The organism is Streptomyces sp. NPDC004051 (genome assembly GCF_053604275.1).
Genome location: NZ_JBSGHG010000003.1, coordinates 281,499 through 339,169, shown reverse-complemented (window position 1 = coordinate 339,169; position 57,671 = coordinate 281,499). Strand labels below are relative to the sequence as shown.

Sequence of the window (57,671 nt, the reverse complement as noted above, 5' to 3'; positions counted from 1 at the left end):
CGGGGCCGCCGCCTTCCTGGGCGATGAAACCAAAGCCCTTTTCGGCGTTGAACCACTTCACGGTTCCGGTAGCCATAAGCCCTCCTTGGGCCCAAAGGGTTGCCCTGCTCCAGAACCCAGCAAGTGTGAAGACCAATTCCGCACAATCGCATCCGTCTGAGAACGACGAGAGCCCGCGGTCACATGCTCCGCAGGCTCTGTACTGCAAGGGAAACCAAACTGCAACTTGCGGACGAGCCTAGCACGCGACCGCCCGCGCGCAATAGAGGTCAAGATCACGTCACCCGAATGTTTCAACGTCACTGCCGTCCCGTGGGCGAGGGCGTCATCGAACGGCTGTCGGGCAGTTGTCGGGTATATGTCGAGGCGATGGCGGGCCGGTGTCAGGCTGACGACGGGGCGATGTCAGGTATATGCCGGACCGGCGCCGGCATATGCCCGACGGGCGCTGAGTCGGTGCCGGGGGGGCCGGAGCGCTCGCTCCACGGCGTGAGGGCTAGCCTCGCGATGTGGACAATCCTCGCACCCGGCCGCGCGTCGGACACATTCAGTTCCTGAACTGCATGCCCCTTTACTGGGGGCTCGCGAGAACGGGCACTCTCCTCGACTTCGAGCTGTCGAAGGACACCCCCGAGAAGCTCAGCGAGAAGCTGGTGCAGGGAGATCTCGACATCGGGCCGATCACCCTGGTCGAGTTCCTCAAGCACGCCGACCGGCTGGTCGCCTTCCCCGACATCGCCGTCGGCTGCGACGGCCCGGTGATGTCGTGCGTGATCGTCTCGCAGGTCCCGCTGGAGCGGCTGGACGGCGCCCGGGTCGCCCTCGGCTCGACCTCGCGCACCTCCGTACGCCTCGCCCAGCTCCTGCTCGCCGAGCGGTACGGCGTGCAGCCCGACTACTACACGTGCCCTCCCGACCTGAGCCTGATGATGCAGGAGGCCGACGCGGCCGTCCTCATCGGCGACGCGGCACTGCGCGCGAACATGGTCGAGGGACCCCGCTACGGGCTCGACGTGCACGACCTGGGCGCGCTGTGGAAGGAGTGGACGGGGCTGCCGTTCGTGTTCGCCGTCTGGGCGGCGCGTCGCGACTACCTGGAGCGCGAGCCGGGCATCACCCGTCAGGTGCACGAGGCGTTCCTCGCCTCGCGCAACCTCTCCCTGGAGGAGGTCGGCAAGGTCGCCGAGCAGGCGGCCCGCTGGGAGGCCTTCGACGAGAAGACCCTGGCCCAGTACTTCACCACCCTCGACTTCAGCTTCGGGCCCCCGCAGCTGGCGGCGGTCACCGAGTTCGCCCGCCGGGTGGGGCCGACGACGGGCTTCGCGGCGGATGTGAAGGTCGACCTGCTGCAGCCGTGAGGACGCGGGGCCGCCCACCACCCTGCTGAAAGGTTCCCGCGTAAGGGCGGGGCGGGGGAGGGGTGGGCGGGGTGGACTCCGTGCGGCCGCTCGATGCCGACGAGCCCGCGGCCGCCGGACCGTACCGGCTGCTCGGCAGACTCGGCGCGGGCGGCATGGGCCGGGTCCGCCTGGGCCGCAGCACCGGCGGCCGCACGGTCGCGGTCAGGACCGCGCACCCGCACTTCGCGCCGGACGAGGAGCTCCGCGCCAGGTTCCGGCGCGAGATCGAGGCCGCGCTCCGGGCGGGCGGCGCCTGGACGGCCCCCGTCCTGGACGCCGAACCCGACGCCCGGGTGCCGCGGGTCGCCACCGCCTGTGCGGCGGGCCCGTCCCTCGCGGCGGCGGTCACGCACGGCGGCCCCCTGCCCGCCCACACCGCACGGGCGTTGGGCGCGGGGCCCGGGCGAGGCGCCGGCGGCGGTGCGCGAACCGGGTCCGGTGCACAGGGGTGTGAAGCCGTCGAACGTTCTGCTCACCCTGGACCGCCCGCTGTTGAGCGACTTCGGCATCACCCGGGCGATGGACGGCACGGCCTCCCTCACCCCGACCGGCGACGACCTCCTCCAGGAGTCCGACAGCAAGGACTCGGGCAGCCCGAAGGCCCGGCTGTCGAAGCTCGGGTAGCCCGTCCCGTCCGCAACCCGCAGCCCGTGAATCCACCGGCCACAGCCGTCACTCACGGTCCCTGCGCTGTGGGGTCGGAGGCGGGTGCCGTGCCGAAAACCGTGAGCAGTCGGCGGGCATGTGTCACTCGAACGCTCGCATGAGCGGCATCGGGGCGGTGGTGGCCGAAGTGCTCACGGTTCTGGGACGGTGTGTGTCCTCCCCGGGGCAGGGGCACGTGTCCGGGTGTCGCACACAGCGGGGCTGACGTGAAGGACCGGTGCAGAACGGCGATCCGGGGCTGTTCCGTTGGTGGGGGTCGATGTGCCGGATACCGTCCGCGAGAGGGTGCCGGCCGGACGAACTGCCGCCGGCCCGGCGCGGCGCGGTCGCAACGGAGGGACGGGTGCGGAGGGGATGAGCAGGGCGGGGATGAGCGCGGAGGGGGCGAGCGTGGTGGGGGCGGGTGCGGGGTGACGGCTGGGCTGTTGGTCGCGGTCGGCGTGCTGTGGGGTGCGGGGGCGGGGGCGCTGCTGCCGCGGGCGGCCTACCGGTTCTCGGCGCCGGCGGGGGAGGAGTGGCGGGCGGTCTGCCCCGCGGGGCACCCGCTGGCGGGCTGGCTCGGGCCGGCCCGGTGCGGGCGGTGTGCGACGGCGCCCTCGTACGGTTCGAGCACCGCGCTCGTCGTCGTCACCGCCCTGGTCTGCGCCGTCCTCGCCGCCGCCACCGGCACGCGGCCCGAGGCGGGTGTCTGGCTGCTGCTCGCGCCCGTCGGCGTGCTGCTGGCGGTCGTCGACTTCCGGGTCCAGCGGCTGCCCGACCCGCTCACCCTCCCGTTCGCCGGAGCCGCCCTGGCCCTGCTCGGCCCGGTCGCCCTCGTTCCCGAGCACGCGGGCGAGTGGACGACCGCCCTGCTGGGCGCCCTCGCGCTCGGCGCCGGCTACCTCGTCCTGTTCCTCGTCAACCCGGGCGGCATGGGCTTCGGCGACGTGAAGCTCGCCCTCGGTGCGGGGGCCGTCCTCGGCTGGTACGGCTGGCCCACCGTGATGCTCGGCGCCTTCGCCGGGTTCCTGTTCGGGGCGCTGTACGGCGGTGCCCTCGTCGTCGCGCGGCGGGCGGGGCGCAGGACGGCCATACCGTTCGGGCCGTTCCTGATCGCCGGCGCGTTCGCCGGGCTGCTGATCGGCGCGTACACGGCCTGACGCCGGGGCATGCGCACCGGAATGCGGGCACGGCCTGACGTCGGGCGCCGTGGGCCGCTGGCGTAGGCTGGTCCGGTCCGCCCACAACCCTTACGAAAGGGACGCCCGGTGACCGAGAAGGCCGACCTTCAGCCCATCCTCGACCGTGCTGCCGCAGGCGGGCGGATCACCCCCGAAGAGGCGCTCGACCTCTACCGCGACGCCCCGCTGCACGCGCTGGGCGCCGCCGCCGACGCCGCGCGCCGCCGCCGGTACGCCGGGACCGAGCACATCGCGACGTACATCATCGAGCGCAACATCAACTACACCAACGTGTGCGTCACCGCGTGCAGGTTCTGCGCCTTCTACGCCGCGCCCAAGGACACCGCCAAGGGCTGGACCCGCGACCTCGACGACATCCTGCGGCGCTGCGCCGAGACCGTCGAACTCGGCGGTACGCAGATCATGTTCCAGGGCGGTCACCACCCGGACTACGGCGTCGAGTACTACGAGAAGCACTTCGCCGCCATCAAGAAGGAGTTCCCGCAGCTCGTCATCCACAGCCTGGGGGCGAGCGAGGTCGAGCACATGGCCCGGATCTCGAAGGTGTCGGTCGAGGAGGCCATCACGCGCATCCACGCGGCCGGGCTCGACTCCTTCGCCGGGGCGGGCGCCGAGCTGCTGCCCGAGCGGCCGCGCAAGGCCATCGCGCCGCTGAAGGAGTCCGGCGAACGCTGGCTGGAGATCATGGAGATCGCGCACGGGCTGGGCGTCGAGTCGACGTCCACCATGCTGATGGGCACCGGCGAGACCAACGCCGAGCGCATCGAGCACCTGCGCATGATCCGGGACGTGCAGGACCGCACGGGCGGCTTCCGCGCCTTCATCCCGTACACCTACCAGCCCGAGAACAACCACCTGAAGGGCCGCACCCAGGCCACGATCTTCGAGTACCTGCGGATGATCGCCATCGCCCGGCTGTTCTTCGACAACGTCGCCCACATCCAGGGCTCCTGGCTGACCACCGGCAAGGAGGTCGGCCAGCTCTCGATGCACTACGGGGCGGACGACCTCGGCTCGATCATGCTGGAGGAGAACGTCGTCTCCTCGGCCGGCGCCAAGCACCGCTCCAACCGCCTGGAGATCATCGACCTGATCCGCAAGGCGGGCCGGGTCCCCGCGCAGCGGAGCACGACGTACGAGCACCTCGTGGTGCACGACGACCCGGCGAACGACCCGGTCGACGAGCGCGTGGTCTCGCACATCTCGTCCACGGCGATCGAGGGCGGCACGGCCCACCCGGAGCTGAAGCTGCTCCCCGCGAACTGACACGACCGTGCTCACGATCCACGTCGCCGAGGCCACGCCCGAACTGGCCGTTCTGATCGACGGCGCGCTCGTCGCCGCCGTCGGCCCGTACGAGGAGCTGGCCGCCGCCCGCCCGCAGGCGCGGGTACGGCGGTGGCCCGGCATCCTCACCCCCGGGCTGCTCAACCCCTACGGGCCCGAGCTGCTCGAAGGGACCTACCACCCGGACCCGCGCGAGGCCGACGAGTTCGGCACCGAGCCGATCACCGGGGAGCGGGCGCAGGAGATCTTCCGCGCCGACGCGTCACGGCGCGGCGCCAGTGCGCGCCGCGGGGTGCAGCGGCTGCTGGCGCACGGAACGGTCGCCGTCGCGGGCGAGCTGCGCAGCCGGCCGGCCCTGGACGCCGTTCGCCGGGCCGGGCTCGTGGTGGGCGCCCGCCCGGCGCGCCTGCCGGGGCCGCCGTCCTTCTCGCCGGTGCCGCTCGTCCTGCTGCCGCGGCCGGCGCCGGGCGGGCCCGCCCGGTTCGCGGTGTTCGACGTGGCGGACCGGGCCGAGCTGGTCCGTGACGGGGCGTCGACCTGCGTGGCCACCGTCGTGGACGGCCGGCTGGTGCACCGGCGCCGCTGACGGGCCGCCCCCGGGAGCGCACCGGGGCAGCGAGACAGAGGGGGTCGACTGAGACAATGACGCACACACCGATCCCGATCCAGCCCCGCACCCGGACAAGTGAGGCCGAACCCCTGTGACCCGCGCATCCCTGGACAAGCAGCCGCACGAAGTCGCCTCGATGTTCGACGACGTGGCGGAGCGGTACGACCTGACGAACGACGTGCTGTCGCTCGGCCAGGACCGGATCTGGCGCAAGGAGGTGGCGAAGGCGGTCGACGCGCGTCCCGCGCAGAAGGTCCTGGACCTGGCGGCCGGCACGGGCACCTCCTCGGAGCCCTTCGCGCGGGCCGGCGCCTACGTCGTCCCCTGCGACTTCTCCCTCGGCATGCTCCGGGTCGGCAAGCAGCGCCGGGACTGGCTGCCCTACACCGCCGGCGACGCGACCCGGCTGCCGTTCAAGGACGACGTCTTCGACGCCGTCACCATCTCCTTCGGGCTGCGCAACGTCCAGGAGACGGACGCCGCGCTGCGCGAGATGCACCGGGTGACCCGGCCCGGCGGACGGATCGTCATCTGCGAGTTCTCGCAGCCCACGTGGGCGCCGTTCCGCACCGTCTACACCGAGTACCTGATGCGCGCGCTGCCGCCGGTCGCGCGGTCGGTGTCGTCGAACCCCGACGCGTACGTCTACCTCGCCGAGTCCATCCGGGCCTGGCCCGACCAGCCCGCCCTGGCCGAGCGGCTGCAGGGCGCCGGCTGGACGAAGGTGGCGTGGCGCAACCTCACGGGCGGTGTGGTCGCACTGCACCGGGGCTTCAAGGCAGGCTGAGGACGGCCGCGCGGGGAGCGGCCGGTTCACGGGGTTCCTCCAGTTCCCGCGGGAGGCCGCCGGGCGGCAGGGGTGCGCGCGGCTCGCGCACCCCTCCTCCGCCGTCCCCCTCGCCGAAGTCGAACCACACGTGGACCAGGGAGCCCCTGGGCACCTCGACGCCCGGCTGCGGATACTGGCGTACGACGTGGTCGACCACGGTGCGGCGGAGGTCCGGCCGGTCCGGTGCTCCGAGGAGCAGGCCGTGCGCGCGGGCGGACTCGCGCGCGTCCACGGCCATCAGGCCGACCAGGCGCGGAACGCGCACTTCCGGTGTTCTGTCGGATGTCCTGGGTGTCACACGCACGGACGTCACCCCCCAGCGGTACCGGCAGGGTAGACCCGGGCGTGCGCCCGCAGGAAGCAATGCGTGGCTATCTGTGACAATCGGTCACGTCGTGTGGTCGAAACGGTGGTTCGGGATTCCGGTCTCGGAGGGGCAGCCGGTAGCAGTGTCCCTCCCGGCGCGAGACCGGGGTGGTGAACGTCCCGGCGAGACGCATGCCGAGCCGCCGGGTGACCGCGGCCGAGCGGGTGTTGCGGGCGTCGACCATCGCGATCACCTCCGGGACGTCCGTGGCGCGCACCCGCTCCAGGGCCTGCCGTGCGGCGGCGGTCGCGTACCCCCTGCCCCAGTGCTCCCGGCCGAGGCGCCAGCCGATCTCGATCTCGCCCGTCGGGCCCCAGTCCCGCTCCCAGGGCTGGGCGCCCGTGAAGCCGAGCACGCGGTCCGTCTCGTCGACCACGGTCCACAGGCAGAACCCGCGCTCGGCGTCGTGCCGCCGCTGGCGGGCGGTGAGTTCCTCGTAGGCCGACAGCTCCGCGGCCTCGCCGCCGTGGAACTCCATGACCTCCGGATCGGCGAAGACCCGGTGCCAGGCGAAGGCGTCCTCGTGGGTGGGCACACGGAGCCGTACAGCGGGCAGAGCTCGGTTCACGGAGGCAGCCCTTCAGCCGGGTGATCAATTCTGCTGCATAGACTGCCCGTGTCCAGTGCCTGGCGGCACGCAGATATCGAACTGGGGAGATCCCGCCGTGACCGAGCCCCTCTCCGACAACACCGCCGACGTGATCGTCGTGGGCGCGGGGCCAGCCGGCTCCACCACCGCGTACCACCTGGCCAGGTCCGGTCTCGACGTGCTCCTGCTGGAGAAGACCGCGTTCCCGCGGGAGAAGGTCTGCGGCGACGGCCTCACCCCGCGCGCCGTGAAGCAGCTCGTCGCGATGGGCATCGACATCTCCGAGGAGGCGGGCTGGCTGCGCAACAAGGGGCTGCGCATCATCGCCGGCGGTGTCCGCCTCCAGCTCGACTGGCCGGAACTCGCCTCCTTCCCCGACTACGGCCTGGTCCGCAAGCGCGACGACTTCGACGAGCAGCTCGCCCGGCAGGCCCAGAAGGCCGGCGCGCGGCTGTACGAGCGCTGCAACGTGGGCGCGCCGATCATCGACGACCGCACCGGCCGCATCACCGGCGTGAAGGCCAGGCTCGGCGAGGAGAAGCGGGAAGTCACCTTCCACGCCCCGCTGGTGGTGGCCGCCGACGGCAACTCCACCCGGCTCTCCCTGGCGATGGGGCTGCACCGCCGCGAGGACCGCCCGATGGGTGTCGCGGTCCGTACGTACTTCACCTCGCCCCGCCACGACGACGACTACCTGGAGTCCTGGCTGGAACTGTGGGACCGCCGCGGCGCGCAGGACCGGCTGCTGCCCGGCTACGGCTGGATCTTCGGCATGGGCGACGGGACCAGCAACGTCGGCCTCGGGGTGCTCAACACCTCGGACTCCTTCAAGGAGCTGGACTGGCGCGAGATCCTGAAGGCCTGGTGCGCGTCGCTTCCCGAGGACTGGGGCTACACCCCGGACAACATGACCGGCCCGATCCGCGGCGCCGCGCTCCCGATGGCCTTCAACCGCCAGCCGCACTACACCCGCGGGCTGCTGCTCGTCGGTGACGCGGGCGGTCTGGTGAACCCCTTCAACGGCGAGGGCATCGCCTACGCCATGGAGTCCGCGCAGATCGCCGCCGAGGTCATCGTCCAGGCGCACGCCCGGTCGACGCCGGCCCAGCGGGAGATCGCCCTCCAGCGTTACCCGCGCGTCCTGAAGGACACCTACGGCGGTTACTACACGCTCGGCCGCGCCTTCGTGAAGCTCATCGGCAATCCGAAGATCATGCAGATCGCGGCCCAGCGCGGTCTGACGCACCCGATGCTGATGAGGTTCACCCTGAAGCTGCTCGCCAACCTGACCGACCCGACGGGCGGCGACGCGATGGACCGCGTCATCAACGGACTGAGCAAGGTGGCGCCGAAGGCGTGAGGCGTCCCGCGCGTGCGGGAGCCGTGAGGGGCGCTGTGGGCGGCCGGGGCCGGACGGACGGACTTCCCGGTCGCCGACGCGTGTCCGGGGCGCTGTGCGGGGCCGCCACGGCGCCGTACGGCGCTCGGTGGATGAGGTGTCACCCCGTCACCCCACGCCGCGCGGGTGACGATTCGGGCATAAGGGTCATCTCCCCCGGGTGGTCGGGTGGTCGGGTGTCCGGGGGAGGGCTGCAGGGCGAACGCACGGGTTGGGGGGCCGCTGCCACCTAGTGGCAGCGGCCCCCCAACCCGTGCGAGCCGGGCCCGTCCGGGCCCGATCTGTCCGTAGGGGCGTGGTTCAGAGCACGCGCACGGCGCCCGAGGCGGGGTAGCCGGAGAGGTCCTGGATGACGACGCCCTTGGAGGGGTTGGCGGCGTCCAGGTACTGGCCGTTACCGATGTAGACGCCCGTGTGGTACGCGGAGCCCTTGCCGCCCCAGTACAGGATGTCGCCGACCTGGAGGTTGGACAGCGAGACGTCGGTGCCGACGGTCGACTGGGCCTGCGAGACGCGCGGGAGGTCCACGCCGACCTGCTTGAACGCGGCCTGCACCAGGCTGGAGCAGTCCCAGGCGTTGGGGCCCGTGGCGCCCATGACGTAGGCGTCGCCCACCTGCGCCTTGAGGAAGGCGATGACGGTCGCGACGCTGCCGCTGGCCGGCGCGGAGGCGGTCGTCGCGGTGGCCGTCGTGCTCGTGGCGCCCGCGTTGGTGGTGAGGGTGGCGCGCTCCGCGTCGCGGGTGGCGCGCTCGGCGGCGGCCTTGCGGGCCTCCTCGGCGGCCTTCTTCCTCGCCTCGGCCTTCTTCTCGGCCTCGGCGAGGTCGGCCTTCGCCTCCTTGGCGGCCTCGGCCGCGGCGGCGTCCCGCTCGGCCTGCAGCTGGTAGTTCGCGGCAGCCTGCTCGGTGGCCTGTGCGGACTGGGCGACCTGGGTGGACAGGTCGGCCGTCAGGGTGGGCAGTTCGAGGGTCTGCGCCACCGGCTCGGTGGTGGCGTTCGCCGCCGACGCCCCGGCCACTGCCAGAGTGCTGAGAACACCACTGGCGACTCCGGCCCGCATCGCCATCGTGGACGACGCGGTGCGGCGGGGTTTCCGGTGGCTGCGTATGTGAGCGGTGTGGGACATGGGAACAACCGGTACCAGGGGCTCCTTCATATCCACAAGAAACGTGTGCCGCGCCACATTTGTTCAACGGCAGCCGCGAACGCCGGGCGTGTCGCTCCTTATTGACGCCGTAACGGACATTGCGGACAGGACGTAATGGGCCCGTGATCACGGTCTTTCATCTTTACGTCCGAATTGCCCGGCGCCTACCACCGTTTGTAACGATTGGCCAAGCCCCCTTCTCCCGCCGCCTCGAGGGGTGTGGCGGAGGTCACGGAACGGTCGCCCGTCCCGGCGCGTCCGGAATGCGCGCCGCGACCGGTTTTCGCTGGGATCGCGCCCCGATCGTGCCGGGTGCCGCGCCGGTGCCGCGCCAGGGTCGCGCCGGGACGGCGGTCGGGTCGCGACGGGACTGCGGGCGAGGGCCGCTGCCGGGCGCCGCGTCGAGTGTCGCGACGGGATCGTGAGCGAGGTGCGTCGCAGGGTCGCCACCGGGCGCCGCGGCGGGATGGCGATCGGGCTGCAGGCGGGGCGCGGCCGGGACCGCGGGCGAGGGCCGCCGCAGGATCACCGCCGGATCACCGCCGGACCGCGGCCCGGTCGCGGCCTGGGCCGTGGCGCCGGGACTTCGTGAACGCGTGCACGCGTCCACATCGCGCCTCGCGTCCCCCTGATGTGTGAACGCCTCCTCTAACAAGAGATCGCGTCCAACGCCAATTTGCATGCAGGAGAATCCTCTTGATATGGAGACGCCCCCTCTGACCTGCACTGACGCGGCAAATTGTCACTTCTGGTGACCGCGCGGACGCTTCGCGTATGAAGATCACCGCTCATCCGGCTTCATGATCGTTCGTCAGGTGGTGGAGATCACAAAGCTTTGGCAATACCCCGTGTCGCAGATCACAGACCTGCGGGCATAGGATGCGGAGCGGTTGGGCTTGTGACCCGCTTCACATGTCCTCGATCTTCGCCGGGGCGGGCGTGGTTCGCGGGACGGGTGGGGCGGAAGTGAGCCCGACTCGCCAGCAGTCAGTGCCGACTGAGAGGAGCGAGGAGCGGTGAACGCGTATGCGCCCATCCTCGTACTGGGAGCCCTCGGGGCAGGCTTTGCGATCTTCTCCGTGGTCATGGCCACGCTGATCGGTCCGAAGCGGTACAACCGCGCCAGGCTCGAGGCCTACGAGTGCGGTATCGAACCGACCCCCACGCCGGCCGGCGGCGGGCGCTTCCCCATCAAGTACTACCTGACGGCGATGCTCTTCATCGTCTTCGACATCGAGATCGTCTTCCTTTATCCCTGGGCCGTCAGCTTCGACGCGCTGGGGATTTTCGGGCTCGTGGAGATGCTGCTCTTCGTGCTCACCGTCTTCGTCGCATACGCGTACGTGTGGCGGCGCGGCGGCCTGGAATGGGACTGAGGGGCCTTTGACCATGGGACTCGAAGAAAAGCTGCCGAGCGGATTCCTGCTGACCACCGTCGAGCAGGCCGCGGGCTGGGTGCGCAAGTCGTCCATGTTCCCCGCCACGTTCGGACTCGCCTGCTGTGCCATCGAGATGATGACCACCGGCGCCGGCCGTTACGACCTGGCGCGTTTCGGCATGGAGGTCTTCCGCGGCTCACCGCGGCAGGCGGACCTGATGATCGTGGCCGGCCGGGTCAGCCAGAAGATGGCGCCGGTGCTGCGGCAGGTCTACGACCAGATGCCGAACCCCAAGTGGGTGATCTCCATGGGGGTCTGCGCCTCCTCGGGCGGCATGTTCAACAACTACGCGATCGTCCAGGGCGTCGACCACGTCGTCCCGGTCGACATCTACCTCCCCGGCTGTCCGCCCCGGCCCGAGATGCTGATCGACGCCATCCTCAAGCTCCACCAGAAGGTCCAGGGCTCCAAGCTCGGGGTGAACGCCGAGGAGGCGGCCCGCGAGGCGGAGGAGGCGGCGCTCAAGGCACTGCCCACCATCGAGATGAAGGGGCTGCTGCGATGAGCGACGCGAAGAACGCCGCGGGCGACGGCGCGAACCCCGAGAAGGACCTCTCGGCGCAGAACCTCCCCGGCCGGCGCGGCGAGGGCGGTGAGGAGATCCGCGTCCAGCGCGGCATGTTCGGTGCGAACAACGGCGGCGACACCTCCGGTTACGGCGGCCTGGTCCGCTCGGTCCGGCTCCCGGGACCGTCGAACCGCCCCTACGGAGGCTGGTTCGACGAGGTCGCCGACGAACTGGAGGGCGCCCTGGAGGAGCAGGGCCTCCTCCCGGACAACGCCATCGAGAAGACCGTCGTCGACCGCGGCGAACTCACCTTCCACATCGAGCGCGAGCACCTGGTCCGGGTCGCGAGGACCCTGCGGGACGACCCGGCGCTCCGCTTCGAACTGTGCACCGGCGTCAGCGGCACCCACTATCCGAACGACAAGGGCCGCGAACTGCACGCCGTCTACCACCTGCGCTCGATCACCCACAACCGGTTGATCCGCCTGGAAGTCAGCGCCCCCGACAGCGACCCGCACATCCCGTCGCTGGTCTCCGTCTACCCGACGAACGACTGGCACGAGCGCGAGACGTACGACTTCTTCGGCATCGTCTTCGACGGCCACCCGGCCCTGACGCGGATCCTGATGCCGGACGACTGGCAGGGCCACCCGCAGCGCAAGGACTATCCCCTCGGCGGCATCCCCGTCGAGTACAAGGGCGCCCGGATCCCGGCTCCGGACCAGCGGAGGTCGTACTCATGAGCAGGTCGAACGCATCCGCGGAGGCAGGGGCTTCCACCGCCTCCGCGCGCGAGACCACGGAAGGCACCGTCTACACCGTCACCGGCGGCGACTGGGACGAGGTCGCCCGGACGGCGAGCCGCAGTGACGACGAGCGCATCATCGTCAACATGGGCCCGCAGCACCCGTCCACGCACGGCGTGCTCAGGCTGATCCTGGAGATCGACGGCGAGACCGTCTCCGAGGCCCGCTGCGGAATCGGCTACCTCCACACCGGCATCGAGAAGAACCTCGAGTACCGGACCTGGACCCAGGGCACCACGTTCGTGACGCGCATGGACTACCTGACGCCGTTCTTCAACGAGGCGGCGTACTGCCTCGGCGTCGAGAAGCTCCTCGGCATCGAGGACCAGATCCCCGACCGCGCCTCGGTCATCCGCGTGCTCCTGATGGAGCTGAACCGGCTCTCCTCCCACCTGGTGTGCATCGCCACCGGAGGCATGGAGCTCGGCGCCACCACCATCATGATCTACGGGTTCCGGGACCGTGAACTCATTCTCGACGCCTTCGAGCTCATCACGGGCCTCAGGATGAACCACGCGTACATCCGCCCCGGCGGACTGGCCCAGGACCTGCCGCCCGGAGCGGTGGACCAGATCCGCGAGCTCGTGAAGACGATGCGCAAGAACCTCCCGGAGTACGACGCGCTCGCCACCGGGAACCCGATCTTCAAGGCCCGTATGCAGGACGTCGGTTACCTGGACCTGGCCGGCTGCATGGCCCTCGGGGCCACCGGCCCCGTCCTGCGCTCCACCGGCCTGCCGCACGACCTGCGCAAGGCGCAGCCGTACTGCGGGTACGAGACGTACGACTTCGAGGTCCCCACCGCGGACACCTGCGACTCCTACGGCCGCTTCCTGATCCGGCTGGAGGAGATGCGCCAGTCGCTGCGCATCATCGAGCAGTGCCTGGACCGGCTCCAGCCCGGACCGGTCATGGTCGCCGACAAGAAGATCGCCTGGCCCGCCCAGCTCGCCATGGGCCCGGACGGACTGGGCAACTCCCTCGACCACATCAAGCAGATCATGGGCACCTCCATGGAGGCCCTGATCCACCACTTCAAGCTGGTCACCGAGGGCTTCCGGGTACCGCCGGGACAGACGTACACGGCGGTCGAGTCGCCCAAGGGCGAGCTCGGGGTGCATGTCGTCTCCGACGGCGGCACCCGCCCCTACCGGGTCCACTTCCGCGACCCGTCCTTCACCAACCTGCAGTCCATGGCGGCGATGTGCGAGGGCGGCCAGGTCGCCGACGTCATCGTCGCCGTGGCATCCCTCGACCCCGTGATGGGAGGCGTCGACCGGTGACCACCTCACCCTCGGAGCGGGGCGTCAGCCTGGGCATGCCCCAACTGCCCGCACCCGCCTACCCGGACGAGGTCCGGGCCCGGCTGGAGACCGACGCGCGCGAGGTCATCGCCCGCTACCCGGACTCCCGGTCCGCCCTCCTGCCGCTGCTGCACCTCGTGCAGTCGGAGGAGGGCCACGTCACGCGCACCGGAATGCAGTTCTGCGCGGACGTGCTCGGCCTGACCACGGCCGAGGTCACCGCCGTCGCCACCTTCTACACCATGTACCGGCGCCGGCCGAGCGGTGACTACCAGGTCGGGGTGTGCACCAACACCCTGTGCGCCGTCATGGGCGGCGACGCCATCTTCGAGGAGCTCCAGGAGCACCTCGGCGTCGGCAACGGCGAGACCACCGAGGACGGCAAGGTCACCCTCGAGCACATCGAGTGCAACGCGGCCTGCGACTTCGCGCCCGTCGTGATGGTCAACTGGGAGTTCTTCGACAACCAGGACCCGCAGAGCGCCAAGCGCCTGGTCGACGACCTGCGGGCCGGCCGCCCGGTCTCGCCCACGCGCGGGGCGCCGCTGTGCACGTTCAAGGAGACCGCCCGGATCCTGGCCGGCTTCCCCGACGAGCGGGAGGGCGCCGTCCGGGCCACGGGAAGCGCGGGACCCGCCTCCCTGGCCGGCCTGAAGCTGGCCAAGGGGGAGGCCGCCCCCGCGCGCGTGGTGCACCCGCGCGGCGAGGCGCCCACGGAGACCCCGCCGCACGAGCCGTCGCCGACGGAGCACCTCAGCTCCCACGACGCGCCCCAGGACACATCGGCCTCCGACCCGGAGCATCCGGCCGGACCCGTCGCAGAGGAGGGGGAGTGATGACCTTGGCACCCGCCGAACTCAGGGACATCGGCCCGGAGAAGCTGCTCGCACCCGTGCTGTCGGCCTTCTGGGACGAGGACGAGTCCTGGACCCTGGACGTCTACAAGAGGCACGAGGGATACGAGGGGCTCCGCAAGGCCCTCGCCATGTCACCGGACGACGTCATCGCGTACGTCAAGGAGTCCGGTCTGCGCGGACGCGGCGGCGCCGGCTTCCCCACGGGAATGAAGTGGCAGTTCATTCCCCAGGGAGACGGCAAGCCCCACTACCTGGTGGTCAACGCCGACGAGTCGGAGCCCGGGACGTGCAAGGACATTCCGCTCCTCTTCGCGAACCCGCACAGCCTCATCGAGGGCATCGTCATCGCCTGCTACGCCATCAGGTCCTCCCACGCCTTCATCTATCTGCGCGGTGAGGTCGTCCCCGTGCTGCGGCGGCTGCACGAGGCCGTGCGCGAGGCCTACGCGGCGGGCCTGCTCGGCGAGAACATCCTGGGCAGCGGACTCGACCTCGAACTCACCGTGCACGCGGGCGCCGGCGCGTACATCTGCGGTGAGGAGACCGCACTGCTCGACTCGCTCGAAGGCCGCCGCGGCCAGCCGCGGCTCCGCCCTCCCTTCCCCGCCGTCGCGGGCCTCTACGCGTGCCCCACCGTGGTGAACAACGTCGAGTCGATCGCCTCGGTTCCCGCCATCATGAACCGGGGCAAGGACTGGTTCCGCTCGATGGGCAGCGAGAAGTCACCCGGCTTCACCCTCTACTCGCTCAGCGGCCACGTCGCACGCCCCGGACAGTACGAGGCGCCGATGGGCATCACGCTGCGCCAGCTGCTCGACATGAGCGGCGGCATGCGGCCGGGGCACCGCCTGAAGTTCTGGACACCGGGCGGCTCCTCCACGCCGCTGCTCACCGAGGAGCACCTCGACGTCCCCCTGGACTACGAAGGGGTGGGCGCCGCCGGTTCCATGCTCGGCACGAAGGCGCTCCAGTGCTTCGACGAGACGACCTGCGTCGTCCGGGCCGTCACCCGCTGGACCGAGTTCTACGCCCACGAGTCCTGCGGCAAGTGCACGCCGTGCCGCGAGGGGACGTACTGGCTCGTGCAGCTGATGCGCGACATCGAGGCCGGCAAGGGCCGGATGTCCGACCTCGACAAGCTGAACGACATCGCCGACAACATCAACGGCAAGGCGTTCTGCGCCCTCGGCGACGGCGCCGCCTCACCGATCTTCTCCTCGCTGAAGTACTTCCGTGAGGAGTACGAGCAGCACATCACGGGCCGTGGCTGCCCGTTCGACCCGGCCAGGTCGACGGCCTGGGCCGACCGTACGGAGGTGCACGCATGACTGTGACCACCAGCTCTCCCTCCGGCGGGGGAGAGGCGGCGGTCCCGCCCGAGGACCTCGTGACGCTGACGATCGACGGCGTCGAGATCAGCGTGCCCAAGGGCACCCTGGTCATCCGGGCCGCCGAACAGCTCGGCATCGAGATCCCCCGGTTCTGCGACCACCCCCTCCTCGACCCGGCCGGCGCCTGCCGCCAGTGCATCGTCGAGGTCGAGGGCCAGCGCAAGCCCATGGCCTCCTGCACCATCACCTGCACCGACGGGATGGTGGTGAAGACCCAGCTGACCTCGCCCGTCGCGGAGAAGGCCCAGCACGGGGTGATGGAGCTGCTGCTCATCAACCACCCGCTGGACTGCCCGGTCTGCGACAAGGGCGGCGAGTGCCCGCTGCAGAACCAGGCGATGTCGCACGGCAACCCGGAGTCCCGCTTCGACGGGAAGAAGCGGACCTACGAGAAGCCCGTCCCGATCTCCACCCAAGTGCTGCTCGACCGTGAGCGGTGCGTGCTGTGCGCCCGCTGCACCCGGTTCTCGAACCAGATCGCCGGCGACCCGATGATCGAGATGGTCGAGCGGGGCGCGCTCCAGCAGATCGGCACCGGCGAGGGCGACCCCTTCGAGTCGTACTTCTCCGGCAACACCATCCAGATCTGCCCGGTCGGCGCGCTCACCTCGGCGGCCTACCGGTTCCGCTCCCGCCCCTTCGACCTGGTCTCCTCGCCGTCGGTGTGCGAGCACTGCTCCGGCGGCTGCGCCACCCGCACCGACCACCGGCGGGGCAAGGTCATGCGGCGGCTCGCCGCCGACGACCCCGAGGTCAACGAGGAGTGGATGTGCGACAAGGGGCGCTTCGGGTTCCGGTACGCGCAGCAGCGGGACCGGCTGCAGACCCCGCTCGTGCGCAACGCCGAGGGTGAGCTGGAGCCCGCATCCTGGCCCGAGGCACTGCAGATCGCGGCCCAGGGGCTGCTGGCCTCCCGCGGCCGCACCGGCGTCCTGACCGGCGGCCGGCTCACCGTCGAGGACGCCTACGCGTACAGCAAGTTCACGCGCGTGGCGCTCGACACCAACGACATCGACTTCCGCGCGCGCGTGCACAGCGCCGAGGAGGCCGACTTCCTCGCCGCGCGGGTCGCGGGTCGCGGACACGACCTCGGGGGCGCGTCCGGCCCGCACGCCGGGGACGGAGTCACGTACTCCTCGCTGGAGAAGGCGCCCGCCGTCCTGCTGGTCGGGTTCGAGTCGGAGGAGGAGGCGCCCGGCGTCTTCCTGCGGCTGCGCAAGGCGTGGCGCACCCACGGGCAGCGGACCTTCGCCCTGGCCACGCACGCCACGCGCGGACTGGAGAAGGCCGGCGGCACGCTGCTGCCGGCGGCCCCCGGCACCGAGACCGAATGGCTGGACGCGCTCGCGAGCGGTGTCGGCCTGGAGGGCGACGGGGCCAGGGCGGCCGAAGCGCTGCGGGCCGAGGGCGCGGTGATCGTCGTCGGTGAGCGGCTCGCCGGCGTCGAGGGCGGCCTGACCGCCGCCGTACGGATCGCCACCGCGACCGGCGCCCGGCTGGTGTGGATCCCGCGCCGGGCCGGGGAGCGGGGCGCCGTCGAGGCGGGCGCGCTGCCGTCGCTGCTGCCGGGCGGGCGTCCGGCGACCGACCCGCGCGCGCGGGAGGAGGTCGCCGCCGTCTGGGGCGTCGCCGCCCTCCCGCACCGCTACGGCCGCGACACCGGCGAGATCGTCGAGGCCGCGGCCACCGGCGAGCTGCAGGCGCTGCTGGTGGCGGGCGTGGAGGTCGCCGACCTGCCCGACCCGGCCCGCGCGCGTGCGGCGCTCGCCGAGGCCGGGTTCGTGGTCTCCCTGGAGCTGCGGCCCGGCGAGGTCACCGCACTCGCCGACGTGGTGCTGCCGGTGGCGGCCGTCGTCGAGAAGGCCGGCGCCTTCCTCAACTGGGAAGGCAGGGTGCGCACCTTCGAGTCGGCGCTCAAGCCCGAGCAGATGACCCGCCCCCTCCCGCCGACCGACGCGCGCGTGCTGCAGATGCTGGCCGACGCCATGGACGTGCACCTGGGCCTGCCGGACCTGCGCACGGTACGCGCGGAGCTCGAGCGGCTCGGCACCTGGGACGGCCCGCGGGCCACCGAACCGCTGCGGACCGCGGGCGCGCTGCCCCGGCCGGCCGCCGGGGAGGCGGTGCTGGCCGGTCACCGGCTGCTGCTGGACCAGGGGCTCCTCCAGCAGGGCGACGAGGCGCTCGCCGGCACCCGGCACGCCGCGCACGCGCGCCTGTCGGCCGCCACGGCCGTCGAGGTCGGCGTCGAGGACGGCGACCTGATCGCGGTGACCGGCACCGCCGGAACAGTCGAACTTCCCCTGAACGTCACCGAGATGCCCGACCGCGTGGTGTGGCTCCCGCTGAACTCCGCGGGCGGCGGTGTCGCCTCCGACACCGGGGCGCTGCCCGGCTCCCTCGTCCGTATCGGCCCGGCGGCACCCGCCGGCGAAGCCCTCAAGGAGGTGGAGGCATGAGCCTGTACTTCGCCGCTGAGGACCTCTCGATGTTCGGCCGCGACCCCTGGTGGCTGGTCGCGATCAAGGCGGTCTTCTGCTTCGCCTTCCTCATGGTGACGGTGCTGATCGCCATCGTGATGGAACGCAAGATCGTCGCCTGGATGCAGCGGCGCATCGGCCCCAACCGGAACGGCCCCTGGGGCATGCTCCAGTCGCTCGCCGACGGCGTGAAGCTGATGCTCAAGGAAGACGTCGTCGTCAAACGCGCGGACAAGGCGGTGTACGTCCTCGCGCCGATCGTCGCGGCCGTCCCGGCCTTCATGGCGATCGCGGTGATCCCCTTCGGGCCGTCCGGCAACGAGATCTCGATCTTCGGCCAGCGGACCACGATGCAGCTCACCGACCTGCCGATCGCGCTGCTCTACATCCTCGCGGTCGCCTCGATCGGCATCTACGGCATCGTCCTGGCGGGCTGGAGCTCCGGATCCACCTACCCGCTGCTGGGCGGTCTGCGCTCCTGCGCGCAGATGATCTCCTACGAGATCGCCATGGGCGCCGCGTTCGCCTCCGTGTTCCTCTACTCGGGGTCGATGTCGACGTCGGCGATCGTCGAGCAGCAGGCCGACCGCTGGTACATCCTGCTGCTGCCGGTCTCCTTCCTCATCTACATCGTCACCATGGTCGGCGAGGTCAACCGCGCCCCCTTCGACATGCCGGAGTCCGAGGGCGACCTGGTCGGCGGCTTCAACACCGAGTACTCGTCGATCAAGTTCGCGATGTTCATGCTCGCCGAGTACATCAACATGGTGACCGTCTCGGCCGTCGCGACCACCCTCTTCCTGGGCGGCTGGCGCGCTCCGTGGCCGATCAGCACCTTCTGGGAGGGCGCGAACCACGGCTGGTGGCCGATGCTCTGGTTCATCGTCAAGGTCCAGCTGCTGCTGTTCATGTTCGTCTGGCTGCGCGGCACGCTCCCGCGGGTCCGCTACGACCAGCTGATGAAGCTCGGCTGGAAGGTCCTGATCCCGGTCTCCCTGGTGTGGCTGATGCTCGTCGCCACGGTGCGGGCCCTGCGGAACGAGAACTACGGGTTCACCGACATCGTCCTCTACGTCGCCGCGGCCGTCCTGACCCTGCTGGTGCTCTCCTTCGTCGTCGACATGTTCCGGGCGAAGGGCGGGAAGGCCGAGGAACCCGGCGAACCCGGGGCGCCCGGCGGGGCCCCGGCCGCCTTCGACCCGATGGCGGGCGGATTCCCCGTGCCGCCGCTGCCCGGACAGGAGCTTCCGCCGGTGCCGCGACGGCCCTCGCGCCAGGAGCGCAAGCTCGTTGTCAGTGGCGGCCCCGATACTCACAGTGACGGATCTCTGGATGGAAAGGAGGCGTCCGATGGCTGAGGAATCCAAGGAGGCCGGGCAGACGAAGCCCGGTTTCCTGAACCCGGTGGCCGGCTTCGGCGTGACCTTCAAGGCCATGTTCAAGAAGCGGCTGACCGAGCAGTACCCCGAGCAGCCGAAGACCACGGCCCCGCGCTTCCACGGCAGGCACCAGCTCAACCGCCATCCGGACGGTCTGGAGAAGTGCGTCGGCTGTGAACTGTGCGCCTGGGCCTGTCCCGCCGACGCGATCTACGTCGAGGGCGCGGACAACACCGAGGAGGAGCGCTACTCGCCCGGCGAGCGGTACGGGCGCGTCTACCAGATCAACTACGCCCGCTGCATCCTGTGCGGTCTGTGCATCGAGGCGTGCCCCACGCGCGCGCTCACCATGACCAACGAGTTCGAGCTGGCCGACTCCAGCCGCGCCGACCTCATCTACACCAAGGAGCAGCTGCTCGCCGGTCTGGAGGAGGGCATGGTCGACAGCCCGCACGCCATGTACCCGGGCACCGACGAACAGGACTACTACCGGGGTCTGGTGACCGAGGCCGCGCCCGGCACGGAGCGGCAGGTCGCCCACTCCAAGGGCGAGGTCGTGCAGGAGGCGGACTCGACCTTCGGCGAGGACGAACCGGCCTCGGAGAAGGTGATCCGGGGATGACCGCGTACATCGCGTACACCGCGCACGTCGCGCACGGCGTGGACCTCGCCGCCTACTCCACCTCCACCGGAGAGGCCGTCCAGTTCTGGGTCCTCGGCACGGTCGCCGTGATCGGCGCGCTGTGCACCATCCTGATGCGGCGGGCCGTGCACAGCGCGCTCTGCCTGGCCGGAACCATGATCGTCCTGGCGGTGTTCTACCTCGCCAACGGCGCCTACTTCCTGGGCATCGTCCAGATCATCGTCTACACCGGCGCGATCATGATGCTGTTCCTGTTCGTGGTGATGCTGGTCGGCGTCACCGCGGCGGACTCCCTGAAGGAGACCATCAAGGGCCAGCGCTGGCTCGCCCTGCTGTGCGGGCTCGGCTTCGGCATCCTGCTGGTCGGCGGCATCGGCAACGCCGCGCTCACCGAGTTCAACGGCCTCGGCCAGGCGAACGCGAACGGCAACGTCCAGGGCCTCGCCGCCCTCCTCTTCACCCGGTACGTGTTCGCCTTCGAGATCACCGGCGCCCTGCTCATCACGGCCGTCGTCGGCGCCATGGTGCTCACCCACCGCGAGCGCACCGAGCGGGCCCGGACCCAGCGGGAGCTCTCCGAGCAGCGCGTCCGCGAGGGCAAGCACCTCCCGCCGCTGCCGGCCCCGGGCGTGTACGCCCGGCACAACGCGGTGGACATCGCGGGCCTGCTGCCCGACGGCACACCGTCCGAGCTCACCGTCAACAAGACGCTGCGCGAACGGGGTCAGATCCGGGACGTGTCGCAGGAGGCGCTCAACGACCTGCGGGCGCTGGAGCAGCGCGCGGAGGAGCGTCTCGAGCGCACGGCGATCGAGCCCACGTTCAAGTCGGCGTACGAGCGGACCGAGGAGGCGTCGAAGTGAACCCGGTCAACTACCTGTACCTCGCCGCCCTGCTGTTCACGATCGGCGCCACCGGTGTGCTCATCCGGCGCAACGCGATCGTCCTCTTCATGTGCATCGAGCTGATGCTCAACGCCTGCAACCTCGCGTTCGTCGCCTTCTCCCGCATGCACGGCAACCTCGACGGCCAGATCATCGCCTTCTTCACGATGGTCGTCGCCGCGGCGGAGGTCGTGGTCGGGCTGGCGATCATCGTGTCCCTGTTCCGTTCCCGCCACTCGGCCTCGGTCGACGACGCCAGCCTGATGAAGCTGTGAGGGGTCGGTAGACCGTGACTAACACAGAGAATCTGATCGCGCTGCTGGTGGCGGCGCCCCTGCTCGGAGCGGTGGTCCTGCTGTGCGGCGGCCGCAGGCTGGACGCCGTCGGCCACTGGATCGGCACGGCGCTCGCCGCCGCGTCCTTCGTGATCGGCCTCGTCCTCTTCACCGACATGCTGGGCAGCGCCGCCGACGAACGCACCCTGACGCAGCACCTGTTCAGCTGGATCCCGGTGGAGGGCTTCCAGGCGGACATCGCCTTCCAGCTCGACCAGCTGTCGATGACGTTCGTCCTGCTGATCACCGGCGTCGGTTCGCTCATCCACCTGTACTCGATCGGGTACATGGAGCACGACGAGCGGCGCCGCCGCTTCTTCGGCTATCTGAACCTGTTCCTCGCGGCGATGCTGATCCTCGTCCTCGCCGACAACTACCTGCTGCTGTACCTGGGCTGGGAGGGCGTCGGTCTCGCCTCCTACCTGCTGATCGGTTTCTGGCAGCACAAGCCCAGCGCCGCGACCGCGGCGAAGAAGGCCTTCCTGGTCAACCGCGTCGGCGACATGGGTCTGTCGATCGGGATCATGCTGATGTTCCTGTGGTTCGGCACCTTCGCCTTCGGGCCGGTGCTCGGCACCCAGGACGAGGCCGGGCTCGCGGGCGCCGCGAGCGAGGGCAAGCTCACCGTGATCGCCCTGATGCTGCTGCTCGCGGCCTGCGGAAAGTCCGCCCAGGTGCCGCTGCAGTCCTGGCTCGGGGACGCGATGGAGGGCCCGACCCCGGTCTCGGCCCTGATCCACGCCGCGACCATGGTCACGGCGGGCGTGTACCTGATCGTCCGCTCCGGGGCCATCTTCAACGGCGCCCCCGACGCGCAGCTGGTCGTCACCGTCGTCGGCGCGGTCACGCTGCTGTTCGGTGCGATCGTCGGTTGCGCGAAGGACGACATCAAGAAGGCGCTGGCCGGTTCGACGATGTCGCAGATCGGCTACATGGTGCTCGCGGCGGGCCTCGGCCCCATCGGCTACGTCTTCGCGATCATGCACCTGGTGACGCACGGCTTCTTCAAGGCCGGCCTGTTCCTCGGCGCCGGTTCGGTCATGCACGGCATGAACGACGAGGTCGACATGCGCCGCTACGGCGGACTGCGTAAGTACATGCCGGTCACCTTCGTCACCTTCGGCCTCGGGTACCTCGCCATCATCGGCTTCCCGGGCCTGTCCGGCTTCTTCTCCAAGGACATGATCATCGAGGCGGCCTTCGCCAAGGGCGGCACCGAGGGCTGGATCCTCGGCGGCGCGGCCCTGCTGGGCGCCGCCATCACCGCGTACTACATGACGCGCGTGATGCTGATGACGTTCTTCGGTGAGGAGCGCTGGCGCAACGCCCCGACGCCGTCCCCGGCCGCACCCGACGTGGAGCCCGCCGCCGAGACGCGCGGCGCGTACACCCCGCCCGACCCGCACGAGTCGCCGAGGATCATGACGATCCCGATGATCGTGCTCGCCTTCGGGTCGGTGTTCGCGGGCGCGTTCTTCGGCATCGGCGACCGGTTCCTGAACTGGCTGGAGCCCGTCACCGGGTACGACCACGGCCACGCGCCGGTCAGCGCCCTGACGGTCACGATCGCCACGGTGGCCGTGATGGTCGTCGGCGTGGCGATCGCCTGGAACCAGTACGGGCGCCGCCCGGTCCCGGCGGTCGCCCCGCGCGGTTCGCTGCTCACCCGGGCCGCCCGGCGCGACCTGCTCCAGGACGACTTCAACCATGTGGTCCTGGTCCGCGGCGGCGAGCACCTCACACGCTCCCTGGTGTACGTCGACCACACCCTGGTCGACGGGGTCGTCAACGGGACGGCGGCCGCGTTCGGCGGTCTGTCCGGACGGATGCGCAAGCTGCAGAACGGCTTCGCGCGGTCGTATGCGGTCTCGATGTTCGGCGGCGCGGCGGTCCTGGTCGCCGCGACCCTGCTGATGAGGGCGGTCTGATACCGATGTCCTTTCCTCTGCTGACAGCGACGGCGGCGCTCCCGGCCGTCGGGGCGATCGCCACGGCCGCCGTACCGGCCGCGAAACGCACGGTCGCCAAGTGGCTGGCCCTGCTGGTCTCGATCGCCACCCTGGCGCTGGCGATCGTCGTCCTGGTGCGCTTCGACCCGGGCGGCGACCGCTACCAGCTCACCGAATCGCACGCCTGGATCGCGGACTTCGGCGTCCGCTACGAGCTCGGGGTGGACGGCATCGGGGTCGCGCTGATCGCGCTGACCGCCCTGCTGATCCCGTTCATCATCCTCGCGGGCTGGCACGACGCCGACCCCCTGGAGACCGGCAGCAAGCGGTGGCGGCCGACGCAGGGCTTCTTCGCCCTGATCCTGGCCGTCGAGGCGATGGTGATCCTCTCCTTCGAGGCCACCGACGTCTTCCTGTTCTACATCTTCTTCGAAGCCATGCTGATCCCGCTGTACTTCCTGATCGGCGGCTTCGGGGACCGGGCCCACCAGCACGGCGAGCAGGCGGCCACGACGCAGCGTTCCTACGCGGCGGTGAAGTTCCTGCTCTACAACCTGGCCGGCGGTCTGGTGATGCTGGCCGCGGTGATCGGTCTGTACGTGGTCGCCGGGAACTTCTCCCTCACGGAGATCGCCGAGGCGCGGGCGAACGGTTCGCTCGAGATGTCGGCGAGCACCGAGCGCTGGCTGTTCCTCGGGTTCTTCTTCGCCTTCGCGGTGAAGGCGCCGATGTGGCCGCTGCACACCTGGCTGCCCAACGCCATGCAGGAGTCCACCGCTCCGGTCGCCGTGCTCATCACGGCCGTCGTGGACAAGGTGGGCACCTTCGCGATGCTGCGCTTCTGCCTCCAGCTGTTCCCGGAGGCGAGCAAGTGGGCGACGCCCGTGATCATGGTGCTGGCCGTCATCAGCGTCATCTACGGGGCGCTGCTCGCGGTGGGCCAGCGCGACATCAAGCGGCTGATCGCGTACGCGTCGATCTCGCACTTCGGCTTCATCATCATGGGCATCTTCGCGATGACCAGCCAGGGCCAGTCCGGGGCGACGCTCTACATGGTCAACCACGGGATCTCGACCGCAGTCCTGCTGCTGGTGGCCGGGTTCCTGATCTCGCGGCGCGGCTCCCGGCTCATCGCCGACTACGGCGGTGTGCAGAAGGTCGCGCCGGTCCTCGCCGGCACGTTCCTGATCGGCGGCCTGGCGACGCTGTCGCTGCCGGGACTGGCACCGTTCGTCAGCGAGTTCCTGGTCCTGGTCGGCACGTTCACGCGCTATCCGGTGATCGGCGTCGTCGCCACCTTCGGCATCGTGCTCGCCGCGCTCTACGTCCTCGTCCTCTACCAGCGGACGATGACGGGCCCCCTCAAGCCGGAGCTCGCCAAGATGCCCGATCTGAGGGTGCGTGAGATCGCCGTGGCCGCGCCGCTGATCGTGCTGCTGGTCTTCCTGGGCGTCTACCCGAAGCCCGTCACGGACATCGTGAACCCGGCGGTGAAGCAGACCATGTCCGACGTACAGAAGAAGGACCCCCAGCCCGAGGTGGAGGCGGCCAAGTGAGCGCATCAGTCGTCCACAGCCTGTGGACAACGGCGGCCGACCCGATCTCGAAGATCGACGCGCCGAAGATCGAGTACGCCCAGCTCGCCCCCGTCCTGATCATCGTCGGCGCGGCGGTCGTCGGGATCCTGGTCGAGGGCTTCGTACCGCGCAGGTTCCGTTACTACGCACAGACGTTCGTCGCGACGGCCGCCCTCGTCTCCGCGTTCGCCGCGGTGGTGGCGCTCGCGGCCGACGGGTACGGCACGACCAGGGCGGGCATCGCGGCGATGGGCGCGATCGCCGTCGACGGCCCGGCCCTGTTCCTGCAGGGCACGATCCTGCTGACGGCCCTGGTCGGCCTGTTCACCTTCGCCGAGCGCAGGCTCGACCCGGAGGTGCAGGGCAACCGCGTCGACTCGTTCGCCGCGCAGGCCTCGGCGGTGCCGGGCAGCGAGAACGAGAAGAAGGCGGTCAGGGCCGGGTTCACCACCACCGAGGTGTTCCCGCTGCTGCTCTTCGCCGTCGCCGGCATGCTGGTCTTCCCGGCGGCCAACGACCTGGTGACGCTCTTCGTGGCCCTGGAGGTGCTCTCCCTCCCGCTGTACCTGCTCTGCGCGCTGGCCCGCCGCAAGCGGCTCATCTCGCAGGAGGCCGCGGTCAAGTACTTCCTGCTCGGCTCGTTCGCCTCCGCGTTCCTCCTCTTCGGCATCGCGCTGCTGTACGGCTACGCGGGCTCGATGTCGTACGCGAGGATCGCGCAGGTCGTCGACGGCACGATCCCGGAGGTCGACCCGGCCCTGGTCAACACCATGGGCAACGACGTGCTGCTGCTGGTGGGCGCGGGCCTGCTGATCATGGGCCTGCTGTTCAAGGTCGGCGCCGTCCCCTTCCACATGTGGACGCCGGACGTCTACCAGGGCGCGCCCACCCCGGTGACGGGCCTGATGGCGGCGGCGACCAAGGTGGCGGCGTTCGGCGCCCTGCTGCGGGTGCTGTACGTCCTGCTCCCCGGGCTGCGCTGGGACTGGCGGCCGGTCATGTGGGCCGTGGCCATCGTGACCATGCTGGGCGGCGCGATCTTCGCGATCACCCAGACCGACGTCAAGCGGCTGCTGGCGTACTCGGCGATCTCGCACGCGGGCTTCATCCTCGCGGGTGTCATCGCGACCACGCCGTCCGGCATCTCCTCCGTCCTCTTCTACCTGGCGGCGTACTCGTTCGTGACGATCGGCGCGTTCGCGGTGGTGACACTGGTGCGGGACGCCGGGGGCGAGGCGACGCACCTGTCCAAGTGGGCCGGGCTCGGCCGCCGTTCGCCCCTGGTGGCGGCGGTGTTCGCGGTGTTCCTGCTCGCCTTCGCGGGCATCCCGCTGACCTCCGGCTTCGCCGGGAAGTTCGCCGTGTTCAAGGCGGCGGCGGAGGGCGGCGCGGTGCCGCTGGTCGTGGTCGGTGTGATCGCGTCGGCGATCGCGGCGTTCTTCTACATCCGGGTGATCGTCCTGATGTTCTTCAGCGAGCCGCGGCCCGAGGGTCCGACCGTCGCGGTGCCGTCGCCGCTGACGATGACGGCGATCGCGGTGGGCGTGGTGGTCACGGTGGTGCTCGGTGTGGCACCGCAGTACTTCCTGGAGCTGGCGGGCGACGCGGGGGTGTTCGTGCGCTGAGCGGGCGTCCGCCGACGACAGGGCGGTCCGGCACCCGCTCGGGGAGCGCCGGGCCGCCCTGTCGTGGCAGGGACGGGGCGGGCGGGGCCTGTGGACAACTCCGGGGGTGTCGGCGGGGACGCCTATGGTGGGTGCAGTGGACGCAGTGGACGCAGTGGACGCAGTGGACGCAGTGGACGCAGCGGGTGTGGTGGGTGCAGCGGGTGTAGTGGACGTGGTGACCGAGAGTGAACGAGCACGGTGTACGGGGGCGGGACGATGGGCGGGACGGGCGGTAGCGGCGGGATGGCAGTGATGGAGAGCGAGGCGCTGGCGACGCTGCGCCGGGTGTTCGGGTTCGAGGCCTTCCGCGGTGAGCAGGAAGCGGTGATCGAGCATGTGATCGCGGGCGGGGACGCCGTGGTCCTGATGCCGACCGGTGGCGGCAAGTCCCTGTGCTACCAGATTCCGTCCCTGGTCAGACCGGGTACGGGAGTCGTCGTCTCCCCACTGATCGCGTTGATGCAGGACCAGGTGGACGCGCTGCGGGCACTCGGTGTGCGCGCCGGGTTCATGAACTCCACGCAGGACTTCGACGAGCGTCGTGTGGTGGAGGCCGAGTTCCTGGCGGGCGAGCTGGACCTGCTGTACCTCGCGCCGGAGCGGCTGCGGCTGGACAGCTCGCTGGAGCTGCTCTCGCGGGGGAAGATCTCCGTCTTCGCGATCGACGAGGCGCACTGCGTGTCCCAGTGGGGACACGACTTCCGGCCGGACTACCTCACGCTGTCCCTGCTCGGGGAGCGCTGGCCGGACGTGCCCCGGATCGCGCTCACCGCGACGGCCACGCACGCCACGCACCGGGAGATCACCGAGCGGCTGGCCATGCCGGACGCCCGGCACTTCGTGGCGAGCTTCGACCGGCCCAACATCCAGTACCGGATCGTGCCGAAGGCCGACCCCAAGAAGCAGCTGCTGGCCTTCCTGCGCGAGGAGCACGCCGGCGACGCGGGCATCGTCTACTGCCTCTCCCGCAACTCCGTCGAGAAGACGGCCGAGTTCCTCAGCCGCAACGGCATCGAGGCGGTGCCCTACCACGCGGGGCTGGACGCGGGGACGCGCGCCGCGCACCAGGCCCGTTTCCTCCGGGAGGACGGCCTGGTCGTGGTGGCGACCATCGCCTTCGGGATGGGCATCGACAAGCCGGACGTCCGGTTCGTCGCCCATCTCGACCTGCCCAAGTCCGTCGAGGGCTACTACCAGGAGACGGGCCGCGCCGGCCGCGACGGGCTGCCGTCCACGGCCTGGATGGCGTACGGGCTGAACGACGTCGTGCAGCAGCGCAAGCTGATCCAGTCCGGCGAGGGGGACGAGGCCTTCCGGCGGCGGGCCGCCCAGCACCTGGACGCGATGCTCGCCCTGTGCGAGACGGCCGGGTGCCGGCGCGCCCGGCTGCTGGCCTACTTCGGCCAGGACGATGACGCCCCGGCGGGCTGCGGCAACTGCGACACCTGCCTCACCCCGCCGGAGACCTGGGACGGCACCGTCGCGGCCCAGAAGGTGCTGTCGACGGTGGTCCGGCTGCAGCGGGAGCGCGGGCAGAAGTTCGGCACGGTGCAGATCGTCGACATCCTGCTGGGGAAGCGCACCGCCAAGGTCATCCAGTTCGACCACGACCAGCTGTCCGTGTTCGGGATCGGCGAGGATCTCAGCGAGGGCGAGTGGCGGGGCGTGGTCCGGCAGTTGCTGGCCCAGGGGCTGCTGGCGGTCGAGGGCGAGTACGGCACGCTGGTGCTGACCGGGGCCAGCGGGGCGGTGCTGCGTCGCGAGCGTGAGGTGCCGCTGCGCAAGGAGCCCAAGAAGCCGGTGACTTCCCGGTCGGGGGCGTCGGGGTCCTCGGGATCGTCGGGCTCCGGGCGGGGCAAGGCCAAGGCCGCCGCGGCCGAGCTGCCCGAGGAACTCGTGCCGGCCTTCGAGGCGCTGCGCGCCTGGCGTGCCGAGCAGGCCCGCGAGCAGGGCGTCCCCGCGTACGTCATCTTCCACGACGCCACGCTCCGGGAGATCGTCACGGTCCGGCCCGGTTCGGTGGCCGAGCTCGGCGGGATCAGCGGGGTGGGCGAGAAGAAGCTCGCGACGTACGGGGAGGGCGTACTGGCGGTGCTGGGGGCGCTGGGCGGGCAGCAGGAGACCGAGAACCGGGCCGGGGCGCAGGGCGCGGCTGCGGACACCACCGGTCCCGCGTCGGACGACTGGCCCGAGATGGACGCCGAACCGGAGCCGGACGACTGGATGTAGCCCGGCGCGGGACAGACCCCGGCGCCGGCCGCGGTGCTAGGGCAGGGCGGTGAGGCCCGGGGCGAAGGTGATCAGCAGGGGGAGGAGGGGGACCAGGGCCGCCGCCGTCGTCGTCAGGGCGCGGTCACGGCGGCCGAGGCGGGGCGGGGGCTTCAGCAGGCGGTCGACGCGCTCGCCGAGCAGGCGGTGGCTGGAGGAGCAGGACAGGACGCCACGGTGCTGGTTGAGCTCGATCAGCGCCAGTGCCGTGGTCAGGTGGCCGCAGCGGCGGGAGGCGGTGTCGTCGGCGGCCAGTTCGACCAGGCGGTGGGTCTGGTCGCAGAAGTGGGTGAACAGCGGGATGCGGGGGAAGCCGGTGGCCAGCGCGGTGGAGAGGTGCAGCAGCCAGTCGTGATGGGCGCGGGCGTGGCCGCGTTCATGGGTGAGGACGGCGTCGATCTGGTGGTCGGTGAGGCGGCGCAGGGCACCGGTGGTGACGATCAGCTGGGGCGGGCTGCCCGGCATCCACCAGGCGTCGGGATACTCGTCCTCCAGCACCAGCAGGGGGCCGCGGGCGGCGGGCAGGCCGGCGGGCAGGTCGGGGGCGCGTTCCAGCAGATGCGCGCGGGCCTGGGCGCGGCGCCGGCGGGCGTCGACCAGCTCCCGTACGAGCATGGCCGTGGTCCAGGCGGCACCGCAGGCCAGCAGCAGGGTGAGGACGGCCGTCCACGGCGGGGCGGCGGACAGGTCGTACGCCGCGGCCACCGCGGGCGGGGCCGGTGCGAAGAGCTGGGCGCGGACGGTGCCGAAGACGGCCGCGGCGCCCAGGGCGAGGGCGGTCACGCAGCACAGCAGGACCGTGGCGACGAGGCACTGCCAGACCCAGAGGGCGACCACCGGTTCCCGCTCCGGCCAGTCGGCCCGGGTCAGCGCGCGGGGGACGGGCCCGGCGGCCGTCACGGCGACAACGCTCAGCAGGAGCACGCAGAGGGTCATGCCAAGGGCTCCGGATCCTGTCGGCAGAGGGGGACTTCGGACCGTGCGGGACGTGCGGGAGCCGCACACCGCCCGCCACCAAGTATGACGGGGAGGGGCGGTGTGCGGCAGGGGGGAGAGGACGATCGGAGAACACCCTTCGGGAGGCGCCCCGGGACCGCCGGGATCAGCCCGCGGGCGTCACCCGTCCCGTGACCTCGCCGAGGCCGACCCGGACACCGTCCGGTCCCGGGGCCCAGGCCGACAGGGTCACCACGTCGCCGTCCTCCAGGAACGTCCGCTTGCCGTCGGGGAGTTCGAGGGCGTCCCGCCCGTTCCAGGTCAGTTCCAGCAGGGACCCGCGCTCCCGCTCGGTGGGGCCGCTCACCGTGCCGGATCCGTAGAGGTCGCCGGTGCGCAGGGAGGCGCCGTTGACGGTCATGTGGGCGAGCTGCTGGGCGGCCGTCCAGTACATGGTGGAGAAGGGGGGCTCGGAGACGACGTGGCCGTTGACGGCCACGGAGATCCGCAGGTCGTAGCCGCCGGGTTCCTCGTCCGTGTCGTCCAGGTACGGCAGCAGTTCGTGGGTGCGCTCCGGTGGCGCCACCCGGGCCTCTTCCAGGGCGTCCAGGGGGGTGATCCAGGCCGACACCGAGGTGGCGAAGGACTTGCCGAGGAACGGGCCGAGGGGGACGTACTCCCAGGCCTGCACGTCGCGTGCGGACCAGTCGTTGAGGAGGCAGAGGCCGAAGACGTGGTCCCGGAAGTCGCCGAGCGGCACCGGCCGGCCCCGCTCGGACGGCGTCCCGACCACGAAGCCGACCTCGGCCTCGATGTCCAGCCGGACCGACGGGCCGAAGACCGGGGCCGGATCGGCCGGCGCCTTGCGCTGCCCCGAGGGCCGTACGACGTCCGTGCCGGACACCACCACCGTGCCGGAGCGGCCGTGGTAACCGATCGGCAGGTGCTTCCAGTTGGGGGTGAGGGAGTCGGCCGCGTCGGGGCGGAAGATCCGGCCGACGTTCCGTGCGTGGTTCTCGGAGGCGTAGAAGTCGACGTAGTCCGCGACGTCGAAGGGGAGGTGCAGGGTCACCGAGGACAGCGGATGGAACAGCGGCCCGACGGTCTCCCGGTGCGCCGGGACGGTCACCCAGGCCGTGAGCGCCCGCCGCACGTCGGACCAGGCCGTCCGGCCCGCCGCCAGCAGCGGGTTGAGGGTCGGGCGGGCGAGCAGGGAGGCGTAGGGGGAGCCCAGTGCGTGTGCTGCCGCGCCGGCGTCGAGGACGTGGTCGCCGAGCCGGACACCCACCCTCTGCTCCGTCGAGCCGGGGGGAGAGAACACGCCGTACGGCAGATTGTGCGGGCCGAAGGGATCGCCCTCGGGGACATCGAAGGGGGGCATCTGGTGCTGCCTCGCTTTCGTGTGCGCAGGTGCTCTGGTGCTTCACGTGTTCGTGGTCGTGCCACACGTTACGGGCGTCGCGGTGCTCTTGGGCAGAGGCGAAGGGGCGGGTTCACGTGCCGCTTCCTCTCGCGTACCGGAAGTTATCCACAGGACGCGACGCAATCTTGACGGAGCGGTGCGAAGGGGGTGACTCTGGGCGGGTGCCGGAAGGCCTCGGGGAGGGGGCGTTCCGATGGCACATCAGGGGGACGGATGGCCATAGGGGAGGCCGGTCCGGGCTCGGCGCGCTCCGGCTCGCAGGTGAAGGGGCTGGAAGAGGTCATGCGCGGCCGGCTCGGCCGGGAGTGTGTGTACGTGCCGTCATGCAGGTTCGGGCTGTTCGTGGCGTTGCGCCACTGGTGCCCGCCCGGCGGCCGGGTGTTGATGTCGCCGGTCAACGACGACGTCATCTTCTTCGTGGTGCTCGCGGCGGGGCTGCGCCCGGTGCAGGCGCCGCTGAATCCGCTCGACGCGTCCATCGACGCCGATGCCGTGCCCGAGGAGGTGTGGGGCTCGCTGTCCGCCGTACTGACCACGAACCTGTACGGCAACCCGGATCCGGCACCGGAACTGCGGTCCCGCTGCGATGAGTCGGGCATCCCGCTGTTCGAGGACGGCGCGCACGCGATCGGCAGCGAGGTCGGCGGGCGGCCGGTCGGCGCCTGGGGCGACGCGTCTGTTTTCAGCCTTTCCAAGCACGTCGGCGCCCAGACGGGAGGCATCCTCGCGCTGGCCGACCCGGACCGGGGCGCGGCGGTGCGGGAGGCCTGCGCCGAACTGCTCACCCCGCGCCGGACGGCGTCCGAACTCACCTACGCGGTACGGCCGTACGCCGAGGCCGCGGTGCGGGGGCTCGGGCTGCGCCGGGCGGCCTGGGCCGCGCTGGGGCGGCTGGGGCTGACGGAGCGTGAGGGGATCCGCATGCCACTGCGTCCGGACGCGCTGGCCGACGCGGTGCGCTCCGCCCCGGATCTGGCCGCGCACGACCCCTGGGTCAGGGTCGACATGCACGACTACCGGCTGACACCCGGCCCCGTGCGCCTGCGCCGGGTCCGGCGCGGGCTCGAACGGCTGGACGACGTCCTGGCGGCCTCCCGCGCGGGCACGGAACTGCTGCTGTCGACGCGGTGGGCCCGGCCGCGTCCGGGCGGTGCGGCGCAGCCGCTGTTCCGGGTGCCGCTGCTGGTGGAGGACCGGGATGCCGCGATCGAGGCGCTGGCGCGGCGCGGCATCGTCGTCGGCTACCTCTACGATCCGCCCCTGGACGACTACGCGGGAGCGGAGTTCACGGACCTGTCGCCCGCGCCCGAGGGCGCTCGCTGGTTCGCACGGCACGCGCTGCCGGTGGACCCGCTGCGGGCACGGGAGGCCGTGGAGGTGCTGGAACGGTCCGGGGCACGGCCGGCCGAGCCGCCCGAGGCACCGGCCGAACTGGAGACGGCAAAGGGACCGGAGACGGCAAAGGGACCGGAGACGGCAAAGGGACCGGAGGCGCCGGAGGGATCGGCGGCGCCGGAGGAGCCGGCGCGGGGCAGGGCGGTACGGCCGGGGAACACGGCGAGAGGGCTGGGGCCGCCCCGTGACTGAGACCCGGGTGCACGAGCCCGCCGTGGTGCGCGGCGGCGGCGCCCCCGAACCCGCCGACCACAAGCCCGGCTCCGACTCGCTGTTCAAGAACGCCTACTTCCTGATGCTCAGCACCGGCGTCTCCGCCGTCCTCGGGCTGGGCTTCTGGCTCGTGGCCGCGCGCTACTACTCCGAGGAGGCGGTCGGCCAGGGCTCCGCCGCCATCGCCGCGATGCGGCTGCTCGCCGGCATCACCGCGACCACGATGATCGGTGCCGTGGTCCGCTTCGTGCCGCGGGCCGGCCGCGAGACCGGGCGCCTGGTGTGGAGCGTGTACGGGGCGAGTTCGCTGGTCGTCGTCCTGGCCGCGGGCGTCTTCCTGCTCACGCTGGATCTGTGGGGCGACTCGTACGCCCCCCTCGGCACGCCGCCGGCGGGCGCGCTGTTCGTCGCGGCGTGCGTGGCGTGGGCGCTGCTCACCCTGCAGGACGGGGTGCTCACGGGCCTGCGGAAGACGGAGTGGGTGCCCGTCGGGAACGCCGTCTTCTCCACCGGGAAGCTGGTCCTGCTGGCGGTCCTCGCGAGCGCGCTGCCGGTACTGGGCATCTTCGTCTCCTGGGCCGTGGCGATCGCGTTCTCCACGCTGCCGCTCGGCTGGCTGATCTTCCGCCGGCTCATTCCGCGTCAGGCCGCCGCCGACCGCGACCGGGAACCGCCCAAGGTCCGGGACATGGGCCGTTTCCTGGCCGGGGACTCGCTCGGCGCCCTGTTCAGCCTGGCGATGATCAACCTGCTGCCGGTGATGGTCGCGGTGAGCTTCAGCGCCGCCGACAACGGCTACTTCTACGTGGCGTACACCGTCGGCGGCACCATGGAGTTCATGGCCATCAACATGGCCTCCTCGCTCACCGCCCACGCCTCGCACGACCCGCGGCAGCTCGCGGACGGCGTCCGGGGGGCACTGCGCCGGATGACGTTGCTGCTGGTGCCGGTGGTGCTGGTGCTCGTGGTCTTCGCGCCGCAGATCCTCACCCCGTTCAGCGCGGACTACGCCGAGCACGGCTCGGCCGTGCTGCGGCTGCTCGCACTCGGGGCGCTGCCCCGGGTGGTGGTGGAGCTGTACATCGGGGTGCTGCGGGTGCAGGGGCGCACCGGTGTGCTCGCCGCCCTCCAAGGGGCCATGTGCGTGCTGGTACTGGGCAGCGCGGCCGTGCTGTTCGGCCCCGCGGGGATCGCGGGGGCCGGGTGGGCGGTGCTGATCAGCATGACGTTGATCGCCGTCGTCTCGGTGTTCGGACTGCGGTCGGCGCTGCGCGGCACGCACGGCGGGCCCCCGGAGCAGGCCGGGCCGGACCGGACCGCACCGGCCCCCGCCGGGTCCACCTACGGCACCCGTTGGGCGAAGCTGAACGCCACCGCCGGGTACGGCACGGGCTGGGCCCGCCGGGCCGCCTACGAGGGCAGGGGAGATCCCGGGCAGGGCGGCGACGACACCGTCACGCTGTTCGTCGGCCGCCCCGGTTACGAACGGGAGGCGCTCCAGGCGGACACGCTGGCGTTCATCGTGCGGCCCCGCCCCGTGGACGGGGACGGACACGGGCAAGGGGGCGCACCGGGCCGGGGCGACGAACCGCACGAGCCGGAGAAACCCGAGAGGCCCGAGAAACCCGAGAAGCCCGAGAAGTCCGAGCGCCAGGGGGAGCGGAGGGAGCGGGCCGCGGGGGACGGGCCGCGGGACGGCGTGGAGGACGCCCGCCCCGCCCGGTCCGGTGCGCGCCGTGCGGCCCCGTCGCCGTCGGCCGGTGACGAGACCGAGCGGCGCCTGCGTGACGTCCTCTGGACGCTGCTCGGACTCGCCACCGTCGTCTTCTGGGTGTCGGTGCGCTCGCTGCCCCGGTCCGGCGGATCCGGGCGGGGGGAGCCGGGGGAACTGACGGGGCGCCTGCTCCTGGAAGGGCTTCCGCTCCCGGCGCTCGCCGCCGGGGGAGTGCTGCTCCTGGTCTTCGTCGCCTCGGTGACGCTGTGCACGCGGCCCGACCCCTGGCTCCCCGGCACAGCGCTGGGCTCCGCCCTGCTCGCCCTGTACGCCGCACCTGTCGTCCTCGGCTGGGAACCGAGGCCGGTGGGCGGGGCGTGGTACGCGCAGACGGCCGTGTTCCTCGCGGACGTGACGGGACCGGCCGGCCCCGAGCCCCTGCTGCGCTGGACACCGCCGGTCTGCCAGTTGCTGTGTCTCGTCCCGCTGTGGCTGCTGTCGGCGCGCGCGGGCCGCGGGCTGTCCTGGCCGGGGCGCTGGGGGGCGCTGTATCTCGTCGCCGTGGCCGGCTGGGTGTGGCGGGACGCGCTCGCACCGGTGGCCCCGCCCCTGCTCGCCGCGCTGCTTCTCCTGCTGTCCCTTCTCCGCCTTCCGCCGCTAAGCCGTGCCGTGCCGGCGGCGCGGCCACCCGACCGTGGAGAACCGAACGGCTGAACCAACGACCGACCGAAACGACCGATCACGTCCCGGAGCCGAACCGTCAGGGGGGAACCACCGTGCGTCCGCCAGCCACTCCACGTGAGAGACCCGCGTCCGAGCCCGCACCCGGGAGCGCAGCGGCGTCGGCCACCCCTGCCGAACCGCCTGCACGGACCGGGCCGGACACCGAGTCCCGGACCGGGTCGCGGACCGACGCGCGGACCGGTCCTTCCTCGGAGTCGTCGGCCCCCGCCCATGAGCCCGTGACGGATCTTTCCGACCTGCCGCCCCTCTGGTCCGCGCCCCGTGCCCTCGCGCTCCGGCCCGCGGTACCGCTGGTGACGGCGCTGGCGCTGTGGCTGTACGCGGTCCGGCACACCGATGTGTCGCACCTCGACGACTACGGCCTGGTCACCGCGCTCCACCCGGGCTTCTGGGCCGGCCTCGCCGTGCTCACCACCGGTTTCTGGTTCACGGTCCGCGACCCGCGGCGGCCCGGCGGCTGGTCCGCCGCGTACGTGCTCGGCCTGCTGGTGATGGAGCGGGCCACCCAGGCCGTGCTCTACCCGACCCCGCTGTACGCCTGGGCGTGGAAGCACGACGGCGTCGTCGACCACCTGCTGACGGCCGGCGGGCTCCAGAACGCCGACCGGATCGGTGACATGGCGGTCTACGACCAGTGGCCGGGCTTCTTCGCCGCGCAGGCGGCGCTGGTGCGGCTGCTGGGCGTGGACTCGGCGGCGATGTACATGGCGTGGTGGCCGCTGGCGTCCAGCCTGATGCTGCTGCTCCCGCTGCTGCTGATCTACCGCACCTTCACCGAGGACCGGCGACTGATCTGGACCGCGGTCTGGCTCTTCCACGTCGCCAACTGGGTCGGCCAGGACTACTTCTCCCCGCAGTCCGTCGCCTTCGCGCTGCATCTCGGTGTGCTGGCCGTGGTGCTGCGCAGATACGGCCGTTCCGGTGAGGGCGGCGGGCGGCACGGGCAGGCCGTCTGGACCGTCCTGGTCACCCTGCTGGTGACGGCGATCGTCATCTCGCACCAGCTCACACCCGGCATGCTGGTCGTGTCGCTGCTCGCGCTGTGGCTGCTGCGCCGCCACCGGGACTGGGTGCCGGTGGTCACCACGGTCGTCATCTTCCTGGCCTGGTGTCTGACGGCCGCGCTGCCCTTCCTGTCCGCCGCGCTGCCGGACATGATCCGCGCGGTGGGCGACATCGGCGGCAACGTCGAGACGGGGTACGGCACCACCCCGACCGGTGCCGGTGCGGTGGCGACCTCGTGGGCGGCCAGGCTGCTGTCGGGTGCCGTCCTGCTGCTGACGGCGGTCGGGGTGTGGCGGCAGCCCGTGCTGCGCTACCGCGCGATGCCGCTGCTGGTGATCACGGCGGCACCGCTGCCGATGTTCGTGGCGAGCAGCTACGGCAGCGAGATGATCTTCCGGGTGCTGATGTTCATGCTGCCCGGTGCCGCCTTCTTCGGCGCCGCCGCCCTGCTGCCCAAGGTGCGGACCCTCGCCGCCACCGAGGCGGCGGCGGAGGCGGCCGCGGAGGCGGCGGCCGGGGCCCGCCGGAAGGGCGAAGCCCGTGCGCGCCACGGCTTCGGCTTCCGCAGCGGCTTCGGCGTCCGGGGCTGGGGCCCGCCGCTGGTGCTGCTCGCCGGGACCCTGGCGTTCGTCCCGAGCTACTCGGGCAAGGACAGGATCAGCTACTTCCCGCCGCAGGAGGTGGCCCTGGTGCAGCGGCTCTTCGACGAGGCGCCCGAGGGCTCGCTGGTCGTCGCCGCCAACCGCAACTACCCGCTCGCCTACGCCTCGTACGGGAGTGTCGACCACTACTGGTTCCTCGAGGACGACCGGAGGCACGTCGACGAGATCGTGCGGGACCCGGCCCGCACCCTCGCCACCGACATGGCCGGGGTGGAGCCTCCCGCCCGGGCCTACCTCCTGTTCACCCAGGGCCAGTCGGCCGACTCCGAGATGAACGGGCAGCTCACCGGTGCCCAGCTGGACCGTGTCCGGGAGGCCGTCGCCGCGTCGCCGCGGTTCCGGCCGGTGGCGGAGACCGACGCGGGAGTGGTGTACGAGCTGAGACAGGGCGAGGACGACGGCACAGAGGGGGAGGGGCGATGACACCGCAGGACTTCGTGAGCAGGATGCTCCCGCCGTTCGGCGGCTGGCTGGCGCTGGCCGCAGTCGCCCTCCCCGGCGGATCGCCGCTGCGGGGCGCGGCCGTCGTCGTCTTCCTGGCGGCGGGGCCCGGTGCCGCCCTGGTCGGCCTCTGCGGTCCCGCCCTGCGCACCCGCACGGCGCGGGGACCCGTCGAGCAGCGCGACCCCGACTTCGCCCGCCACTCCGACCTGCTGGAACGACTGATGCTGGTCGTGTTCGTGAGCATCGGCGCGGTGATGATCGTCGCGACGGTGCTGATCGCCACCCACGCCTTCAGCGCACAGCGCGTGCTGTTGGCCCTGACGCTGCTGACCACGCTCGCCGCCTTCTTCCCGCGGCCGCGTGCCTCCCCGCCGAGGACACGGAAGGGTTCCGTCCTGTGAGGTTCGCCCGTCCCCTTCACCGTATCGCCGCCGCCCTGCGCCGAGCCCGGCGCTCCACCGGCGCGAACACCACCGCGCACCCGGGGCCCGGGACCGCACCTCCGGAGTCGGGCCGGCACCGCATCCCCGGAGCCGGGTCGGCCGCGAACCGCCGGCGGTCGTCGATCACCTCCGCCGTGGTCGTCTGCGCGGTGCTGGTCGCCGTACTCGCGCTGCGCGACGCCTCCGGGCCGTCCGGCTCGGAGCCCTCCGGGACGGGCGAGGAGTGCCGGCCCACGGAGCTGCTCGAACCGCCGTGCGGCGCCTGGTTCGGGGCGTTCGTGCCACACGAACGGGCCGAGCTGGAGGAGAGGGTGAAGGAGTACGAGCGACGAGTGGGCCGCAAGCTCGACATCGTGTACACGTACCACGACATGTCCCTGCCCGAAGGCGCCCGTAGGGAGGGGCAGTTGCTGAGCCCGGAGGAACAACGGGTCGGCGAGGACCGCATGCTGCTGCTCTCCTGGGAGAGCAAGTGGTGGGGCGGCACGAAGGACCAGCAGCCGACGTGGAAGGAGATCGCCGACGGCGATCTGGACGCGACCGTGATCGACGTCCAGGCGCGGCGCATCAGGGACTACGGGCAGCGCACCGGGAAGAAGGTCTTCCTCTCCTTCGACCTGGAGATGGACACGCGCACCCCGGACAACGGCACCCCGGCCCAGTACGTGAAGGCGTACCGGCACATCCACGACCGGTTCCGGGAGCTGGGCGTGGACAACGTGGTGTGGACCTGGATCATCACCGGGTACCTGAACCACGGTGACCTGTTCAAGGGGATGTACCCGGGGGACGAGTACGTCGACTGGATCGGCTACAACCAGTACAACTACTACCGCTGCCACAGGACGAAGTGGCTGACCTTCGAGCAGACCCAGACGGCGACGCACGACTGGATCCGCGAGAACGTCTCCGCCGACAAACCGCTGATGCTCTCCGAGTTCGGCTCGGCGGCCGACGCGTCGCGGCCGGAACGGCAGGCCGAGTGGTACGCGCAGGTGCCGTCCGTGCTGAAGGGGCTGGAGGGGGTCAAGGCCGCGCTCCAGTGGAACCACCGCGATCCCGGACCGCACTGCGATCTGGCCGTGGCCAACGAGGCGGCGTGGGAAAGCCTGCGCGAGGTGGTGTCCGACCCGCACCTGAACCAGCCGACGAAGTGACGTGACCGGGCGGTCGTCCTCGGACCGCCCCTGCGGCGACCGCCCGGTCCGTTCAGCCCGCGAACTCCGGGCCGCGCAGGGCCGCTCGGGCGTGCCGGTACCAGCGCCAGCCGATCGTCCTCGGGCCGTCGCGGTAGGGGGCGACCCGGGCGCCGTCGCCCGCCAGCCAGGCGGCGACGTCGGCGACGGTGTGGCCGCGGCGGACGATGAGGCGGGCGATGCGGTAGCGCTCGTCGCGGTCCGAGCTGAGCGCGTGCCGTACCGCGGTCGCCGTCTCGTAGCCGGCGCGGGACGCCATGGCCCGCACCCGGGGGCTGTTGTAGCCGTGCGGGTAGGCGAGGTGGGGGACAGGGTGGCCGAGGGCGTCCTCCAGCACGGCCTTGGAGTCGACCAGTTCGGCGCGCAGCCGCCCGGCGGTCAGGGTGTCCAGCTGGGCGTGGCTGACCGTATGGCTGCCGATCTCCATGCCGGAACGTTCCAGCTCCGCCACCCGGTCCAGGGTCATCATCGGAGCCGGCGGGAGCAGGCTGCGGCCGTCCGGGGTGATGGCGCCGGTGGTGAGGTACGCGGTGGCGGGCAGGGCGCGTTCGGCCAGCGCCTCCGCGGTGGGGCCGGGCAGGTCCGCGAAACCGTCGTCGAAGGTGAGGAGCACCGGCCGGGGCGGCAGCGGCGCGCGCCCGGCCAGATGGCCGGCGAGCGCGCTGATGGTGACGGGCGTGCGGCCGCTGTCCACGACGGCGTCCAGATGGGCCGCGAACTGCCGGGGCGTGACGGTGAACTCGGCGATCCAGTCGGGCGGATCGTCCATCACGGCGTGGTAGAGGAACACGGGGATGGCCGCCGGGCCCCGCGGGGGCGCCGTCATCTCGTCCCCCTTCCCGTCGTCCGGCTCCCCGTCGTCCGGCTCCCCGCCGCCCGCCGGGCCCGCAGATAGCCGACCGGTCCGTACAGCATCCCCTTGCGCTGCAGACGTGAGAGGCGGCGTGGCCAGGGATGCGTGCGGGTGCCGTGGTCGCCCGGCGCGACCCCCCGGCCACCGGAGGCGCCGCCGTCGCCCCCGCCGGTGTCCCGTACGGCGGTCAGCCCGCGGGCGTGGGACAGCCCGCGGGGCACCCGGGCGAGGAACGCCGGCAGCAGCGCGGGCCGGGCGACCAGGATCGCGGTGAGGTAGGCGGTGAGCCCGGCGCCGTAGCCGAACGCCTGGGTCTCCAGATCGGCCCAGGTCTCCCGGTGGTGGTGCCACACCAGCGCGCCGGGCGTGTAGTGGAGTCTGTGCCCCTGGGTGAGGACCCGGACGAACCCGTAGAGGTCGTCGCCGCCCCGGGCGGGCGTCCCGGCGCCGGTGGCCGGGTCGAAGCCGCCGACCCCGCGCAGCACCTCCGCACGGAACGCCATGTTCGCACCGGAGCCGAACCGGCCCGCGGTGAAGGGGAACAGCGGCTCGTCGCGGGGCGGGTCCTTCGGGTCGTACGTCGTCGGGGTGAACCCCTTCGCGAAACCGCCGTGGCTCTCCAGCAGGACCTGGGCCGGGGTGCGGAGCCGGGCGGGCAGGATCAGGCCGGTGGCACAGCCGAGTCCGGGGTCGGCCGCGAAGGGCGTGGTCAGCTCGGTGAGCCAGCGGGGGTCGGCGACGACGTCGTCGTCGGTGAACGCCACCACCTCGCCGCGGGCGGCGGCGAGCCCGGTGTTGTGCGCGGTCGCCAGTCCGGCGACCGGTTCGCACACGTACCGCACGCGCTCCCCGTACTTCCGCTCCACCAGGTCACGCGTCCCGTCCGTCACGGGCGCGTTGTCGACGACGACGATCTCGAAGTCGGGGTGGTCCTGCGCGAGGAGCGAGTCGAGCGCTCGGGCGAGCTGTCCGGACCGCTCCCGGGTGGCCACGACGACCGAGGTGCGGGGCGGCGGCGGTCCGGCGGCCCCGGACCTCTCCGCGCCCTGCCCCTGTCCTGGCCCCCCGGCCGGCTCCCGTCCGTGCTCCGGCCCATGCTCCGGCCCGTGCTCCTGCCGTGCGAGCGCCGCCAGGACCGGTGCCGGATCGGCCCCCTCCGGCACCCGCCCCAGCAGCGTGCCCACCGGCCGGCCCGCCCGCCTGACCAGCACGAACACCTCTCCGTGCGTCACCGGTGGGCTGTCCGGACCGGGTCTGAGGGCGGTCTCCTCACCGTTCAGGTCCAGTTCGGCGACCTGAACCGCTCCGATGTCCAGGAACCGCCGTATCTCCTCCTGCGCACGTGCCGTGCGGGCCATGAGCCCTCCCCCTCCTCATGAACGGTCCTCATGAACGGTCCCCGCGAACTGCCCTGACGAACGGTCCTCACGAACGGCCCCTCATGACCGGCGCAGCCGCCCCGCCCCCTTCAACGCCCGTGACGCCAACGACGCGAGACGCGGGCGGGCGCGGACGAAGCCGTGCGCACGGCGTGCGGGCTCGCGGCGCAGCAGGTGCAGCGCGGCCCCCAGGCCCGGACGCGTCGCCTCCCCTTCGTGGACGGCGAGTTCGCCCGTTTTCAGCGAGTCCTTGTACTCGGCCGGGCCGCGCCCCATGTCGAGCAGGCCGATGCCCTCGCCGGCCGCCGCCTCCGCCATGCGCAGATGCAGCACCAGCCCCGGCGAGTACTTCGCGAACTCCACGTCGTACGCCGGGAACCAGCAGGCCAGGACCGAGGACGAGCGCAGACCGAAGTGCGCGGCGACGGGGCGGTCCCCGGCGTACAGGACGGACAGCGTGCCCGTGCACTCCGGTGCCCGGGTCTCGGCCAGGCGCCCCACGAGCCGCGTGATCCACTCCTGCGCGAACCGGTCGCGCCGCCCGGTCCTGCGGTACTGGGCCGACTTCCACTCGATGAGCGCGCGCAGCGCGGCCGGGTCGCGTTCGTCGAAGACGAACCGCACCGGTCCGGCCGCCTGGCGGCCGAGCCTGCGCTCCTTGGCCAGTGTGGTCTTCAGGAACTTCGGCGACTGGGCGCGCAGTACGGACTCGTAGGTCTCGTAGCCCTTCTCCACGTCGATGACATAGGTGGCGTGCTCCTCGGCCGCGTACGGGACGAACAGGGCCTGGCCCGCCTCCAGGTTGTCGAAGGCGAAGCTCGACACCGAGCAGGCGCGCAGCAGTTCACCGGTCTCCGGGGCGAGGCCCGGACGCAGGACGGCGCCCTGGCAGTCCGACACCCCGAGCCCGATCGCCCGGCCCTGCCCCAACGCGCCCCGCTCGTACGGCAGGAAGCCGGCCGGTTCGGCGGACGTCCCCTCGTACAGGACCGCCACCCGGGCCCGCGGCCGCACCCGGGACACGGCGGTGGCGAACTCCGGTTCCATGAAAGGGCTGCGTGGTGCGTCCGTCGCGGCGCGCAGCTCACGCCAGCGTTCCCGTTCACCCGCGCCGAGCTCCTCGAGCCTCAGCACACGTGTGCGTCCACTGCTCACCTGACCCCCCGATCAAGTCCCCCCTGGACTCTTGGAAGGTACCGCCCGGAACCCCCGGGCCGGTAGGTAGCGGACCATGTTGTCGCCAAGTGGTGCAGAGGCCTTCAACGGGTCCGTACCCGCTGATGACGGAAACGGCGGGGTGCGCGGCGACGGTGCGCAGGATAAGGGGTGCGGGTGGGCGGACGGGGGCGTTCCGGGTGAGGGTGAGTCGGGTGGGCCCGGTGTCCGTATTCTCTGATCATGGCCGCACCCACCGATTTCTCACTCATCGCCACCGACCTGGACGGGACGCTGCTGCGCGGCGACGACTCCCTCTCCGACCGGTCTCTCGCCGCACTGGCGCTGGCGACGCGGGCCGGTGCCCGGCACCTCGTGGTGACGGGCCGACCGGCGCCCGGGGTGCGGCCGCTCCTGGACAGACTGGGGAGCACGGGGCTCGCGGTGTGCGGACAGGGCGCGCAGGTGTACGACGCCGGCGCGAACCGGCTGCTGCACTCCGTCACGCTGGACCGGGAACTGGCGGAGACCGCGCTCGGCAAGATCGAGGCCGAGGTGGGGGAGGTGTACGCCGCGGTCGACCAGGACGGGGTCGACGGGCTCACCCTGATCGAGCCGGGCTACCGGATGCCGCACCCGACGCTGCCCTCCGTCCGGGTCGGGCGACGGGACGACCTGTGGGTGCTGCCGATCACCAAGGTGCTGTTGCGCCACTCCTTCCTGAGTGACGACGAGTTGGCGGAGACGGCGCGTTCGGTGGTCGGCTCGCTGGCCACGGTCACCATGTCGGGACCGGGCACCGTGGAGCTCCAGCCGTGCGGTGTCACCAAGGCGACGGGACTGGCGCTGGCCGCCGAGCACCTGGGGCTGAGCCGGGAACGGACCGTCGCCTTCGGCGACATGCCCAACGACATCCCGATGTTCCACTGGGCGGCCCACGGTGTCGCCATGGCCAACGCGCATCCCGAGCTGAAGGCGGTGGCCGACGAGGTCACCACGACGAACGAGGACGACGGCGTGGCCGTCGTCCTCGAGCGGTTGTTCGGCGCGGGGAGCGGGGCGGGGCGGGACGGCACACGCCCCACCACGTGCCGTTCCGGCCTCCGCCCCGACGGGTGACCCCGCGCACCGGGCGTGTCCCGGTGCGCCCGGACGTCCCAGTGGGCGACGTCCCAGTGGGCGATGTCTCAGTAGGCGCCGAAGACGTTGTCGATCGAGCCGTAGCGGTCCGCCGCGTAGTTGCAGGCGGCCGCGATGTTCGCGACCGGGTCGAACGGGTCGAAGGCCGTTCCGGGCACGTGGTACGCCTGGAAGGTCGGGTCGATGACCTGCAGCAGGCCCTTCGACGGGGTGCCGGCGACGGCGTTGGAGTCCCACAGGTTGATGGCCTGCGGGTTGCCGGAGGACTCGCGCATGATGTTGCGGTGGATGGAGTCGTAGCTGCCGGGGATGCCGTGCTGCGCCATGATCGACAGCGCCTCGCGGATCCAGCCGTCGAGGTTGTCCGGGTACGCCGTCGCGGTGCCGGCGGCGGCCGGGGCGGACGACACGGGGGCGGCGGAGGCGCTGGTGGCGCCGAAGACCGGGAGGGCGATCGCCGCGACGGTGGCGACGGCGAGGGAGCGGACGAGGCGGGTGCGGCCGAAGCGGCGCCGACCGGATGCGGGCGTGGCGGACATGGGTGCGTTCCTCTCCTACGCCTGCGAGGTGAGCTGTCGGGTTCGGGCGGGAGAGTGCCCGGCCGCGCCCCTGAGGGCGTGGCTTCACCCCGAGCCGTCCCGGTGAACCGGTCCGGCGACTTACCTGGGTCCCCCGCTCCTGCCGTGCGTGAGTGAGTTGATCGACGGGTGGTGCGGGCGGTGGCAGGATTCGGCGTCCGCCCGACAGGCCGGGAACGTATGCGAGAGCGCATGTCGGGAACAAGTGCGAACATTACGTATGACGCCGTTTGATCTTGTCTCGGGCTATTTGGGGGACTTGATCCTTTGCGGGCGTCAACGGTCAACTCGCGTGCGGTGAAAGGGAAGGCGTGCCCGCGGGGGAGGCGCGGGCGGGCCGGGTGGCGCGTGACCGACCTCACTGGCCGCACCGTGCGGACGCATTTGCCGCCAAGGGGAATTCCATTTCCAATTACGGCAAATCGGGCATCGGGGCGGGCAGGATGGGGTGTGTGCCGGGATGCGGTTCGGGGTGCGGGCGGGGAAAGGTGTTCGAAAAGTTGGTGAATGTCCCTTGTTGTCGACCGGTCGGAAACGATCTGATGGTGATCCGATGCCGGAGGGCGCCGTGACGTGCCGTCCAGGCGTGCTCGGACGGGCTCGGGGGAATGTGGGTGCTGGCGGTGATCGAAACATGACCGGATACGCTGACTCGAGTGATGTCAGCGACCTATCGACAACCAGCGACCCAGTGGTGAACGGTGCAAGACGTCTGAGCGTCAGTGGACACCAGCAGACAGGAGACCCCTCGTGACCGTCGTCGGGCCATTCGGGCTGAGCGTGCGGGACCAGGCTCTGGAAGCCGATGTCCGGGCCGGGATGACGGCTGTCGAGGAAGGGCTGCTCGAGGCCACCAAGAGTGAGGTCCCCTTCATCACGGGCGCCGCCCAGCACCTGGTGCGGGCCGGCGGCAAGCGGTTCCGGCCGCTGCTGGTGATGCTCGCCGCCCAGTTCGGCGACCCCCACGCGCCCGGCGTCGTACCGTCCGCCGTGGTCGTGGAGCTGACCCACCTGGCCACGCTGTACCACGACGACGTGATGGACGACGCGGGTGTGCGGCGCGGGGTGCCGAGCGCGAACACCCGCTGGGGCAACTCCGTCGCGGTCCTCACCGGCGACTTCCTCTTCGCGCGCGCCTCGCACATCCTGGCCGACCTCGGGCCGGAGGCCGTACGGGTGCAGGCGGAGGCGTTCGAGCGGCTGGTCTCCGGCCAGATCCTGGAGACCGCGGGACCGCAGGACGGCCGCGATCCGGTCGACCACTACCTGGACGTCCTCAGCGGCAAGACCGGTTCACTGGTCGCCGTCTCGTGCCGGTTCGGCGCCATGATGTCCGGCGCGGACGACGCGGTCGTGGACGTGCTGACCCAGTACGGCGAGCGGCTCGGGATCGCCTTCCAGCTCGCCGACGACGTGCTGGACATCGCCTCCGACTCCCACGAGTCCGGCAAGACCCCGGGCACCGACCTGCGCGAGGGCATTTCGACCCTGCCCGTGCTGCGGCTGCGCGAGCGGGCGGCCCGGCAGGGCCTGCCCGAGGACGTCGCGCTGTGCGAGCTGCTGGACTCCGACCTCAGTGACGACGGCCGGCACGCCGAGGCACTGCGCCTGCTGCGCGCGCACCCCGCGCTGGAGCAGGCCCGCCGGGACACCGTGCGCCATGCGCAGGAGGCCCGCGCGGTGCTGGCGCCGCTGCCGGAGTGCGAGTCGAAGACGGCCCTGGTCGAACTGTGCGACGCGGTGGTGCACCGGGCCGGCTGACCCGCCCGGCGCCCCGACCCCGACCCCGACCCCTACTGGTCGGGGGAGGGAACACCTCCTCGTGTCATACCGCAGCAGTACACGGAGTTGAGTCCGGGGTCTGACGCTTCCTCGCGTGGTGTTTGGTCAGATGGACCATGACGGACACCACTCCTCACCGCTTCGGGTGAGGATGGCGGCTCAGGGTGTGACTGGTGCGAGGAACACGAGACGCAGGCCGCCGCCGACCACGGAGGTAAGGCACACATGGCACCGTACGAATCCGACGACACGACGACCGCGGGGGCGACCCGCGAGCCGGGCCCGGGCCGGCGCAGGGCCGCGCGGTACATCGTCCCGGTCACGGTGATGGGAGTGGCGGCCGCGACCATCGGGCTCGTCCCCGCGATCGCGAACTCCGGCGCCCCGGACCTGCCGGAGATCACCGCCGCGCAGCTCATCGAGAAGATGGCCGAGTCGGACACCGAGCGGCTGTCCGGCACCGTGAAGATCACCACCGACCTCGGACTGCCGGACCTCGGCGGCCTGGAGAGCAGTCTGGCCTCCGGCGCCCTGGGCCGCGGCGAGGGCGGCTCGTCCGCCGACCCGACCGCGAAGCTCACCGAGCTGGCCTCCGGTACGCACACCCTGCGCGTCGCGGTCGACGGCCCCGACCGGCAGAAGGTGTCGCTGCTCGAGAACGCCGCCGAGTACAGCCTGATCCACAACGGCAAGGACGTCTGGGGCTACGACAGCGCGTCCAACGAGGTCTACCACGGCACGGTCGACGAGTCCGCCGAGGGCACCAGGGGCGAGGACCGGGAGAAGCAGCCCCCGGCCATGCCGAAGGACTTCGCCGAGGAGGCGCTGAAGGCGGTCGACGACACCACGTCCGTCACCGTCGACGGCACCGCGCAGGTGGCAGGCCGCGACGCCTACAAGCTGGTCGTCAAGCCCAAGCAGTCCGGTTCCACGGTCGGTGCGATCAGCATCGCGGTGGACCACGAGACCGGGACGCCGCTGAAGTTCACGCTGACCCCGACCAGCGGCGGCGCCGCCGTCGTGGACGTCGGCTTCACCAAGGTCAGCTTCGACCGGCCGGCCGCGTCGACCTTCGACTTCACCCCGCCCAAGGGCGCCAAGGTGACCGAGGAAGGCGCCCTGGAGGACGGGAAGAAGGGCGAGGAGCCCACCGGCCGGCCGGAGGGCGCCCCGAAGTCCGAGGAGGACCTCTCCGAGGGGCCCGGCGGGCTGAAGGTGCTCGGCGAGGGCTGGAACTCCGTCGCCACCTTCGACACCGGCGCCGAGGGGGGTCTGCCGACCGGTTCCGAGGGCGGTGACCTCGGCGGCTTCCTCGGCTCGCTCGGCGACCGGGTGAAGGGCGAGTTCGGCACGGGCACCGTGTTCAGCACCCGCCTGGTCAACGCCCTGTTCACCGAGGACGGCAAGGTCTACGTCGGCGCCGTCACGAAGGACGCGCTGGTGAAGGCCGCCGACGAGGCGAAGTGACGGGCTGAGCGACAGGCGGGGCGACGGGGGAGGAGACGGGCGATCGGGTCCCGGGACCTCATGACGAGGTGACCGGGACCGGTGGCGGCCACGGCTCCGCCGCCCGTGCCACGGAGAGCAGCAGCGCCTCCCGCCCGTGCGGTGCCACCACTTGGAGCCCGGCCGGGCAGCCGTCGCTGCCGAACCCGGCCGGGAGGCTCAGTGCGGGGTGCCCGCTCACGTTGAACGCCCAGGTGAGCGCGGTGGAGTAGACGTCACCGGGGCCCTCGTGGCCGTGCGGCGCGGTGGGCGTCGTGGGGGTCAGCAGCAACTCGGCGTGGGCGAAGAGGCGGGCCAGCCGCCGGTCGTTCGCTTCCCGGACGCGGTGGGCCTCGGCGAGGTCGGGGCGGGACCCGCCGGGGGCGCGCAGGGCGAGCCAGGCCGGCGCGGGGTCCAGGAGCAGCGGAGGGCGCGGGGGCCGGACGAGCCGTACGGCTCCGGCGTCGACGAGCCGGGCGACCGCGGCTCGGGCCAGCGCGACGGGCTCCTCGTCGGGATCGGCGAAGCCGAGGCCGGAGGACCAGACCGCGGTGCGGGGACCGGGCGGCGGCACCGCGACGGCGGTGGGCGGCGGCGACACCGCCCGCCACCAGGCCGCCGCGTCCGCTGCCGTCCGGGTGAGGACACCGGGTGCCGCGAGACCCGTGCGGTCGGGAGAGGGAAGGCGGCCGTGGGTGGCCTTCAGGCCGACGACCCCGCACCACGCCGCCGGGATGCGTACCGACCCCGCGCCGTCGCCGCCCGTCGCCAGCGGCACCAGCCCCGCCGCCACCGCGACCGCGGCCCCGGCCGAGGAACCGCCCGGAGTGCGCTCCGCCCGCCACGGGTTGACGGTCCGCCCGTGCGCGCCGAGTCCCCAGGTCTGCCAGGGGGTGCCGGGTCCGGGTACGGCGGTGGCGCCCACGGCCACACCACCGGCCGCGAGCAGCGGACCCGCCGCCCGGAGCCCGTGCCGCCCCTTCACGGCGATCGGCACCCCGGCCAGCGGCAGCCACTCACCCGAGCCGGGTGGACCCGCGTCGACCCGGGCGTCCACCTCGGCCGCCCGGCGCAGCGCCTCCTCGGCCCACACCTCGGTGAACGCGCACAGCACCGGATCGGCCCGCTCGATCCGCGCCAGCGCCCCCGCGACCGCATCGACGGCCCGCAGCCTCCGGGCGCGCACCGCGGCGGCGATCCCCGCCACCGTCTCGGCCCGTGCCCCGCGGAACTCCGACCCCTGTCGCATGCCCGTCCACATGCCCCTCTCCTGCCACACCGTCCGGATCCCCATGTCGGCCGTTGGGACGAGCCTGTGACAACGCGGTGACGTGAGAAACGGGGATATGCGGACAGACTCGTCACCAGGTTCACGACCCGAATGAGGGAACGATGGCGCGACTCAGCCGCGAGAAGAAGCGGGAACAGCAGCAGGCCGCACACGCGGCGAACCGTGCGGCAGTGCCGATCGACGTCCATGTTCCCGCCCCCGTGGAGGGCGTCGGCTCACGGAAGGCGTCGGTCGGCGGGGTACCGGTGGTGGCCGGACCCGGCGAGGAGGTGCAGCAGGTGGTGCTGAACCGCCTGCACCGCATCGCCGTCGCCTCGGGGCACGCCGTCCTCGCCACCATCCACGACGAGCACACCGGGTACGTGGTCCCGCTCCGGGTCGACCCCGACGGCGCCAGCCACTTCGCCGGAGAACCGGCCCCCATGGAGCCGGCAGCACCGAGGCCGGCCCCGGCCCCGGCTCCGGTGTCGGCTCCGGCTCCGGCTCCGGTGTCGGCTCCGGCTCCGGCTCCGGTGTCGGCTCCGGTGTCGGCTCCGGCTCCGGTGTCGGCTCCGATTCCGGCCCCGGCTCCGGCTCCGATTCCGGCCTTGACGCCGACTCCGGCCCCGGCCTCGACGTCGCCTCCGGCTCCGATGTCGACTCCGGCCCCGGCCTCGACTCCGGCCTCGGCTCCGACGTCGACTCCGGCACCCGTGTCGGCGCCGGCCCCGAGCCCCGTGCGCGACAGCACGCTCACCTTCCGGCCGTGGCCGGTGCCCGATCCGGTGGAAGCCGTGCCTCCCGGCACGGTCGTGCCGCCGACGGGCGAGTTCGGCCCGCCCCCGATCATGGACACGAAGCCGCACCCCGACCCCGAAGCCGACCACCGCCGGCACCCGGCACCCGCTCGAACGCCGCGGACGCCTCAGGCACCCCTGATACCTCCGACGCCCTCAGCGCCTCCCATATCCCCGGCCGACCGGACACCGCCCCCGGCCACGGGGGCGGCCCCTCCCCGTACCCCCGAACCGGTTGCGGAGGCCGAGCCCGAGCCCGAGCACGAACCCGCCCTCGGCTTCGATCTCAAGCCGGCCCCGCCCCGCGGTTTCGACGCCGTGGCGGAGGCGGTGCTCGGCGACGAGCCCCCTGCCACCCCGGGCGAGACCCGCTTGGCCGAGCCCATGGGCCGGGTCAACGAGGCCGTCCGGGCGGGCCGCATCGACACGGCGGCGCGACTGGCCGGTGAGACGGTGACCGAGGCGTCGCGGACGCTGGGGCCCGAGCACCCGGAGGTGCTCAAGCTGCGCGAGCTGTCCGCGTACATCGCCTACCTGAACGACGAGCCGCTGCACGCCTTCCGGCTCTCCCTCGACCTCGCCGGGATCCACCGCAGGGCGGGCGACGCGGAGGCCGCCTACGGCAACGTCCGCAGCGCGGCCACCGCCTGGCGCGCGGTGCGCGATCCGCTGCGCGGGCTGGAGCTGGGACGCGAACTGATCGAGCTGTGGGCCGAACTCGCCGCCGAGGGCGGTCCGGCGGCCGAGGAGATCGAGGAACTGGGGTCCGCCCGCGACCGCATGGGCCGGCTGACCGAGCGCGCCCGCGCCCGGCACGGGTGAGCGGGCGCGCTCGGAGCCGACCAGCGCGCCGAGGAGCGCTCCGGTCAGGCCTTCGGCGCGTCCACCGTGTTCACGGTGTCCACCGCTCCCACCGCTCCCGCCGGGTTCGCCACGACCGCCGGGTCCACCGGATCCATCGGGTCCGTCACCGCGGCGGTCGCGGTCGCGGTCGCGGCCCTCGCGCGCTCGGTGGCGAGCACGCGGGCGGACCGGCGGGCGGTGCGCAGCGCGTCCCAGGTCAGCAGCATGAGGGCCAGCCACACCAGCGCGAATCCGGCCCAGCGCTCGGGCGGCATGGCCTCCTTGAAGTAGAGGATGCCGAGCAGGAACTGGAACACCGGGGCCAGGTACTGGAGCAGTCCCATCGTGGACAGCGGCACGCGGATCGCGGCGGCGCCGAAGCAGACCATGGGGAGCGCGGTGACGAGGCCGGTGGCGGCCAGCAGCACCGCGTGTCCCGCTCCCTCGGCACCGAAGGTGGACTCGCCCCTGCTGCCCAGCCAGAGCAGATAGCCGAGTGCGGGAAGGAACTGCACGGCCGTCTCGGCGGCCAGCGATTCGATGCCGCCGAGGTTGACCTTCTTCTTCACCAGTCCGTAGGTGGCGAAGGAGAAGGCGAGGCAGAGCGAGATCCACGGCGGGCGGCCGTAGCCGATGGCGAGGACGAGCACCGCCGCGAAGCCGACTCCGACCGCCGCCCACTGCGCGGGCCGCAGCCGCTCCTTCAGCAGCAGGACACCTATGGCGATGGTGACCAGCGGGTTGATGAAGTAGCCGAGGGACGCCTCGACGACGTGCCCGGAGTTCACCGCCCAGATGTAGACGCCCCAGTTCACGGTGATGACCGCCGCGGCGACGGTGACCAGGGCCAGCTTGCGCGGCTGCCGCAGCAGTTCGCCGAGCCAGGCCCAGCGACGTACGACGAGCAGGGCGGCGCCCACGAAGAGCAGCGACCAGATCATCCGGTGGGCCAGGATCTCCACGGCTCCGGCGGGCTGCAGCAGTGGCCAGAAGAGGGGGACGAGCCCCCACATGCCGTAAGCCGCGAAGCCGTTCAGCAGTCCTTTACGCCGCTCGCCGTCCGACTTCTCGGTCACGGGCCGCCCTCCTTCTCGCCTGACGCGTGTGCGGGCGAGCGGCGCTCGCCCGGACGACCGTAACGCCGGACGCCCCGCTCGTCATTCCCATAAGGGAATACGGTCATGACGAGCGGGGCGTCCAGGCCTGAGCCAGGCTTTCAGGGCACGGGCCCGCCATGCCTTCAGGCCTCGGGTCGGGCCTTCAGCGCGGCGGCGATGGCGTCCGCGACGGGGGTGGCCGGGCGGCCGATCAGGCGGGCCAGGTCGCCGCTGGTGACGACCAGTTCGCCCTTCTCGATGGAGACGTCCGTGTCCGCGAAAATGGCGGCCACCGGCTCGGGGAGCCCGGCACCGGTCAGGATGCCGGTGAGCTGCTCGACGGTGACCGGCCGGTAGGCGATCTCCCTGCCGGTCCGGCGGCTCAGCTCGGCCGCGTACTCGGCGAGGTCCCAGGACTCGTCGCCGCCCAGCTCGTACGTCTTGTTCTCGTGGCCCTCACCGGTCAGTACGGCCACGGCGGCCGCCGCGTAGTCGGCGCGCGCGGCGGAGGAGAGGCGGCCCTTGCCGGCGGCGGAGACGACCGCGTTGTGCTCCAGCACGGGGGCGAGGTTCTCGGTGTAGACCTCGTGGTACCAGCCGTTGCGCAGCAGGACGTACGGGAGACCGGAGGCCAGCAGGGCCTTCTCGGTGCCGCGGTGGTCGTCGGCGAGCGCGGCGGTCAGCGTTCCGGGGGCGCTGGTGTAGGCGAGCAGGGAGACGCCGGCCGCCTTGGCGGCGTCGATGACGGCCGTGTGCTGCCCCACCCGGTCGCCGCCGACCTCGCTGCTGGAGATCAGCAGCACCTTGTCGCCGGCGGCGAACACGCCGTCGAGGGTTTCGGGGGCGCTGTAGTCGGCGACCGCGATCCGCACCCCGCGCTCCGCCAGGTCCGCGGCCTTCTCCGCGCTGCGTACGACGGCGGTGACCTGCTCGGCCGGAACCTTCTCCAGGAGCTGCCCCACGACGTGGCGGCCCAGGTTTCCGGTGGCTCCGGTGACGACGATGCTCATGATCAGAACTCCTTGTGGGGGTGTGTATGACACTGACCCTAGGAGCTGCGCTAACTAATAGAAAGTACCCACTTTGAAGTAAGGTACTGGCATGACGGTAAGTGCGGTGAGTGGTGTGCCCGTACGGGGCGGCGAGGAGCGGCGGGGCGAGCGTGAGGCGCTGTGCCCGCACCGCCTGGTCCTGGAGCATGTGACCAGCCGCTGGGGAGTGCTCGTGCTGATCCGGCTCCAGGAGCGGCCCCACCGCTTCAGCGAGCTGCGCCGCGCGATCGGCATGGTCAGCGAGAAGATGCTCACCCAGACCCTGCAGACACTGGAGCGGGACGGGCTCGTCCACCGCGACGCCAAGCCGGTGATCCCGCCGCGGGTCGACTACTCCCTCACCGACCTGGGGCGGGAGGCGGCCGAACAGGTGAGCGCGTTGGCGCTGTGGACCGAACGGCGCATGGACGACGTCCTGGCCGCCCGCACGGCGTACGACGAGGCCCGGACGCTCTGAGGCGTCCGGGCCCCGGGCCCCCCTGAGGGGCGGACGGCCGACGACGGTCAGCCGGTGGTGCTCATCCGACGACCGTCCAGGTGTCGTTGCCCGCGAGCAGCGCGCCGAGCTCGCCCTTGCCGTGCTGCTCGACGGCGTTGTCCAACTGCTCGGCCATCAGCGTGTCGTACACCGGGCGGTCCACGGAGCGGAAGACGCCGATCGGGGTCTGGTGCAGGGTGTCCGGATCGGCGAGCCGGGACAGTGCGAACGCGGTGGTCGCCGACGCCGAGTGCGCGTCGTGGACCAGGACCTCCGCCTCGTTCTCCGGGGTCACCGCGACCACCTTCAGATCGCCGGTGGCCCGGTCCCGCACGACGCCCTTCGCGAGGTCGGCGCCGAAACGGATCGGGCTGCCGTGCTCCAGCCGGATCACCGCCTCCTCGGCCTGCCGGCGGTCCTTGAGGACCTCGAAGGCGCCGTCGTTGAAGATATTGCAGTTCTGGTAGATCTCGATCAGTGCCGTGCCCGGATGGGCGGCGGCCTGCCGCAGTACCTCGGTGAGGTGCTTGCGGTCCGAGTCGACCGTGCGCGCCACGAAGGACGCCTCCGCGCCGATCGCCAGCGACACCGGGTTGAACGGCGCGTCCAGCGAGCCCACCGGCGTCGACTTGGTGATCTTGCCGATCTCGGAGGTCGGCGAGTACTGGCCCTTGGTGAGACCGTAGATCCGGTTGTTGAACAGCAGGATCTTCAGATTGACGTTCCGGCGCAGGGCGTGGATCAGATGGTTGCCGCCGATGGACAGCGCGTCCCCGTCACCCGTGACCACCCACACGCTCAGGTCGCGCCGGGACGTCGCCAGGCCCGTGGCGATGGCGGGGGCACGGCCGTGGATGGAGTGCATCCCGTAGGTGTTCATGTAGTACGGGAAGCGGGACGAGCAGCCGATGCCGGAGACGAAGACGATGTTCTCCCTCGCCAGTCCGAGCTCGGGCATGAAGCCCTGCACGGCGGCGAGGACCGCGTAGTCGCCGCAGCCGGGGCACCAGCGCACCTCCTGGTCGGACTTGAAGTCCTTCATGGACTGCTTGCCCTCGGCCTTGGGCACCAGGGAGAGCGCGTCGCCGAAGGACGGGCCGCCTCCCGGCATCGTCTCAGTCATCGATGGCCTCCTTCAGCACCTCGGCAAGCTGCTCCGCCTTGAACGGCATCCCGTTGACCTGGTTGTACGAGCGCGCGTCGACCAGGTACTTCGCCCGGATCAGGGTGGCGAGCTGGCCGAGGTTCATCTCGGGTACGACCACCTTCTCGTAACGCTCCAGGACCTCCCCGAGATTCCGCGGGAAGGGGTTGATGTGGCGCAGATGGGCCTGGGCGATCGCGCCCCCCGCGCCCCTGATGCGCCGTACGGCCGCGGTGATCGGCCCGTAGGTGGACCCCCAGCCGAGGACCAGCGTGCGCGCCTGGTCCGGGTCGTCGACCTCCAGGTCGGGGACCTCGACGCCGTCGACCTTCGCCTGCCGGGTACGCACCATGAAGTCGTGGTTGGCGGGGTCGTAGGAGATGTTGCCCGTGCCGTCCTGCTTCTCGATGCCGCCGATCCGGTGCTCCAGACCCGGGGTGCCCGGGACCGCCCACGGCCGGGCCAGGGTGTGCGGGTCCCGCTGGTACGGCCAGAACACCTCGGTGCCGTCGTCCATCGTGTGGTTGGGGCCCTGCGCGAACCGCACCCGGAGATCCGGCAGCTCCTCCAGGTCCGGGATGCGCCACGGCTCACTGCCGTTGGCCAGGTAGCCGTCGGAGAGCAGGAACACCGGGGTGCGGTAGGTCAGCGCGATCCGGGCCGCCTCCAGGGCCGCGTCGAAGCAGTCGGCCGGTGTGCGCGGCGCGACCACCGGGACCGGGGCCTCGCCGTTGCGCCCGTACATCGCCTGGAGCAGGTCCGCCTGCTCGGTCTTGGTGGGCAGGCCGGTGGACGGACCGCCGCGCTGGATGTCCACGATCAGCAGTGGCAGCTCCAGCGACACCGCGAGACCGATCGTCTCGGACTTCAGGGCCACCCCGGGACCGGACGTCGTCGTCACGGCGAGCGACCCGCCGAAGGCCGCGCCCAGCGCGGCGCCGATGCCCGCGATCTCGTCCTCCGCCTGGAAGGTCCGCACGCCGAAGTTCTTGTGCCGGCTCAGCTCGTGCAGGATGTCCGAGGCCGGCGTGATCGGGTACGACCCCAGGAACAACGGCAGATCCGCCTGCCGGGAGGCCGCGATCAGGCCGTACGCCAGGGCCAGGTTGCCGGAGATGTTGCGGTACACGCCCGGCGGGAACGCCGTGGCGGCCGGAGCCACCTCGTAGGAGACGGCGAAGTCCTCCGTCGTCTCGCCGAAGTTCCAGCCCGCCCGGTACGCGGCGATGTTGGCCGCCGCGATGTCCGGCTTCTTGGCGAACTTCGAGGTCAGGAACTTCTCCGTGCCCTCGGTGGGCCGGTGGTACATCCAGCTCAGCAGCCCCAGCGCGAACATGTTCTTGCTGCGCTCGGCCTCCTTGCGGCTGAGGTCGAAGTCCTTCAGCGCCTCCACCGTCAGGGTCGTCAGCGGCACCGGGTGGAGGCTGTAGCCGTCGAGCGAACCGTCCTCCAGCGGGTTGCTGTCGTACCCGACCTTCTGCAACGCCCGCTTGGTGAACTCGTCCGTGTTGACGATGATCTCCGCGCCGCGCGGCAGATCCCCGACGTTCGCCTTCAACGCGGCCGGGTTCATCGCCACCAGCACGTTCGGCGCGTCACCGGGGGTGAGGATGTCGTGGTCGGCGAAGTGGAGCTGGAAGGACGAGACACCCGGCAGGGTGCCGGCCGGGGCGCGGATCTCGGCCGGGAAGTTCGGCAGCGTCGACAGGTCGTTGCCGAACGACGCCGTCTCCGAGGTGAAGCGGTCACCGGTGAGCTGCATGCCGTCACCGGAGTCCCCCGCGAACCTGATGATCACCCGGTCGAGGCGACGGACGTCCTTCGCTCCCGCCGGTTTGCGCTGCTCTCCCAGGACTGTTCCGTCGGTCTGCTCCGCTGGGCTGCTGACCTGGCTGGTCACTGAACTGGACCTCCTCGAGGCGCTGTCCGGGACCGGCCCTCCCGCAGGCCGTCCCTGGATCAACCCTACGTCCGTAAGGGCCGCCCTCCTCAGGCCATTCGCATCTTGGACACGACTTCGAGGTCCCGGTGCGCCGACGTGCCCCGCCCTTTTCCCTGGATTCCCACGGGCCGCACCCCGGCCGCCGGACCCCGGCCCCTCACTCCGAAGGACGCCGTCCGCTCGCCGGCGGTTCGGCCGGGAGCGGACCCGGCGGTCAGGAGTTGAGGTAGGTGAGCACGGCCAGCACCCGGCGGTGATCGCCGTCGCTCGGGGACAGGCCCAGCTTCATGAAGATGTTGCTGACGTGCTTCTCCACGGCCCCGTCGCTCACCACCAGCTGCCGGGCGATCGCCGAGTTCGTCCGCCCCTCGGCCATCAGCCCCAGGACCTCCCGCTCGCGCGGGGTGAGCCCCGCGAGGACGTCCTGCTTCCGGCTCCGGCCGAGCAGCTGCGCGACCACCTCCGGGTCCAGGGCCGTACCGCCCTGGGCCACGCGCACCACCGCGTCGACGAACTCACGCACGTCGGCCACCCGGTCCTTGAGCAGATAGCCGATGCCGCGGCTGGAGCCGGCGAGCAGCTCCGTGGCGTAGCGCTCCTCCACGTACTGGGACAGCACCAGCACCCCGACACCCGGGTGCGCCTTGCGCAGCTGGATGGCGGCCCGCACCCCCTCGTCGGTGTGCGTCGGCGGCATCCGGACGTCGGCCACCACGACGTCCGGGAGCTCGCCCTGACCGTCCAGCCCGGTGATGGTCTTGAGCAACGCCTCACCGTCGCCGACCCCGGCCACGACCTCGTGCCCCCGGTCGGTCAGCAGCCGGGTCAGGCCCTCCCGCAGCAGCACTGAATCCTCGGCGATGACCACACGCACCCTGTCCTCCACGACTTCTCGGCCCCCACCCCTCCTCCGCGCCCGCCCGTGCGGCAGGCCCGGTTGACGGGACCAGCATTCCAGCATCGGGTGGGTGATGCGGAGGGGCGACGCACGAAGGCGCGGGGACGGGCCCACCGCCCGCCCCCGCGCACCTGCCGTCCGGCTCCTTCTCGGAGCTCCCGGCCACTGCTCGGCCGTGCCTCGTGCGTGTCTCGGCCTCGCCTCGTGCGCGCAGGTCAGCCGCTGCTCGTACGCGCAGCTCATGCGCGGCTCAGCCGCTGCTCACCGTCGGCTCATCGCGTCCGCTCGGCCCACCACGGCAGCTCCGCCGTCACCCGGGTCGGGCCGTCGGCCGGTGAGTTCACCACCAGGATTCCGTCCACCGCGTCCAGCCGCTCCGCCAGCCCGGCGAGTCCGGACCCCCCGGATGCGTCGGCGCCGCCCACCCCGTTGTCCTCGACCTGCACCATCAGCCGGTTCTCCGTCCGCCACACCTCCACGGACGCCCGGCTCGCCCGCGCGTGCTTGCTGACGTTCTGCAGCAGCTCCGAGACCGTGAAGTACGCGATGCCCTCGATCGCCGGCGCCGGGCGCTCGGTCAGGTCCACCTCCACCCGCACCGGCACCGTGCACCGCGAGGCCACCGACGACAGGGCCGCGTCC

General features: G+C 71.9%; 48 protein-coding genes, 1 pseudogene and 1 riboswitch (2 of these 50 cut by a window edge). Of the genes and pseudogenes, 32 read left to right on the top strand and 17 right to left on the bottom strand.

The window, feature by feature from the left end; all coding sequences use genetic code 11:
* Positions 1-76, bottom strand: partial view of a cold-shock protein gene (locus ACWEQO_RS06880; RefSeq protein ID WP_003992177.1) — the start only. 128 nt of this gene lie to the left of the window's left edge; the window shows 76 of its 204 coding nt (coding positions 1-76); it begins with the start codon at positions 74-76; the stop codon falls past the left edge of the window.
* A gap of 433 nt (positions 77-509) precedes the next feature.
* Between ACWEQO_RS06880 and ACWEQO_RS06875 the strand changes: the two genes are divergently transcribed.
* The 6 genes and pseudogenes from ACWEQO_RS06875 to ACWEQO_RS06850 all read left to right on the top strand — a co-directional run bounded on the left by ACWEQO_RS06875 (position 510) and on the right by ACWEQO_RS06850 (position 5,931).
* Positions 510-1,358: a menaquinone biosynthetic enzyme MqnA/MqnD family protein gene (locus ACWEQO_RS06875; protein WP_452979672.1), complete on the top strand. Its 849-nt coding sequence runs from the start codon at positions 510-512 to the stop codon at positions 1,356-1,358.
* Between the two features lie 80 nt (positions 1,359-1,438).
* Positions 1,439-1,952: pseudogene (locus ACWEQO_RS06870) on the top strand (protein kinase domain-containing protein); the annotation flags it as partial.
* 524 nt (positions 1,953-2,476) lie between these two features.
* On the top strand, positions 2,477-3,205 hold the full coding sequence (locus ACWEQO_RS06865) for a prepilin peptidase (RefSeq protein ID WP_361458653.1): 729 nt from the start codon (positions 2,477-2,479) through the stop codon (positions 3,203-3,205).
* A gap of 108 nt (positions 3,206-3,313) precedes the next feature.
* Positions 3,314-4,513, top strand: a complete 1,200-nt coding sequence (gene mqnC / locus ACWEQO_RS06860) for a cyclic dehypoxanthinyl futalosine synthase (RefSeq protein WP_361458655.1) — start codon at positions 3,314-3,316, stop codon at positions 4,511-4,513.
* Between the two features lie 7 nt (positions 4,514-4,520).
* Entirely contained in the window at positions 4,521-5,120 is a 600-nt protein-coding gene (locus tag ACWEQO_RS06855; RefSeq protein WP_452979668.1) for a hypothetical protein, read from the top strand.
* Between the two features lie 115 nt (positions 5,121-5,235).
* Complete coding sequence (locus tag ACWEQO_RS06850) at positions 5,236-5,931, top strand: demethylmenaquinone methyltransferase (protein ID WP_361458659.1); 696 nt, start codon at positions 5,236-5,238, stop codon at positions 5,929-5,931.
* On the opposite strand, the gene ACWEQO_RS06845 is transcribed toward ACWEQO_RS06850, so the two are convergent.
* Positions 5,918-6,238, bottom strand: a complete 321-nt coding sequence (locus tag ACWEQO_RS06845; RefSeq protein ID WP_452979664.1) for a PASTA domain-containing protein — start codon at positions 6,236-6,238, stop codon at positions 5,918-5,920. The two genes, ACWEQO_RS06850 and ACWEQO_RS06845, sit on opposite strands and share 14 nt — an antisense overlap.
* A 106-nt stretch (positions 6,239-6,344) precedes the next feature.
* Positions 6,345-6,908 (bottom strand): GNAT family N-acetyltransferase, encoded by a 564-nt coding sequence (locus ACWEQO_RS06840; RefSeq protein WP_452979661.1) that lies wholly within the window; start codon positions 6,906-6,908, stop codon positions 6,345-6,347.
* A 97-nt stretch (positions 6,909-7,005) separates the two neighbouring features.
* Here ACWEQO_RS06840 and ACWEQO_RS06835 point away from each other — a divergent pair, with 97 nt between their 5' ends.
* On the top strand, positions 7,006-8,289 hold the full coding sequence (locus tag ACWEQO_RS06835; RefSeq protein WP_361458665.1) for a geranylgeranyl reductase family protein: 1,284 nt from the start codon (positions 7,006-7,008) through the stop codon (positions 8,287-8,289).
* 339 nt (positions 8,290-8,628) lie between these two features.
* On the opposite strand, the gene ACWEQO_RS06830 is transcribed toward ACWEQO_RS06835, so the two are convergent.
* Entirely contained in the window at positions 8,629-9,483 is an 855-nt protein-coding gene (locus ACWEQO_RS06830; protein WP_361449653.1) for a C40 family peptidase, read from the bottom strand.
* A 1,007-nt stretch (positions 9,484-10,490) separates the two neighbouring features.
* Here ACWEQO_RS06830 and ACWEQO_RS06825 point away from each other — a divergent pair.
* The 15 genes from ACWEQO_RS06825 (at position 10,491) to recQ (ending at position 28,922) form a co-directional block, all read left to right on the top strand.
* The gene (locus tag ACWEQO_RS06825) at positions 10,491-10,850 is read left to right on the top strand and encodes an NADH-quinone oxidoreductase subunit A (protein WP_055570452.1); all 360 of its coding nucleotides are present in this window, start codon (positions 10,491-10,493) and stop codon (positions 10,848-10,850) included.
* Between the two features lie 13 nt (positions 10,851-10,863).
* Entirely contained in the window at positions 10,864-11,418 is a 555-nt protein-coding gene (locus ACWEQO_RS06820) for a NuoB/complex I 20 kDa subunit family protein (protein WP_361449656.1), read from the top strand.
* On the top strand, positions 11,415-12,164 hold the full coding sequence (locus ACWEQO_RS06815) for an NADH-quinone oxidoreductase subunit C (protein ID WP_361449659.1): 750 nt from the start codon (positions 11,415-11,417) through the stop codon (positions 12,162-12,164). The genes ACWEQO_RS06820 and ACWEQO_RS06815 overlap by 4 nt, the downstream gene beginning before the upstream one ends.
* Entirely contained in the window at positions 12,161-13,510 is a 1,350-nt protein-coding gene (locus ACWEQO_RS06810; protein WP_361449662.1) for an NADH-quinone oxidoreductase subunit D, read from the top strand. The genes ACWEQO_RS06815 and ACWEQO_RS06810 overlap by 4 nt, the downstream gene beginning before the upstream one ends.
* A complete protein-coding gene (nuoE, locus tag ACWEQO_RS06805) occupies positions 13,507-14,367 on the top strand; it encodes an NADH-quinone oxidoreductase subunit NuoE (RefSeq protein WP_361449665.1) in 861 nt (286 codons plus the stop codon). Before ACWEQO_RS06810 ends, nuoE begins: the two co-directional genes overlap by 4 nt.
* Positions 14,364-15,716 carry an NADH-quinone oxidoreductase subunit NuoF gene (gene nuoF / locus ACWEQO_RS06800; protein ID WP_361449667.1) on the top strand — a complete coding sequence of 451 codons (1,353 nt, stop codon included), beginning with the start codon at positions 14,364-14,366 and terminating at the stop codon, positions 15,714-15,716. The genes nuoE and nuoF overlap by 4 nt, the downstream gene beginning before the upstream one ends.
* Positions 15,713-18,238, top strand: coding sequence for an NADH-quinone oxidoreductase subunit G (locus tag ACWEQO_RS06795; RefSeq protein ID WP_452979654.1), 2,526 nt, complete (start codon positions 15,713-15,715; stop codon positions 18,236-18,238). Before nuoF ends, ACWEQO_RS06795 begins: the two co-directional genes overlap by 4 nt.
* On the top strand, positions 18,235-19,617 hold the full coding sequence (nuoH, locus tag ACWEQO_RS06790; protein WP_452979651.1) for an NADH-quinone oxidoreductase subunit NuoH: 1,383 nt from the start codon (positions 18,235-18,237) through the stop codon (positions 19,615-19,617). The genes ACWEQO_RS06795 and nuoH overlap by 4 nt, the downstream gene beginning before the upstream one ends.
* Positions 19,610-20,260, top strand: a complete 651-nt coding sequence (gene nuoI, locus ACWEQO_RS06785) for an NADH-quinone oxidoreductase subunit NuoI (RefSeq protein ID WP_361449676.1) — start codon at positions 19,610-19,612, stop codon at positions 20,258-20,260. Before nuoH ends, nuoI begins: the two co-directional genes overlap by 8 nt.
* Positions 20,257-21,144, top strand: coding sequence for an NADH-quinone oxidoreductase subunit J (locus tag ACWEQO_RS06780; protein WP_452979648.1), 888 nt, complete (start codon positions 20,257-20,259; stop codon positions 21,142-21,144). Before nuoI ends, ACWEQO_RS06780 begins: the two co-directional genes overlap by 4 nt.
* Positions 21,141-21,440 (top strand): NADH-quinone oxidoreductase subunit NuoK, encoded by a 300-nt coding sequence (gene nuoK, locus ACWEQO_RS06775; RefSeq protein WP_053760538.1) that lies wholly within the window; start codon positions 21,141-21,143, stop codon positions 21,438-21,440. Before ACWEQO_RS06780 ends, nuoK begins: the two co-directional genes overlap by 4 nt.
* A 14-nt stretch (positions 21,441-21,454) precedes the next feature.
* A complete protein-coding gene (nuoL, locus tag ACWEQO_RS06770) occupies positions 21,455-23,428 on the top strand; it encodes an NADH-quinone oxidoreductase subunit L (RefSeq protein ID WP_452979644.1) in 1,974 nt (657 codons plus the stop codon).
* 5 nt (positions 23,429-23,433) lie between these two features.
* A complete protein-coding gene (locus tag ACWEQO_RS06765) occupies positions 23,434-25,005 on the top strand; it encodes an NADH-quinone oxidoreductase subunit M (RefSeq protein WP_452979641.1) in 1,572 nt (523 codons plus the stop codon).
* Entirely contained in the window at positions 25,002-26,651 is a 1,650-nt protein-coding gene (gene nuoN, locus ACWEQO_RS06760; protein ID WP_452979638.1) for an NADH-quinone oxidoreductase subunit NuoN, read from the top strand. The genes ACWEQO_RS06765 and nuoN overlap by 4 nt, the downstream gene beginning before the upstream one ends.
* A 258-nt stretch (positions 26,652-26,909) precedes the next feature.
* On the top strand, positions 26,910-28,922 hold the full coding sequence (recQ, locus tag ACWEQO_RS06755) for a DNA helicase RecQ (protein ID WP_452979635.1): 2,013 nt from the start codon (positions 26,910-26,912) through the stop codon (positions 28,920-28,922).
* Between the two features lie 36 nt (positions 28,923-28,958).
* On the opposite strand, the gene ACWEQO_RS06750 is transcribed toward recQ, so the two are convergent.
* Both ACWEQO_RS06750 and fahA read right to left on the bottom strand, forming a co-directional pair.
* Positions 28,959-29,897, bottom strand: coding sequence for a M56 family metallopeptidase (locus ACWEQO_RS06750; protein ID WP_361449693.1), 939 nt, complete (start codon positions 29,895-29,897; stop codon positions 28,959-28,961).
* Between the two features lie 166 nt (positions 29,898-30,063).
* Positions 30,064-31,278 carry a fumarylacetoacetase gene (gene fahA / locus ACWEQO_RS06745; protein WP_361449696.1) on the bottom strand — a complete coding sequence of 405 codons (1,215 nt, stop codon included), beginning with the start codon at positions 31,276-31,278 and terminating at the stop codon, positions 30,064-30,066.
* 255 nt (positions 31,279-31,533) lie between these two features.
* On the opposite strand from fahA, the gene ACWEQO_RS06740 reads away from it, so the two are divergent.
* The 5 genes from ACWEQO_RS06740 (at position 31,534) to ACWEQO_RS06720 (ending at position 39,097) form a co-directional block, all read left to right on the top strand.
* Positions 31,534-32,907: a DegT/DnrJ/EryC1/StrS family aminotransferase gene (locus ACWEQO_RS06740; protein ID WP_452979630.1), complete on the top strand. Its 1,374-nt coding sequence runs from the start codon at positions 31,534-31,536 to the stop codon at positions 32,905-32,907.
* A complete protein-coding gene (locus ACWEQO_RS06735; protein ID WP_452979627.1) occupies positions 32,900-35,356 on the top strand; it encodes an oligosaccharide flippase family protein in 2,457 nt (818 codons plus the stop codon). The genes ACWEQO_RS06740 and ACWEQO_RS06735 overlap by 8 nt, the downstream gene beginning before the upstream one ends.
* Before the next feature lie 248 nt (positions 35,357-35,604).
* Positions 35,605-37,476, top strand: coding sequence for a glycosyltransferase (locus ACWEQO_RS06730; protein ID WP_452979623.1), 1,872 nt, complete (start codon positions 35,605-35,607; stop codon positions 37,474-37,476).
* Positions 37,473-37,898 carry a hypothetical protein gene (locus ACWEQO_RS06725; RefSeq protein WP_452979620.1) on the top strand — a complete coding sequence of 142 codons (426 nt, stop codon included), beginning with the start codon at positions 37,473-37,475 and terminating at the stop codon, positions 37,896-37,898. The genes ACWEQO_RS06730 and ACWEQO_RS06725 overlap by 4 nt, the downstream gene beginning before the upstream one ends.
* The gene (locus ACWEQO_RS06720; protein WP_452979617.1) at positions 37,895-39,097 is read left to right on the top strand and encodes a glycoside hydrolase family 26 protein; all 1,203 of its coding nucleotides are present in this window, start codon (positions 37,895-37,897) and stop codon (positions 39,095-39,097) included. Before ACWEQO_RS06725 ends, ACWEQO_RS06720 begins: the two co-directional genes overlap by 4 nt.
* Positions 39,098-39,149: 52 nt before the next feature.
* On the opposite strand, the gene ACWEQO_RS06715 is transcribed toward ACWEQO_RS06720, so the two are convergent.
* The 3 genes from ACWEQO_RS06715 to ACWEQO_RS06705 all read right to left on the bottom strand — a co-directional run bounded on the left by ACWEQO_RS06715 (position 39,150) and on the right by ACWEQO_RS06705 (position 42,502).
* Positions 39,150-39,962 (bottom strand): polysaccharide deacetylase family protein, encoded by an 813-nt coding sequence (locus ACWEQO_RS06715; RefSeq protein WP_361449714.1) that lies wholly within the window; start codon positions 39,960-39,962, stop codon positions 39,150-39,152.
* On the bottom strand, positions 39,959-41,347 hold the full coding sequence (locus tag ACWEQO_RS06710; protein ID WP_452979613.1) for a glycosyltransferase: 1,389 nt from the start codon (positions 41,345-41,347) through the stop codon (positions 39,959-39,961). The genes ACWEQO_RS06715 and ACWEQO_RS06710 overlap by 4 nt, the downstream gene beginning before the upstream one ends.
* A gap of 81 nt (positions 41,348-41,428) precedes the next feature.
* On the bottom strand, positions 41,429-42,502 hold the full coding sequence (locus ACWEQO_RS06705) for a GNAT family N-acetyltransferase (protein WP_452979610.1): 1,074 nt from the start codon (positions 42,500-42,502) through the stop codon (positions 41,429-41,431).
* 264 nt (positions 42,503-42,766) lie between these two features.
* Here ACWEQO_RS06705 and ACWEQO_RS06700 point away from each other — a divergent pair, with 264 nt between their 5' ends.
* Positions 42,767-43,642, top strand: a complete 876-nt coding sequence (locus ACWEQO_RS06700; protein WP_361449723.1) for an HAD family hydrolase — start codon at positions 42,767-42,769, stop codon at positions 43,640-43,642.
* Positions 43,643-43,710: 68 nt separating this feature from the next.
* On the opposite strand, the gene ACWEQO_RS06695 is transcribed toward ACWEQO_RS06700, so the two are convergent.
* A complete protein-coding gene (locus tag ACWEQO_RS06695) occupies positions 43,711-44,202 on the bottom strand; it encodes a transglycosylase SLT domain-containing protein (protein ID WP_361449726.1) in 492 nt (163 codons plus the stop codon).
* Between the two features lie 3 nt (positions 44,203-44,205).
* Positions 44,206-44,367, bottom strand: a riboswitch (cyclic di-AMP (ydaO/yuaA leader).
* Positions 44,368-44,991: 624 nt separating this feature from the next.
* Here ACWEQO_RS06695 and ACWEQO_RS06690 point away from each other — a divergent pair.
* A complete protein-coding gene (locus tag ACWEQO_RS06690) occupies positions 44,992-46,002 on the top strand; it encodes a polyprenyl synthetase family protein (protein ID WP_452979605.1) in 1,011 nt (336 codons plus the stop codon).
* Positions 46,003-46,248: 246 nt separating this feature from the next.
* A complete protein-coding gene (locus ACWEQO_RS06685; protein WP_452979602.1) occupies positions 46,249-47,490 on the top strand; it encodes a LolA family protein in 1,242 nt (413 codons plus the stop codon).
* A 58-nt stretch (positions 47,491-47,548) separates the two neighbouring features.
* On the opposite strand, the gene ACWEQO_RS06680 is transcribed toward ACWEQO_RS06685, so the two are convergent.
* Positions 47,549-48,757: an amidase family protein gene (locus tag ACWEQO_RS06680; protein WP_452979599.1), complete on the bottom strand. Its 1,209-nt coding sequence runs from the start codon at positions 48,755-48,757 to the stop codon at positions 47,549-47,551.
* Between the two features lie 143 nt (positions 48,758-48,900).
* On the opposite strand from ACWEQO_RS06680, the gene ACWEQO_RS06675 reads away from it, so the two are divergent.
* Positions 48,901-50,397, top strand: a complete 1,497-nt coding sequence (locus tag ACWEQO_RS06675) for a tetratricopeptide repeat protein (protein WP_452979596.1) — start codon at positions 48,901-48,903, stop codon at positions 50,395-50,397.
* Positions 50,398-50,441: 44 nt separating this feature from the next.
* Here ACWEQO_RS06675 and rarD read toward each other — a convergent pair whose 3' ends face one another.
* Both rarD and ACWEQO_RS06665 read right to left on the bottom strand, forming a co-directional pair.
* Positions 50,442-51,494 (bottom strand): EamA family transporter RarD, encoded by a 1,053-nt coding sequence (rarD, locus tag ACWEQO_RS06670; protein WP_452979593.1) that lies wholly within the window; start codon positions 51,492-51,494, stop codon positions 50,442-50,444.
* 164 nt (positions 51,495-51,658) lie between these two features.
* Complete coding sequence (locus ACWEQO_RS06665) at positions 51,659-52,525, bottom strand: SDR family oxidoreductase (RefSeq protein WP_361449744.1); 867 nt, start codon at positions 52,523-52,525, stop codon at positions 51,659-51,661.
* A gap of 91 nt (positions 52,526-52,616) precedes the next feature.
* On the opposite strand from ACWEQO_RS06665, the gene ACWEQO_RS06660 reads away from it, so the two are divergent.
* On the top strand, positions 52,617-53,024 hold the full coding sequence (locus ACWEQO_RS06660) for a winged helix-turn-helix transcriptional regulator (protein WP_452979590.1): 408 nt from the start codon (positions 52,617-52,619) through the stop codon (positions 53,022-53,024).
* Between the two features lie 61 nt (positions 53,025-53,085).
* Here ACWEQO_RS06660 and ACWEQO_RS06655 read toward each other — a convergent pair whose 3' ends face one another.
* From ACWEQO_RS06655 to ACWEQO_RS06640, 4 genes are all read right to left on the bottom strand, one after another.
* Entirely contained in the window at positions 53,086-54,168 is a 1,083-nt protein-coding gene (locus ACWEQO_RS06655) for a 2-oxoacid:ferredoxin oxidoreductase subunit beta (protein ID WP_361449750.1), read from the bottom strand.
* Positions 54,161-56,089: a 2-oxoacid:acceptor oxidoreductase subunit alpha gene (locus tag ACWEQO_RS06650; RefSeq protein WP_361449753.1), complete on the bottom strand. Its 1,929-nt coding sequence runs from the start codon at positions 56,087-56,089 to the stop codon at positions 54,161-54,163. Before ACWEQO_RS06650 ends, ACWEQO_RS06655 begins: the two co-directional genes overlap by 8 nt.
* Before the next feature lie 256 nt (positions 56,090-56,345).
* A complete protein-coding gene (locus tag ACWEQO_RS06645) occupies positions 56,346-57,005 on the bottom strand; it encodes a response regulator transcription factor (protein WP_361449756.1) in 660 nt (219 codons plus the stop codon).
* A gap of 296 nt (positions 57,006-57,301) precedes the next feature.
* Positions 57,302-57,671, bottom strand: the 3' portion of a protein-coding gene (locus ACWEQO_RS06640) for a sensor histidine kinase (protein ID WP_452979585.1). It continues 998 nt past the right edge of the window; only the last 370 of its 1,368 coding nucleotides appear in the window; its start codon lies beyond the right edge, outside the window; the stop codon is at positions 57,302-57,304.

Bases quoted from the DNA above. Each gene is read 5' to 3' on its own strand.
- ACWEQO_RS06830 (WP_361449653.1), bottom strand. From the start codon at position 9,483: ATGAAGGAGCCCCTGGTACCGGTTGTTCCCATGTCCCACACCGCTCAC.
- ACWEQO_RS06820 (WP_361449656.1), top strand. From the start codon at position 10,864: ATGGGACTCGAAGAAAAGCTGCCGAGCGGATTCCTGCTGACCACCGTC.
- ACWEQO_RS06815 (WP_361449659.1), top strand. From the start codon at position 11,415: ATGAGCGACGCGAAGAACGCCGCGGGCGACGGCGCGAACCCCGAGAAG.
- ACWEQO_RS06810 (WP_361449662.1), top strand. From the start codon at position 12,161: ATGAGCAGGTCGAACGCATCCGCGGAGGCAGGGGCTTCCACCGCCTCC.
- ACWEQO_RS06795 (WP_452979654.1), top strand. From the start codon at position 15,713: ATGACTGTGACCACCAGCTCTCCCTCCGGCGGGGGAGAGGCGGCGGTC.
- nuoH (WP_452979651.1), top strand. From the start codon at position 18,235: ATGAGCCTGTACTTCGCCGCTGAGGACCTCTCGATGTTCGGCCGCGAC.
- nuoI (WP_361449676.1), top strand. From the start codon at position 19,610: ATGGCTGAGGAATCCAAGGAGGCCGGGCAGACGAAGCCCGGTTTCCTG.
- ACWEQO_RS06780 (WP_452979648.1), top strand. From the start codon at position 20,257: ATGACCGCGTACATCGCGTACACCGCGCACGTCGCGCACGGCGTGGAC.
- ACWEQO_RS06765 (WP_452979641.1), top strand. From the start codon at position 23,434: ATGTCCTTTCCTCTGCTGACAGCGACGGCGGCGCTCCCGGCCGTCGGG.
- recQ (WP_452979635.1), top strand. From the start codon at position 26,910: ATGGGCGGGACGGGCGGTAGCGGCGGGATGGCAGTGATGGAGAGCGAG.
- ACWEQO_RS06750 (WP_361449693.1), bottom strand. From the start codon at position 29,897: ATGACCCTCTGCGTGCTCCTGCTGAGCGTTGTCGCCGTGACGGCCGCC.
- fahA (WP_361449696.1), bottom strand. From the start codon at position 31,278: ATGCCCCCCTTCGATGTCCCCGAGGGCGATCCCTTCGGCCCGCACAAT.
- ACWEQO_RS06740 (WP_452979630.1), top strand. From the start codon at position 31,534: ATGGCCATAGGGGAGGCCGGTCCGGGCTCGGCGCGCTCCGGCTCGCAG.
- ACWEQO_RS06725 (WP_452979620.1), top strand. From the start codon at position 37,473: ATGACACCGCAGGACTTCGTGAGCAGGATGCTCCCGCCGTTCGGCGGC.
- ACWEQO_RS06715 (WP_361449714.1), bottom strand. From the start codon at position 39,962: ATGACGGCGCCCCCGCGGGGCCCGGCGGCCATCCCCGTGTTCCTCTAC.
- ACWEQO_RS06710 (WP_452979613.1), bottom strand. From the start codon at position 41,347: ATGGCCCGCACGGCACGTGCGCAGGAGGAGATACGGCGGTTCCTGGAC.
- ACWEQO_RS06700 (WP_361449723.1), top strand. From the start codon at position 42,767: ATGGCCGCACCCACCGATTTCTCACTCATCGCCACCGACCTGGACGGG.
- ACWEQO_RS06695 (WP_361449726.1), bottom strand. From the start codon at position 44,202: ATGTCCGCCACGCCCGCATCCGGTCGGCGCCGCTTCGGCCGCACCCGC.
- ACWEQO_RS06685 (WP_452979602.1), top strand. From the start codon at position 46,249: ATGGCACCGTACGAATCCGACGACACGACGACCGCGGGGGCGACCCGC.
- ACWEQO_RS06680 (WP_452979599.1), bottom strand. From the start codon at position 48,757: ATGCGACAGGGGTCGGAGTTCCGCGGGGCACGGGCCGAGACGGTGGCG.
- ACWEQO_RS06675 (WP_452979596.1), top strand. From the start codon at position 48,901: ATGGCGCGACTCAGCCGCGAGAAGAAGCGGGAACAGCAGCAGGCCGCA.
- ACWEQO_RS06665 (WP_361449744.1), bottom strand. From the start codon at position 52,525: ATGAGCATCGTCGTCACCGGAGCCACCGGAAACCTGGGCCGCCACGTC.
- ACWEQO_RS06660 (WP_452979590.1), top strand. From the start codon at position 52,617: ATGACGGTAAGTGCGGTGAGTGGTGTGCCCGTACGGGGCGGCGAGGAG.
- ACWEQO_RS06655 (WP_361449750.1), bottom strand. From the start codon at position 54,168: ATGACTGAGACGATGCCGGGAGGCGGCCCGTCCTTCGGCGACGCGCTC.